Consider the following 57,671-nt stretch of genomic DNA (forward strand, 5'->3'; position numbering starts at 1 on the left):
GGGCTGGCGGTCTGAGTTCCCGGGCCGCACGGGGGCACTTCTTCCGGATTCATCGCATCGACAAGTTCAGGGGTCACAAGGATGAGCAGTTCGATGTCGTTGTTCTGTTCCGCTACTCGCCTGAATGCCGCGCCGATATAGGGTACGTCCGACAAAAACGGCACACCGCGACGCTGAGCCTCCACGCGGGTCTCGACCAATCCCGCAATGGCCAGGGTTTGTCCGGCCTGCATTTCCACACCGGTGTCCACTTCCCGAACCCTCAGCCCCGGGACAGTCGTCGAATTGATGACTACGCTGCGAGAGGTATCGATCTCGCTGACCCGCGGACGCACTTCCAGCCGAATTCGGCCATTACCCAAAACGATGGGGACGAAATCCACCTGGGTGCCATACTTCTTATATTCGATGGAGACTGTACCAAGGCTCTGCGGGACGATGATAGGAAACTCGCCACCAACCTGGAAAAACGCTGGCCGACCACTGACCGTCACGAGGGTTGGTTCGGCAAGAACTTTCATGAGGTTGTCCTGGCGGAGGGCCTCCAACACCCCAAAGAACGCGTCGTTTCCGTCAAGTACGCTGAAGAAGAACGTTTCGCCACCCGACGTGAAAGCGCTCGCCGCCGTACCGTTAGCCGGATTTGTCGGGCTGACCCCGGTGAGCAGACCACTCACGCTGGATCGAATGACGTTCTGCCCTGAGATTTGGCTCCAGTCAAAACCCAGCGAGCGGAGCTTGGTCCGCGAGACTTCCATCACCTTCACGTGGAGAAGCACTTCATGGACGCCACCCAGTGTCAGATTATTGATCACCCGCGGATAATACTCCTCAGCAATCTGCACGATGCGGCTGACGTGCTCCTGCTGGTCCACGTATCCCGAGAGAAGGACGCCACTGGCAATCGGAATGACTTTAATGGAACAATTGGGAAATTGGGCTTTGAGGAGCATCTCCAGCTCTCGGGCGTCCCCAAACACAATCACGTCCACGGTATAGATGTTCCCCTGATCGTCCCATAAATTGACCTGAGTCACACCCGGCTTTTTGGCAAAAATCTGGATCTGGTTGGGCGACAGTGCGGTTAGGTCCAGAATTTCAGGGTTGTTCACTTGAGCCTGAGGAATCCGCCGATCCAGGGTGAGGATTCGGCTGGTGTTGACAGTCATTTCCTGTCGCTGAGACGGGCCGGTGACGCGGCAAACAACACCGTTTCCGGCAATTTGTCCGGCTGGAGTAGGCGGACCACCTTCGAAGGCACACGTATTGCCACCTGCATGCAGGAGCAGAGCGCAAATCAGCGCGAGCGACCCACTCAATGTGACCAAGTGGGGGAGATGCCTGATCATCCGTGATCACCCTATTAACCAAGAGGTTCCGGCACTCCGAAAATGACAGGGCGGTATCCTAAAGGCCCCGCATCCGTGCGAAGAGTCCGCCCGGCGCAGCGCCCCCTGATCCTTATCGGCAAAAGTCGAGCAACTGGTAAATCTGATTCATTTCTCCAGGCTGAGACGTCACTGATCGCTCCCGCGTTCTGGAACGGGATTGTCCGTTGGAGGCAGCCATCCCCCGTCTTGAGAAGGAGACGTTTCCGAGGTCGGTTGCGTGGCTGTCGGCGAGGAATTATTCCCAGGGAAAGGAGATGCCGCACTGGCCGCGGTCCGCCAGATCATTCCCATCGAATCCGGCCAAACGTGCTCCGTATCGGCCTCCAACACCACGTCGTTCACCTGGGAACCAAGCAGCAGTCGCATGGCCCAGGTTTGGCCGCCTGGGTTCCTTGTGGAGACCGCGGTGGTTGCTGTGGAATTCGCCTGAGTACTCAGGAACTGCGCGAAAGCGTCTTCTTTACGGAGGGTGTCGCTTCCGGGGACAATCTCTTTCTCTGGATCCCCTCCCTGGGTGGGAAGCCCTAGCAATTCCATGGGATCGATCCCTTTGGTTTCTACGGGGTCATTGTCTCCCAGTCCCCGCATGACGAGACGAATCTGACCGAGTTCCGTGGCCGCCGTGAGGATTTCTGCCTGCTCGGGAGTCACGAGGAGGGAAACGGTCTTGGCCTGAATCGACTTCTGGTTCTTTTCCTCACCGGTAAGTGCGTATTTGTCATCCACAGCGAAAACTTTGACATTCTGCAAAATTGTTCTGGTGTAATCCTTCGGAATGCCTTTGGAAGGCATTGCGGGAAAATGCACGACCACGTCCACGCGGTCGCTGGGGCGCAGCATACTCGCGCTGCCACTGACAGGATCTACCTTGACAGAAACCACGCGATAGCCCTTCGGAATCCATGGCGCAGCTCCCGCATCCACGGCCCCTTTCTCAAGCAGTTGGGCGTCCAGGATGGGGGAACCCTTGTAGATTTTGGTTTTGGTCCGTCGACCTTCAACGTCCTCCACTTTCAGTAGCGCCCCTTCCGGAATTTTGCTCTTGGGCCAGTCTTCCAGCTTGATTTGGGTAATCTTTACCGGATCACCCATGGGAATGTCCTCGGCTGCCACCACGATGGGTTTCATTTCGACGACGGGTGCCGGGGCCGCCCGATCCCGTGTGGCCAGAACCTGCTGCACCCCCACTGCAGCGACCAAACCGCATCCGAGTGCCAGTGCTAAAAAGAAGACTGATTTCGTGCGCATAGGACGGAGTCTCAGCTTTCCTGGAGGAACAACGACAGACCCATCGCCGCGTCTTACTGCACAGCTTCACGCCGCATGGTGGTCGTGGCGCGCAGCTCCACCCCACCTAAGAACATTGGCGATGGCAGCCAGCTTACTTGACGAAAAGGCACAGAAACCGTAACGGTCACCGGCTCACCGTAACCCGCAGAATCGATCGGGTCCGGCGTAACCGTCACAGTTGCCGAGCGAATCCCTCCGCTGGCGAGATAATCTTGAACGACACTGATGACTTCCGCCGTGGTGACTCCTTGAATGATCGCCCGGCGAGCGCCTTCTCGTGACGCGTTCGTGATCACCTGCTGGACCATCACCATTCGGCCAAACTCGATGAGGCCCAGGATCAGCAGGAAAAAGATAGGGGCGACGACGGCAAATTCCACCACTGCCACACCGGAAGGACGCCCGCAATCGATGCCACTTGTGGAGCGGTTTTGTCTCTCACCATACAGGCCGGTTCCCTCCGTCTTTCGATACTTTCTCGCGACAAGACGCCCCAACATTCCTCGCACAGGAAGCGTGGCACCGAAAGAGTAGACGGCGTTGGCTCGCATAGATCCACCTCACCTTTCACACGGGAAAAAGCATCCCATTGAAGAGAAAATACGCGATCGTGCCGATAGCGATTGGAATCCCGTAAGGGAGAAGGAGCATCCGGGGTTTTCGTTCCGCTGCCAGCTCGGCCAACCTCTCGGGATGCCGAACGATCAGAATCTCATAGAGAATTGCAAAAAATTGCCGCGTGTGTTTCCAAGCAGCTCCACGACCGACCACCATAGCGACTGCGATGACCGCCCCCACAATGACGGTGATCACAAACGCCCAGAGGGTATGTGTCATGCCGATCCAGGCCCCTACTCCCGCCAGCAGCTTGACATCTCCTGCCCCCATTCCCCCAATGGCGTAAGCCGGCAGCAAAAGCCCCAATCCCACAGCGGTCCCCAAGAGGCTCGACCACACGCCGGGCCAACCAAACCACCATCCGCTCATCACCCAGCCACTGATAATCAGGGGAAATGTGAGCCAATTGGGCACCCTGAGTTTGGTACCATCAATCCAGGCGGCCCAAACCAACACCACGCTGACAAACCAGCAAATTCCCCACACCGTCCAGGGTTGGTCTGATGCTTGGAGTACGCGTTCCAGCATTTGATCACGCTCCCAAAATAAGTCCGTGCGATGTTTTCGGTTGGGTCGTCATTTAGCCGTTTTTTCCAGCAGAGTGATGTACTCTAAAACATGACCAACGTGTCCGCGCTGCGGCAATGGCTTACACTTCAGGGGATTCGCGCAGCCATGGGCGTCCACATCGAAACTTTTACCAGCACATTGTCCGCCTGTGTGGTTGTTCACATGCGGACTGTCAGCAGGTATTGGAGGACGGCCGCCAGAAGTGTCAGCCACAGGACCAGCAGCGAAAATGCCTCGCTCGCCAGTTCCGGGGGAATGGTGGGGTCCACGGTCAGATCTCCTTCACTGGGAATGACATCGTTGGAAGCTTGACATTCTGGTGTGAACACATGACCCACGTGTTTGATCTCTCTATCCAAAAGTGTAGGTCAAAAAAAGCCCCTCGGAGCTTTTTTGAACCCCGAGGGGCAGAACTATCCCGCTTCTTAGCCCGGCCGTACCGACCGAGCTGCGCCGGACAATGTCACGCATCAGTTGCCAGACGCGCTCTGGATAGAGTCGGTCACGTTCTGGAAAGTGTCACGAGCCGCGGTACCCAGGGACGAGATCGCCGTGAGGCAGACGATCACGATCAGGGCCAGCATCACCGCGTACTCCACAGCGGTCGGGCCATCCTCCGAGACGAGGAAACGGTGCAACTTCTGAGCAAGCGACTTCATACAGTTCCTCCAAGACAAGCGGGACATGTGATCAGCCTTGATCCTCTTTCAAGACTGATCCAGGAAAAGGGGGATCGACGGTACACGCCACGCTCCCGTGACGCCGGCCTGTCCCGTACCGTCTGCATCCCGACAACACCAAAACCGATGCCTCTTCCCCGTAGGCTGCGATGCCCGTCCACCGTATCGGCAGACGCGCCTCGCCGTCCCCGGCACGTCCCGGTTGTCGGCAGGCAGAAGCCTGAAGGTCAGCCTTCAGACCGCATCATCCCTTCGGCAGCCCGGCGACCGGATGCGACCACCCGGCCCGTAGCTTTGCGCCCCGGCCTTACGACCGGTTTGCCTTTATCGAGGATGAGGCGACAGGCCGTTAGCGACAGGGTTCTCGGGGACCATCCGCCGAGTTGCCCACCCTGTCCTGCGACGACCCTTCGGCCGTCCTCTCGGCAGCCCATCGAGTTCAGCGTCTTTTCGCTCGCTCTCAAAGGCCGCCTCTGTAATGAAAAATAGGTTATCTCTTCGGCTTGTCAAACGAAAAACTTTAGCCGCTTGCCAAGTAGAGTTCCAAACGGCAGGATTACCAGTGTCGTTCCGGAGAATCCCTCCGCCGCACATTTGGAACCCGGGTGACGTCCCAAGTCATTATTAGATAACGACCCATGAGGCACCCCTCGCTCCTCAGAACTGTCAGTGCAACTGTCATCGCGGTGGTATGCTTGGCAGGTTCATTTGACGCCGAAGACCCTGTCAAACTGACAGGTTTTTCGTGGGATCGTGTGCCCGTATGCATCCACTTCGGCAAACGTACCTCTGACCTCACCGACGCGGAACTGGACTTCCTCGCATCGCATGCCGATCTGATAACGCTCGAAAAAGGTCACGGAGCTGCCGTTTACGGCAGCACCGAGGCAGGGATCGCGGAGACGGCTCGGCGATTAAAACAGCGAAATCCGAAATTGAAGGTTCTTTTCTATTTCAACGCTTTCATCAACTGGCCGGGATACGCAGCCTTCAAGACGTATCGCGATGAATGGACCCTCCGCGACCGCAACGGAAATATCGTGTACAGGACAGACCATGTTTCTCGGCCTGACCCGTCCCAAGCGGCGTTCCGAGAATGGTGGTCCAACGTGGTCGCCGACGAACTGAAACGTGCCCCGCTCGACGGTGTTTTTGTCGATGCATTGCCGCAAGCGCTGGTCCCGTCCTTAGCCCGCACTGTGGGTAAAGAAAAAGCTGACGCTATTGTTGCAGGTTTGCGAGAGATGGTGGCGTTGACCAAACACAAGATCGGGGAAGACAAGATCGTACTGGCCAACGGCACACGAGGCACCGATTTCCGTGAGATTCTCGATTGGGAAGGAATCGACGGGGTGATGATCGAACATTTCGGTGCATTCAACTCCGCCAGTCCTGAAGATATCCTTGCCGACATGGAAACCATGGCTATAGCCGCCCAGAAAGGAAAGTTCGTCGTGCTCAAGGCTTGGCCCGGTTTCACATGGCTGGATACCGCTATGATGAGCCGTCCCTATGAGGAGCTGCTGGAACTTGCCAGGCGAAACATCACCTTTCCGCTGGCCTGTTTTCTTGTGGCAGCCCGACCGGGTAGCTTCTTCTGCTACTCGTGGGGATACTCGGACCGCCACGGTACGTTGGATGTGTACTCCGAGCTGGAGCGACCACTCGGTCCGCCCCTAGGAGAGGCCCAGCGGTCCGGTTGGACGTTCCGGCGTGAATTCATCCACGCGTCGGTATTTGTCGATGTTAAAACCAAGACGGCACGAATTGAGTGGAGGTAATTGCCTGACAGGCCTCTGTGTCTGCCATAGTTGCGAGCTTTGTACTTGCTGCCTCGTGCGCAAGTTCGAGCTCAGCCATTGCAGTGGCCCCATCGGCCCGGCGTCCTAACATCCTGTTAATCTTCGCCGACGATTGGGGCTTCCCTTGATCTGACGCGTCATGAGATCCTCGGCCAAAAGCAACCAACATTGATCGCCTTTCCCGCGAGGAAATAGACTCCCGTCAGTTCAATGTCCTCAATCCGATTTGTTCGCCCAGCCGCCCGGCTGTGCTAACACGCTTGCTTCCAGCAAGGTTTTATATCCATCAGCATTTTGCATCGCTGCAGCCGCATCCCGTCAGCCGCATGCCGGATTGGCTGAATCTCAGGTAGTCGCGCTGTTGCGGCCGTCTCGGCCCGGAAAATCAAGCCCTGACACAAACGACGATGAACATCACACCGGAACGGGAAGATTTCATGGCACAGCCGGAGTGAAGTTAGTAAATTGGCTTGGAAGTGATCGCTGCGAATGTAGACAATGCGATCAACGCAACAACTCGGTAGATCGGGAGGCTGCGCTTCCCGCTTCTTTCCATAGTTCCCTCAATTGGGCCAGAAGAGATCCCCGAATCGTTTGCCGATAAGGCGAATCACTGGGGAGTTCTGCCATCAACCGCCGGTGCGCCTTCCCGAGATTGTGATAGGGCATCGAGGGAAATAGATGGTGCACTGCATGGTAGCGGAGCCCCACAGGTGCCCACAATTCCGTAATCCACCAACGATAGGGGTAATTCGGGGAATCGAGAACCTGCTCGGAAAAGTCCACCGGATGCGGTTCAAACGCGTACCGGTGAGCACCAAGTGTGCGGAGCGCGTTGATAAACACCACAAGGACCGCTGTGGCATACGCTTGGATGAGGAAAGGAATCGGCCAGCGTCCCAGGAAAATGGGCGGCACAAGAAACACCCCCCACACCCAAAGAAAGCATAGCGCTTCCTGGACTCGGATCCAGAATAGCTCGCGGGGCGTCGGTTCTGGCCGGATATACTTGGGGTCAATCACCATAGAAGACGCATGCGCATGCACCCACGCCCGAAAGCGTGGACTGATCCACGCGAGCGGGCTGAGGATAGCAAAGCGAACCACAACAAGCGGTGGAATGATGAAACTGGTCAGAAGATACTTGATGATTTCCCAACGCGGCCGCCGAGCAAACGGGAGATACTCACCATCGCGATCGGTGGCGTAGGTCGTCTTGCGATGGTGGTCGTGGTGTGTTTGATACACAAACGAGGGCAAAAGAAACGGCGTTCCGCATAGAACGTTCCAGACAACCTTGAAGGCTGTCATCACCCCCCGAGGAAAATGCACAATCTCGTGGATAAACAATGCCGCACGGTAGTACGCCAGGGCTGAAATCACGAAACACACTGCCTGCTGCGGCGAAAACAGCGGAGTGCGGCGCACGAGTGCAAAACACACCGACCCCACGCCAAAAGACACCAGAAAATCTACCCAATAAATGACTGGGTTGCGGGCAAACAAATCGTGCACAATTTTTTTCGCCTGCGCAGGCGAGAACGTAGAAGGGCAAGAGCGGATTGCCTCAGGCGCGGACCGTTCAAGGTTGACCGTTTTTTCAGAAGACATTGCGTTCCACCCGCTATCAGAGTGCACGCCAGAAACTCGCCACCGCCTTCCTGTTTCTTTTGGCTTGCCTAATCACTTCGGAGTGTCGAAACTCGTTTTCGGTTACATTAGGCGTAGGGGTTAAAAATATTATTCTAATTCTGCCAAACAAAATAGCGACTTTGTTTTTCCAGTTCCATCTGCTGTAATTCTGTCCCTTTCCAGCTCAAGTGACGCCCTTCCTGCCTGCCGTCCGATAATGCCGAATTTCAAATTCGGGAATTCACTCTGCAACCCTCGGTACATCCTGCGGAGTGCGACTGCAGCAAATCCGTGCTGCGCGACGGCAGTTACGTCATGCCATCCTAGCTAGTGGCCGGTTGCCAGTCCGGGGGTACCGGCGAATAATGCAGAGCTGGCGCCCTCCTTCGAGCCCATTTTTTTGCAATTGAAGTGCGAGCTAGTTTCGGAGAAGTTTTTCGTGTTCCGCAGCCTCATTGCGACATTCGTCGGTATTCTGGGTTGTGCTCCCCTGTTTTGTGGGGGCTGTAAGTTTCCCGAAAGGGGTGACGGCGGTGTGGTCCACGTAGCCGTCACGATCCCTCCCCAAAAATGGCTGGTGAGCCAGATCGGGGGGGAAAGGGTAACGTGTGTCGTGTTGATACCGGGCAACCAGGACCCGCACACGTTCACCGGCACTGACGCGGATGCCGCCCGGCTAGCACGCTGTCGCGTGTTTTTTTCTATTGGACTTCCCGTGGAAAACAGCCCGTGGTGCCGAGCGATCTCCCAGCAGAGCAGACTCCGCGTGGTCTCTCTTTCCCAAGCCACTCACTTCCACACAGAGTTCGAGGCCGCGACCCATGAGGGTGAGGCCGGCATGGGATCCGGGTCGGGTGGTCCCACGCAACTTTTGCACAGCGGCAGCAAGGATCCTGCGGTCAACACTTTGGGGCAGATCGAACGCCGTCATAACGGGCATGATCACGGAGAAGCACACGAGCATGACGCGTTCCTTCACACCTGGCTCAGTCCGCGGCGGCTCATAGCCATGGGGGAAATCGTTGCCCACACGCTGGAAGAGGTCGACCCCTCCAACCGAACGTTTTACCGGAACAATTGGGAGCGATTACGGTCGCAATTGACTCACTTGGACGAAGAGCTTCGAGAAAAACTTGCCCCCCTTAAAGGTCAGGAATTCTTTGTTTACCATCCAGCCTGGGAGTGTTTCGCAGACGATTATGGGCTGGTCCAGGTAGCGATGGAAACACAGGGAAAGGAGCCGTCGGATCGGGAGATCACCGAACTCCAGCGTCGAGCCCAGCGTGCCCGAATCAAAGTGATGCTTGTCCAACCGCAGATTGCCTCCCGGGCGGCGCGTGCCGTCGCGGAAGCAGCCGGACTGCGAGTTGTAACCGCGAACCCTTTGGCCGAGGATATTCCTACCGAGTTGCGGCGTGTTGCTGAAAGTCTCATCTCCGCGTATCGTGAAAGTATGGAGAGCGCCGACCTGCAGAAATGACTGCCCTTTGCCGGGGTCCCCTAACCTCCCGCAGCATATTTTCTCCGAACACTGGTGAACCGATGGCTTTTGTAGCCCCACTATCGAAAACGTCGCAACAGTCAGTGCACACCAGCCCGACTGTGGTGGCGCGGCTGGAGCATGTGACGTTTTCCTACCGTTCGCCCACAGGGGGCTTGTTGGAGCCGGTTCTCCAGGATGTTTCTCTGGAAATTTATCAAGACGACTTTTTGGGAGTCATCGGCCCCAATGGTGGAGGAAAAACGACGCTGCTAAAAATCATTCTGGGCCTCTTGGAACCGCAACAGGGAACAGTGAGTGTGTTCGGCAAATCGCCGCGCGAAGTCCGACACCTCATCGGCTACGTGCCGCAGCATGCCAGGGTCGATACGTCCGTTTCCGCATGCGTGTTGGACGTTGTGCTTGCTGGTCGGATTTGCCATTCCCCGTGGGGTTTTCTTTACAGCCGAGCAGACCGCGAGAAAGCCCTGGCCGCGCTTCGATTAACTGGGACGGCCGATCTGGCCCACCGGCGGCTTGCCACACTTTCCGGAGGTCAGCGCCAGCGTGTTTTGATTGCGCGGGCCCTGGCTGCTGAACCCAAACTGTTGCTGCTGGACGAACCGACTGCGGGGATTGATCCCTACGTCGAGCAAAATCTGACGGATCTCCTCCATGCCCTGAACGAACGACTCCCCATCGTCATCGTGAGTCACGACATCGGCTTTGTTTCGACGCATCTCAAACGGGTGGCGTGCCTCAATCGACGGCTGACCGTGCACTCGGCGGCAGAGGTGACACGCTCCACCATGGCCACTTTTTACGGAGAACACGTCCACCTCGTCCAACACGCTCCCTGCTGCCCGCTAAACGATCCCGGATGCGACCATGGTTGTGTTCCGGCACATCCACCCACAGGCCGAAAGATGGAGCAGCCATGACGGAATTCTTCCAGGACCTTTCCGTCAACCCATTTCTGATCAATGGACTGGTGGCGGGTGTCCTAGCGGGGTTGGCCTGCGGTATCATCGGGCCGTATGTGATCACAAAAAGAATCGTGTTTCTCGCCGGCGCTATTGCCCATATTGCAGTCGGTGGAGTGGGTATCGCCCTTTTTCTCAAATACAGAGTCCCCTCCTATTTCGGCGGGTTGGAACCGGTTCATGGCGCCACCGCGATTGCGGTTCTGGCCGCCATCATCATCGGCGTGATCAACGAAAAGCGAGCGGAACACGCAGACACACTGATCGGCGCGCTTTGGGCCGTGAGCATGGCCTTGGGGATTCTTCTCATCAAGTACACGCCGGGATACCAGGGCGAATTAATGAGCTATCTGTTCGGCAACCTGGCGTACGTGACGCGGTCCCAGCTCGCCTGGATGGCGATTTTGGACGTTGTCATCCTCGCGACAGTGTTACTTTTTCACAAGCAATTTATGGCGGTGTGTCTGGATCAACAACTTGCAGCCCTGCAACGCGTACCAGTTCTTGTCATCAATTTGTTGCTTCTTTGCTTGGTCGCACTGACCGTCATTTGTCTGACTCAGGTGGTGGGCCTGATATTAGTGATTGCTCTCCTAAGCTTGCCCGCCGCCACGGTCTCCCGATTTGTCATCGGTATGCCCGCGTTGCTTGTGGGTGCCACCCTCCTTGGGATGCTCATCACCACTGTCCCCCGGATTGCAGTGTACGGTACGGCAGTAAGTCCAGAATCCGCCATCGTGTTGGTCGCCGGCGGGATCTATCTGCTGAGCCTTCTCATGACGCGTCGCGTCCCCGAATGAATCAAAATCGGCTCTTCCGTTGTCGATCGGGGAATCTCATTGTGCCAGGGCTGCGACTGCCAGCTCCTGGAAGACCTCCCGCACAGGTGAGCCATCAGAGTTGGGAAAGTTGGTTCTCTGCACGAGCAAGATGAAAATCATCTTTCGTTGCGGGTCGATCCAGCCCTGTGTTCCAAATGCCCCGCCGTGGCCGAACGTTCCCGGGGACAGCATTTGAGTCACCCCCTGTGGTTCGCGGACGACACACCAACCCAATCCCCATCCATTGCCGGGTGTAAACCCAGTGACGAGGTCGCCGGTGTGCACACGCGTCATAACAGCCACGGCCCCGGAAGAGAGGATGCGGACGCCCTCCAGCTCACCCCCGTTAAGAATCATTTGGTAAAAGCGAACCAGATCGGCAGCCGTGGAATACAGTCCACCAGAAGGATTGGGTGCCCGTACACCGGCATCCTCAATAAGCCAAATAGCTCCGCCGCCCGGCACGAGTTTGCCCTCCGGCGTCCTCTGGTACGCGCGGGCCAATCGGGATTGCTGGCCTCCCGCGGGTACAAACGTGGTATCCTTCATCCGCAGTGGCTGAAAGATCTCGCGACGGAGAAATTCGTCATAAGACTGACCGCTCACCACTTCGATAATTCGCCCGCAAACCGTCAATCCCGGAGAGTAGGCCCAGCGCTCACCAGGCTGGAAGGTTAAACCACCTCGCGCGAGTTTGGTTACGGTTTCTGCGAGTGTGGTCTCCGTTCGCTGTGATCCGGTCAATCCGGAAGTGTGGGTCAATAAATGCCTTACAAGTAGAGGCTTTTCCAGGGGTTTGCCATTCACCTTGATTTCCGCGAATTCGGGCAGGTACTTGGTTACTGGATCATCCAAATTGACTTTTCCGCGGTCGACGAGAATCATAAGCCCCGTGGCCGTGATCGGCTTGGTCATCGAGGCGATCTGAAAGAGAGAGTCTTTTTGCATGGGAATTTTGGCATCGAGGTCCGCCCAGCCAACCGCTTCCCAGTGGACAATCTTTCCCTTCCTGGCCAGGAGCGTTACCGCCCCGGCAATTTCTCCGTCGGCCACAAACTGCTCCATTCGGGGGCGGATTTTCGCCAGAACATCGCTTTTTAAGCCCACATCTTCCGGTTTGGCCTGGGGAAGAGGCCAATTGGCGTTGGTTTCCCCGGCAACGGCCGCTGGAAGTACCCGCAGCATGAAGCATGCGACCAGGGCCATCACCCATCGACAGTGGCACTCAGCAACGGCACATTTCATCGCGGACTCTCCTTCCCAGGTTTCCACTTTAGTGCCCGATCCCCGACGCGAGTAACAGCTCTAAAGAATAGTGCCATTGTGCCCGCTGAGCCAAGCGATGTCAAAACCCCATCAGCCTATCAATTGAGACTGGCCGGGCCTGTCAGAAAAAGCGCCAACTGAGCAGAGCGCGAAAAAATCCCCCAGTAGGGGATCACAAGTTTAAATCCGCGAAGGCCAGCAAATCGTTTACTTTCTGCCGCCCAGTTGGGTGTCGCCCACAGTAGGAACCACCCACACCTTCAGATCGGCCTCGATATCGTGCCCGAGGTGAATCCGCACGGTGTACAAACCAAGTTCCTTGAGCGGACCCTGCAGACGAACCTGATCCGGCGACACGTTGACATTCTGGGCCTTCAACGCCTTGGAAATCTCGTTGGGGCCCACGGACCCGTAAAGGTGCCCTTCTTCGTTGGCGTTGGCTTCGATGGAAATACTCATCTGCGAGATATTTTCCGCCAGTTGCCGGAGACTGGAGATCCGAGCCCGTTCGATCTCCAGCAATCGCGCCTTGTGTTTTTCCACCATCCGTTTGTGGTGCTCCGTCGCGATGGTGGCGAGCCCCTGGGGAATGAGATAATTTACGGCGTAACCCCGTTTGACCTCCACAACATCCCCCGCCTTTCCAAGGTGCTCCACATTCTGCACGAGGAGAAGCTGGACACCCCCATGAGGACCTCGCGGCAATCCGCGAACCCCATGTTGCCGTGATTTTTTCTTGCCTTTCACCTGGTTCATAAGCCAACCTCAACCGGAATATTTCTGCTTTTTCCGCAGCCTATGAGTGCGATGCTACTTGTTGTCTTTCTACGTGGTGCGGATAAACCGCCTGAATTTTTAGCCTGTGTCCGTCGCCGTTTGCTCCACACGAAGGCCGTCGAGTCAGACAATCCCGCGGCAGTTGACTTCAGAACGGCACATCGTCCTCTGGTGGAAAATCCTCCACCGGCGCAACGTCCGGCGCGGGCGTCCCGCTGCCCGGCCCTGCGGCCCCGGCCCTGCCTCCAGTGCCTACATTATTTCCGGCCCCGCGCCCACCCAACATTTGCATGCGCTCCGCCACAACCCGTAATTTGGAGCGCTTTTCCCCTTCCTTTTCCCAGGTATCGAGGCGTAACCGCCCTTCAATCAATACCGGCGCCCCTTTTGTCAGGTACTCCCCCGCAACTTCGGCTGTCCGCCCCCACAGTGTGACATCCACATAAACCACTTCGTCCACCCATTCTCCGCTCGCACTTTTTCGCCGTTCGTTGACAGCGATTCCGATATCGCAGACGGCCGTTCCACTCGGCGTGTAACGAACCTCGGGATCCCTCGTCAAATTTCCCACCAGAATCACTCGATTGAAATTCGCCATACTTTCCACCTCCCGCCCACGAGGTCCCCGAGCCGCAGCTTGGTGAACGGGCGCATGCTAAGACTTGATCGCGCCCCCCGCATGAGGTTCGCTCCGATCATTCGTCGACGACATCAGCGTCTTCCAGTTCCTCCACATCCGCCTCGTCGTCAACCTCTTCGTCTACCCCCAGATCCGCTTCAGACACGGTACGAACGGCCACCTGGCCGCCTCTCGCGTGTTCCACGAGGACGTCAATAATCCGGGGATCAATCTTGATGTGCATAAACCGCAGGATATCCGGTGCAAGCTGCAAGCGGCGGCGGATCTCATCCATTTTTGTGCTTTCACACTTGAAGTAAATCAGCCAGTATGTACCCCGCCGCTGTTTTTTGATCGGGTACGCCAGACGGCGTTCCTCCCAAATACGGCTCACCAAAATCTCCGCGCCGTATTCCGTCAGGACATCTGTGATTTGCCGGACCACACCATCGGGGTCACGGGCAAATTTGTTGGAATCCAGAATGTAAAGGCCTTCGTAAAAGTTCTGCGCCAAATGACCTCTCCTTCCACTCAATCGCACCTACTATGGAGGGCTCAATATCTCTGAATTGCACTTCTCCATGTACCGCGTCACTGACCGGCGTCAGCGATCGCCCGCGTTAAAGCGGTTCATGCATGCCTGTATCCCTTCATGCACCCAGAGCTCCACTCCGTCGGCCGCCCGGCGATACGCCTCCCGCATCACCGCTTCTTCCTGCGGAGTAAACCGGGACAGAACGAACCGAACCGCATCCTGACCAGGCGGCGGTGCGCCGATTCCGATTCGCAACCTTGGAACGGCCTCCGTCCCCAATACCCGGATCACATCCGCCAAGCCCTTATGCCCACCCGCTGACCCTCTCGCGCGAAACCGCAATCTACCGAGCGGCAGGTTCAAATCATCGCACACCACTAAAATGTCGTCAGGGGAAAGCTTGTAAAAATCTTTTACCGCCCCGACACTCTGGCCGCTGCGGTTCATATAGGTCGTCGGGCTGAGCAAAAGGACCTTCGCCCCTCTTATCGTAACGTCCAACGTCTCGCCCGAAAACCGACGCCTCACCTGCTGCCCCTCGGCAAACCGGTGGGCAAGCTCCCGGAGCACTTCATACCCGACGTTGTGACGGGTCCCTTCGTATTCCCGTCCAGGATTCCCCAACCCCACAACCACTTTCATGGGTGGCAGTTCCGTCGAGGTTTCTCTCCAGGAGCTCCACCACGAGCGTAGCCAATCCCCTATTCGGAACACGCCACCGCGACTCCCGGGAGGTCACCCCCGCACTACTCCTTGTCCTCTTCTTCCTCGGCAGCTTTCTTGCGTCCGATAACTTCCGGTTCGGCAGGTCCGGGTGCTGGCGCCGCTTCCTCAATCTCTTCCTCACCAGCCGGAGCATGACACACCACGACAACCTCGTCGGGACCCACGAGGGCCTTGGCTCCCTCTGGTAACGCGATGTCCTTTACCATAATTGCCCCACCCAATCCAAGCTGGGTGATCAGCACCACAAGCTTCTCCGGGATCTTGTCCACCTCACACTCAATCGCCAGACTATGGAGATGCTGCGCCAAACGCCCACCTGCTTTCACGCCTGGCGCATCCCCCCGCAATTCGATGGGCACCTCGGTGCGAACCCGCTCGTGGGCACTGACCCGCGTCAAATCGACGTGAAGGATCTCCTTCCCCCACGTATCCCACTGCAATTCCTTGATGTAGGCCTGTTCACGGACGGCCCCTGTCAACTGGATAAGCCGCGTACCGTGCCGAACGGCAGCCGCCAGCACGTCACGTGGCAAGCTCAAACACACGTTCTCCTGCTTGTGTCCATAGAGGATCGCGGGCACTTTTCCCGAAGCGCGGAGCCGCTTGTTCCTCCTTTTCCCGCCCGGTGATCGGAATTCGACAGGTATCTGCTCGATCATGGACCTACCCTAACGATGGTTCCTTCTCATTCGCCGCACCGCCCGCCTGGAATAAACCCAAAGGCTGCCGGTACCTGACTGAATGGCAACTTTTTCAACACAAAACTCTTTCGGCGTGTTTTTTCCACTGCCTCCCGATTGCGGAATGTTCCCGCCCCGGAGAGGTCATCGCCCAGGCGAATCGCGGTCGCTTGGAAAATCTTCATTTTTGGCGTTTTTTTGAAAATTGCAAGGGCAGCCCCCCGAAGGGGACTCCATGGGGCTCGATACCCATGAATACCCACGCTCCGTCTAGCGATACGTCCGGAAAAGTTTGCTAACCGACTCGTGCCGATGGATCCGTTTAACGGCCTCTCCCAGAAGCTCCGAGACCGTGAGGACCCTCACATTGGGCAACCGACGGCTGTCGTCGAGTGGAATCGTGTCCGTGACCACGATCTCCTCAGCCGGTGCCGCGGCCAGCCGCTCCACCGCTGGGCCGCAAAACACGGGATGCGTCGCCGCCAAATATATTTTTGCTGCCCCGGCTTCTTTCACCATGTGAGCCGCACCCGAGATCGACCCTCCGGTACTGATCATGTCATCGAAGATCAGGGCCACCTTGCCCTTGACCGATTCGCCAATCAAATGCGCCTGAGAGGTCGTTGTCCCGCTGCTCCGCCGCTTATCCACAATCGCCAACTTGCCTCCGAAAACCGGAAGGTGAATCAACGTCCTCTTGATGGCACCCTCATCCGGGCTCACAACTACAATGTCTTCCAACGGAATTCCAAGACTGAGGAAATAGGAATCCAGCACCGGAGCCGCGTAGAGATGGTCGACAGGGATATCAAAAAAACCCTGAAGTTGCGGGGCATGAAGGTCCATGGTGAGGACCCTGTCCGCGCCAGCCCGCGTTATCAAATTGGCCACCAGCTTCGCTGTGATAGGGACCCGGCCCTCATCTTTCCTGTCTTGTCTAGCATACCCAAAATACGGAATGACGGCCGTAATCCGTTCCGCACTCGCCCGCTTGAAGCTGTCGATCATGATGAGCAACTCCATGAGGTTCTCATTCACCGGCGGGCAGGTGGGCTGAACGATGAAAATGTCACGGCCGCGGACGTCTTCCTCGATCTTGCACGAAATCTCACCATCTGGGAATCGACCGAGGGAGATTCTTCCCAATGGCAGGCCGACATAATCGGCCACTTTCTGGGCCAGCTCCGGATTGGCCCGACCGCTAAAAATCTTCATTTCATGCATGGACATACTCGCTCAATCCTCGCTTATTCACCGGCCCACCCCAAAGCCACGACAGTGCCCCATAAGTTTTCTGCCGCTTCGAGGAGTGCAAAACCGGTCTTCTGAAGAATCCATCTTCGCCAAACTCCGGGTCTCCTTCCAGCGGGACCGCGTGGCAACACTGTTTTCAGAAAAAACAGAATCCGCCCACACACTTCTTGACAGTCAATACTCCCGCTTTATCCTATAGTCTTTGCGATTGAAAGATCGTCTCTAAGGAGGCATCCCAAATCCTTAAAGCTCAAAGCGCCGCGAAGGCCTGCGCCACGACGAGGCGGCATGGATAGTGCCTCGTAACCTTTTTTGTGTTACCCAAAACGTGTTACCCGGGCTGGTTTGGGAGAGTCGGCTTTTATGGAACGGCATCCACAAACCGCCAGGATTTGCCAATCGTCCAATCTGCCTATAAATAAGAGCAATTGAGAATGCCTAAACGGATGCTGGCCTGGTTCACAAGCATTTTGGTGTTGATTGTGTCGGCGAATGGCCACACGGCCGGCGAGGTTTCTTCCGCGTCCGGAAACTTGACCGGCAACAGTCAGCAAACTGTTGAAAAATCCTCGGCCCAGTTGAATGAGCGCGGCAGTTCTCGCCCCGAGACGATCGAGGGTCAAAAGCTGACGACATCAGAGATACTCAACCGCCTTGTCCCCGAAGAGCAGGCCATCGCGCAGCGGCTTTTCAGCTTGGGAGCTTCTCTCGGTACGGATGTTAGTGGAACGGCCGCCCATATTGTCTCCGTCAATTTGGCAGGCAGACCGATCACCGAAGCAAACCTGGAACCCATTGGTCGGTTACGGGAATTACGTTCTCTTGTGCTCGATGGAACGCCCATCACTGATGTGGGTCTCGTTTACATCGCTCCCTTGCTCAAGTTGGAACAGATCTACCTTAATGGGACGCAAATCAGCGGAGCGGGGCTCGCCATCCTCGCAGAGTTGCCCAACTTGCGGGTGATCGAAGTGGCGGGAACCCGCGTCTCGGATCGGGGGGTGGCTTTTCTGGTCGGCATGCAGCATTTGGAAAGTCTGGCCCTTGGTGGGACGCTGGTGACCGACCAGGCTATGGCTGAGATAGGAAAAATCGCGAGTCTCCGCTTTCTCGACCTGCGATTCACGCGTGTCGGAAATTCCGGCTTGCGGGCCCTCGCGCCGCTCCGCCTGCAATATCTCAACTTGATGGGCACGCGGGTGGATGACGAAGGGCTGGCTGCGCTCGCCACGATGAGTTCTTTACGCGAACTTTATCTGCCACCAGGCGTTACCGACCAGGGCCTGCAACAGCTCTCCCCACTGAAAGACCTTGAATACCTTGGCCTTGCCGGAACACGCGTGACCGATCAAGGCACCCGGTTTCTCGCCGGTTTTGTGAACTTGAAAGGGCTCAATTTGTCGGGGACGCAGATTTCCGACGGCGGATTAGAAGCTCTCGTGGAACTCAAGAACTTGCAGTTCGTGGACCTGTCGCGAACGTTGATTACTGATAAGGCCGCACAAACAGTCTGTTCGTGGACCAAGCTCGTGTACCTCAATGTGGACGATACCAAAATCGGTGACATTTTTGTCTCTCACATTTGTAGCCGACTGCCTTTGGAATCGCTCGCCATTGCTCGGACCCTGGTAACTGATGCCGCCAGCGAAGCGCTCTCCAAGTGCGGGACACTCAAAATGCTCATTGCGTCGGATTCCAAAATGACCAGCGACGGCGTGGCTGCCCTCGCCAAACAAATGCCTCAAACACAAATAGTGTACAATCCAACACAAAAGGGCAAGTTGTAAATGTGTCAAGCATGTTATATTTGGAAATATTCACGGGGGAGGCCAAAACTCCGCTCCACAAAAAAACGCAAATCAGTTGCACTTTCAAAGCGGCCGTGTTAAATTTGGGCGAATGGGAATTCTTCTCGCAAGGGGCGAACCGGTCTTGTTGGGTATTTGTTCATTGGGGATGCTAGTAGAGGAGGTTTGACTCATGGGACACGTTTCTAGCGCCAAGGTTCCAAAATGGAGAAAAGGGTTCACTCTCGTCGAGCTCCTGGTCGTGATCGCGATCATCGGTATTTTGATCGCACTCCTCTTGCCTGCGGTGCAAGCCGCGCGGGAAGCGGCTCGCCGTAGCCAGTGCACCAACAACCTGAAACAATTTGCGTTGGCTGTCCATAATTACCACGACGTGTACAAAACGTTTCCCCGACAGAGCTACATCAGCTTTTTGCCCGGTTCGGGTGTGAATCGCGACCCGTGGCGGATCTGGCAAGGTTACAGCGTCCACACGATGATCCTGCCGTACATCGAACAGCGGGCCATTTATGATAGAATCGATTGGCGAATCTGGGACGGTTGGTACAACCAACCCGCTCAACTCCGGCAGACCCCGATTCAGACCTTCCTGTGCCCGTCTGACATGAAGGCCCCTCAAACCGGGTGGCTAAACGGGCCGGGTTGCAATTATGCGGTCAACTCGGGCCCCTGGCTGATTTGGTGGGATTACAGTCAAGTATGTCCGGGCACCTTCCGGCCAAATCTTGAAACGACCATCGCCGAGGTCATCGATGGCACGTCGAATACTATCATGGCCTCCGAAGTGCTCAAAGGGGATGACAACGGCGCCCAGTACCTGCCGGGCGAGCCCGTGCGGAACGTTATTCCAAGCTGGTACAATCACGGCGACCCCAATACCTATTTGGCTCCCACGCTGCGTAATCAACCGGTCCAGCCCTATATCGATAATCTGAACGCTTGGGGTATCCAATGCCAAGCTAATCGGGGCGACCACCTGAGCAACAACGGATGGAACTGGATGGGTGCGAACTATACCCAAACGGTCTTCAACACGATCGTACCGCCCAACTGGCAATATCCCACGTGCATTGCCGAGAATCCCCCGGGAATGGCCTCCGACCGGGACGGCGCCTATCCTGCCCGAAGCTATCACCCCGGTGGCTGCAACCACGCCATGGTGGATGGTTCGGTACGATTCATTTCCAATACGATCGATTTGCCGACGTATTGGGCGCTGGGCAGCCGGGCAGGACGTGAATCGGTGCAAGTTCCGTGAGAGTAACGTCAGACAAGGGCAAAAGCTCTTGGCGAAAATCCACGCCTGACGAACGAGCGGGCTGAGGCATGAACGTTTGGGCCTCAGCCTGCTCTGGTTGACATTGTGTCTCAACTCGTGCAGGGAGGACTCCATCTATGGTGCAGCGATTTGCTTCCGTGGTTGTTCTGCTGACTTTTGCGGCCTTTCTTTGGGGATGCTCTAAGGCAGAACGCGTTAAGCCGCCGGAACGGAACCCTAAGGAAGAGTTGGCGAAGGTGCTGGTACCCATCGCAGAGGGCAAGTTGCAGCAAGCAGGCAGCGCAATGGGAGAAGTCATGAACTTGATTGAACAGATCAAAAAGACCGATCCTGCGCTGGGAAATGAGCTGGAAGCCGACGGCAAGAAGATCATGAGCACTCAGGATATCAACATGGTGAAGGCTACCGCGCAGGCAATGCTGCAGAAGCTGGGTGCAGGGAGCAGCGGCGGGGCGGCTCCGTCGCAACCATCTCCATGAGGTAGCCCGTAACCTGAGTGATGAACTACATTTAAGGAAAACAGCCACGTCGCCCGGCTCTCTCCGCGGCGTGGCGTTTTTATTAGACAGCCTCAAGGGAGCGAAGAGTTTTTTCGGCAACACGGGAACCTATTTCCCGTATTCGCAAAGTCAATCATCTTCGAAAAGTTGAACCGATTGCCTGGGGTGGGAATACAACATAATGGACAGATCCGTCTTTCCGACACACCGTAAAGCTTGTTTGAAGTACGGACTCCGCTGTGGAGAATGAGGCTCGCTAGCAGAAAACCGTCAGACTGGTGCAATCCGGAGGAATTGCCCAAAGCAGACGTAGTACCGGAACAACAATCTGCCAGACGCTCCTTCTGGGTGCGAAAGCGCTTCTGGGCGGCCTGCGCTGCTCTCCTGCTGATCGGCGTTCTGTTCCGACTGGTGTGGGATTGGACCCATCCGCCCAGTCCCTTGCTCCAGGTCGCTGCGGATGCTGCGCCGGAAGTGGCCGAATTACTTCGGGAGGCTGATCAACTGGCCCAGGATACCGTCGCCATCTTCCCTGATGACCCGTATGCCTGGGATGTGATGGGACAGCTCCTCGGCCGGTTTGGAAAAACCGAAGATGCAACGCAATGCTGGGAAAAGGCACTGCAGCTTGATCCGAATTTTGCGGTGGGCTATCAGTCTCTCGGTAATCTGGCCCTGGAGCGCGGGGAACTGAAGAAGGCTGCCGAGTATTACCGCAAGGCATGGGAACTCCAGCGGGATTCCTCGGTCTTTCCTGTACAGTTGGCGGAAGTTCTCATCCAGGATGGTCAGTTGGAAGAAGCCCGCCAGGTGCTGACCGAGTGCCTGCGTCGGCACCCGCGTTCGCTTCCAGCGCGGGCCCTTCTCGGTCAGATTCTCGTCCCGCTAAAAGATTACTCTGCGGCCTGTGAGCATCTTATGTATGTGATCACAGCCAATCCAGACTATACCAATGCGTATTATCCCCTGTCGACAGCCTTAAGCCGCCTAGGACACACGGAGGAATCGCGAAAGTACCTGGCGCGATTCCAAGAGATGAAGCGGCGAGACGAACAGCGACACCGCACAACTCTTAAGACAGAGACCCAACTGCCCGCCGTGCGGGCCGCTTTAGCACGTGCCTATCTGCTCGTGGCCAAAATCTACATTGCACGGGGTGACATTGCGACGGGAGAACGCCTTTTGAAACGAGGTCTGGAGCTGAATCCCGACGAAGAAGAAATTCCGCCGCTTTTGGGATGGCTCTATTTTAAAACCGGCCGTGAAAACGAGGCGGCCTCGCTTCTCCACGATTACCGTCAAAAACACCGCGACTCACTGGAGGCGCAAATGGCCACGGGCAAGGTTTTTGCCGAATTCAAAAGGTTTGACGAAGCGGAAGCCGCTTACCGTCGTGCGATTGAGCTGACTCCACTCGAGGCTGGCGGATACGCTGCGCTTGCCTCGCTGTACCTCACGGCCGGGAAGCGTCCCTTTGATGCACACGTTCTGGCCCTGAGGGCCGCCGCCCGGGAACCCGCTCCCCAGTTCTTTTTCATCCTTGCGATTGCAGCTCAACGCGACGGCGACAGCCAAGCAGCGCTTTCCGCCGCCCAGGAAGCCGCCCGCCTTGACCCCACCAACGATCAGTACCAGAGGTTGCTCGACAGCCTTCGCCGCACGCTGTGAGACCACGAATTTCACTGATTATGCTGCTGGCATCTCTGCACTTGCGACTTTTGCTGATCGGGGCCCTGGTGGCGACACTGGGATTCAGCGGATGCCGCCGCAGGCAAACTCCGTCTTCTGAATCCCATATTCCTCTCATGCGAGATGTCACCAACGAGACGGGCATCACCTTTGTTCACACCGATGGGAGCAGCGGCCGCCGTTATATCATGGAAACAGTCACGTGCGGACTGGCGCTCTTTGATTACAACAACGACGATCTCCTGGATATCTACTTTGTCAATGGAGCGCCGCTGCCGGGTGCCCCACCGCGCAATCCGCCTCCTCGCAATGAACTGTGGCGCAACGACGGCCACTGGCACTTCACTAATGTGACCGACCAAGCAGGTGTGGGCGACACAGGGTTTGGCATGGGCGTGACGGTCGGTGATTACGACAATGATGGCTGGCCGGACATATTCGTGAATAACTATGGCCCGAATAAACTTTATCACAATAACGGCGATGGAACATTTACTGACGTCACCGACCGGGCTGGGGTGAGCGGTGGAAATCGCATGGGCGCCGGTGCTGCCTTTCTCGACTACGACAACGACGGAGACCTCGATCTCTACGTGGCCAACTACGTGAAGTTTACAGAAGAAAGCCATCGAGTCCATTACGTGAAAGGCTACCCCATGTACGCAGGACCACGCGATTTTCCGCCTGAGCCTGATCAGCTTTATCGCAACAATGGCGATGGCACATTCACCGATGTCAGCGTGGAAACGGGCATCGGAACGCATGCCGGCTCGGGGATGGGAATCGTGTGCTCCGACTACGACAATGATGGTGATACGGATGTGTTTGTCCTCAATGATGTGGCGGGCAATTTTCTTTTCCGCAACGATGGCAAGGGACACTTTGAGGAAATCGGGCTGGAATCGGGTTTTGCCTACAATGGAAGCGGCGATGAACTCGGGAGTATGGGCATCGATTGCGGTGACTACGATAACGACGGTTGGCTGGATTTGTTCATGACTTCGTATCAGGCCGAGCTGCCTGTGCTCTATCGCAATCTGGGCAATGGAACCCTGGAAGACGTCACCGTGGTGACTGGTGCTGGGCAGGGATGTCTCCCCTATGTGAACAGGGGAACTGGTTTAATCGACTTTAATAACGATGGTTGGAAAGATTTATTTATTGCCTGCGGCCATCTGCAAGACAATATCGACATCTATGACGACACCACGGCCTACGCAGTACGGAACATTTTGCTTCTCAATCGGGGAAACGGCACGTTCGAGAACGTGAGTCATCGCTGCGGTGACGGCCTTAATCCCGTTTACAGCAGTCGCGGTGCCGTGTTTGGCGACCTCAATAATGACGGTGACATCGATATTGTCGTGCTGAACTCTCGAGAAAAACCAACGATTATTCGTAACGATCAGCGAACTGGAAATCACTGGGTTCAGATCACGCTTCATGGCACGAAGTCAAATCGGGATGCCGTGGGGGCGAAAATCAAAGTTGTCGCGGGAAATCTTACCCAGGTGGACGAGGTGCACAGCGGACGCGGTTATCAAAGTTACTGGGGACCGCGGCTCCACTTTGGCCTGGGCCGGGCCACAGAAATTACTCGCATTGAGATTCATTGGCCGTCCGGAAACACACAGGTATTTGAGCATCTTCCGGTTGATCGGTTCCTGACCTTCACGGAAGGCGAATCCACTTTTGTAAGCAAGACCGTCAATGAGATGCCGCACTGATACACAGTTCTTTGTCTATGTTATTGAAACAATATACACATAGATTCGCTATTTACCTCCTACTGCTCGTCAGCACGGTCGTGGTATGCCAGACGAGCTGTCGGCGTGGTGTCGACTCCTCGGGCACAGGCGGCCGTACCAGCAGCGGTATCCTCCTCAAAGACGTGTCCACAAAAGTAGGCATTACGTTTCAACACACCGATGGCAGCAGCGGTGAGCACTATATCATTGAACCGATGAGTGCCGGGCTCGCACTTTTCGACTACGACAATGATGGTTTTATCGATATTTATTTTCTCAATGGCGCCCCGCTCCCCGGCTATAAAGGACCCCGCAATCCGCGTAATGCTTTGTACAGGAATAACGGCGACTGGACATTCACCGACGTGACGGACCGGGCGGGGGTAGGTGACACAGGATATGGACTTGGCGTAACGGTGGGTGATTTCGACAATGATGGCGACCCCGACCTCTATCTGAACAACTATGGTCCAAATGTTTTCTATCGCAACAATGGTGACGGGACTTTTACCGACATCACGGGACAAACCGGAACTGCCGGTCCGGCCGACTACGTTGGAGCTGGCGCGCTTTTCGTCGATGTTGACCGTGACGGTCTGCTCGATCTTTACGTGGGAAATTATCTCCGATTCGATCCCAGTATGAATGTTGTGCGGATGATTGACGGCATGCGATCTTATCCGTCGCCTCGAGACTATTTACCCATTCCTGATACTCTCTATCGCAACAATGGTGACGGAACGTTTGCTGACATCAGCGAGACTTCCGGAATCGCCGCCGTTAAAGGAACTGCCATGGGGATGGTGGCCGCCGACATCGATAATGACGGAGACACCGATATCTTTGTTCTCAATGACGTTGCAGAGAATTTCTTATTCATCAATGATGGCACCGGCCATTTCACCGAATCTGCGATCGAACGTGGAGTTGCTTACAACGCTTATGGTGAGGAAAACGCCAGTATGGGCGTGGATTGCGGTGATGTGGACCGTGATGGCTGGCTCGATTTCTATATGACCGCTTACGAAGATGAGCTGGCTGTTTTTTATCGCAATCTCGGTGACGGTTACTTTGAGGACGTCACCCAGCTTACAGGCGCGGGTGAAGGTACGTACCCACACGTCAATTGGGGCGTTGGCCTAGTCGATCTCGATAACGATGGTGACCTGGATATCTTTATTGCCAACGGACACACGGAGGATAATGCCGAGGCCCGAACCGCCGCCACCGCGTGGCGGGTCCGCAACCTCGTGTTGATAAACGACGGAAAAGGACATTTTCGAAACGTCACAGACGACTGCGGTGACGGGCTTGCACCGGTCGAGGCCAGTCGCGGTGCGGCCTTCGCCGATCTCGACAATGATGGGGATATTGACATTGTGGTCCTCAACTCGCGGAGTGCACCCACGATCATTGAAAACCGAACGAGTAACGGCAATCACTGGATTCAGATTATTCTCGAGGGAACCAAGACAAATCGCGATGGTGTCGGCAGTCGAGTAACACTGACCGCGGGGGATTTAAGACTCGTCCAGGAAAAGCTTGGAGGACGCGGTTACCAGTCTTACTGGGGTTCAAGGCTCCATTTCGGTTTAGGCCAACACAATCGTATCGATCAGATAGAAGTTCACTGGCTGAGCGGCACGGTAGACATACTAAGAAACATACCGATCGATTGTTTTATAAGGATTAAAGAAGGAACCGGGCGTTTTGAAGTTGTACGGTTACCACGGGCAAAGGGCTCTCCGAAATAGGCTTTCCGGCCAGCGCCGATAAAAGCCACACGAGGGAGGCCACTCAAATGACCTCGCGCACGCACGTTCTCACTTGGCTGGTGGTGATTGCAGGAGTTGGACTTGGAGCTATTTCCTTTATTTTAATTAAACGTCAGGTGTTATTCAAAGAACATATTCAACAGGAAACTGCACAGAGTCGTTCGGGAGCAACTATTATTGTTCCCGAAGTCGTCAATAAGCCGATACCCGAGACGGGGCAGCAGGTCGCCGCGGAGATGGACGCAGTTGCGCAGTGGCTCGAAATAACGTTCCCCCAATGCGTGGAAATGCTCGAGCTTAGCGCTCGGCTGCGGTTCCACCGCGGTGAACTTGATAAAGCTGAACAGTTATGGTGCCGTGCGATAAGCATCGATCCCACCTATCCCTTTGCTCATCATGGGGTGGCGATCGTGCGGGCTTTGCATGGCGATTATGAAGCCGCAATCAGTGAATATCGTGAGACGCTTCGCTTCAGCCCACGGGCTCTGGAACCGCTTCTCGAGTTAGGCGATGTACTCATTAAAGCCGGAAAGATTGATGACGCCATTGATCTACTGGAAAATGACTTTCCTTCTACGGTAGAGTCGCTATGGCGATACACCATGCTCGGAGAGTGTTATCTGCATAAAGGTGATCTGGCCAAAGCGCGACTCATGTATGAACTGGCTCTTTCCCGCAGTCCCAATGATACATCTGCTTTGTATGGCCTGTCGCTTGTTCTGGCCCGTTTGGGCCGCCAGGCCGAAGCCGATAAAGTGGCCGAACAGCTCAAACAGCTTCGTGAGTCGGAACGCCAAAAACAGCGACAAGAGCGACGTCGTTTTGACGAGCGAACGGACCTTGCCGGAAAACTGGCCGAGGTGTACGGTGGTGTCGCCAGATTTCTCCTAGCGGTCGATGCGATCGAGCAGTCAAGAGCGATTGCGCACCGGGCTATTCAACTTCAACCCGACCAGCCGGTGGCACGACAGGTTCTGGCGGAAATTCGGCTCAAAGAACTGGCGCCCGTGGCAGCGGTCGCTCACTCCGTTTCTCAGGGCGAGGGAGACCACCAAAGGGACACACAATCACAGGGTCAGCCGCCCCAGAAGAGTTCCTCGAATACGCGGCCATGATAGCCTGACGACATGGCTGACAAACAGCTTGATGAACTCGGGCTGGTGAGATTGAGTTATGGGATGTATGCGATCGTCGCCTTGGAGCGATTTGAGTGTCGGCTTCGCGTTTTTGATAATGCTTTTTTTTGTCCTTCTCACTCTGCCGGTACCGGGATGCCGTCGCCCAGAACAGGCGGACCGTCCCAGCCCCGAAGCCACAGATTTAGAAACGCACCGTTCTTTGGCCTCTTCCGCGCAGGGAGTCGAGAATCAATCGACAAGGCCTGCACCTGCTTCCTTTTGTTTTCGAGACGTCACGGATTCATGCGGCATTCAGTTCGTTCATACCGATGGGAGCAGTGGCCGCCGGTACGTGATTGAGCCCATGTCCGCTGGCCTGCTTTTGTTCGATTACAACAACGATGGCTGGATTGATATCTATTTCCTTAATGGCGCTCCACTCCCGGGCTACACTGGTCCTCCGTCTCCTCGAAATCATTTGTATCGCAACCTGGGTAATTGGCGATTCGTGGATGCCACTGATCAGGCCGGAGTCGGAGACACTGGCTACGGACTGGGAGTCGCCGCTGCCGATTTCGACAACGATGGTGACGAGGATATCTATGTCAACAATTTCGGACCGAACGTGTTTTACAGAAATAACGGTGACGGAACGTTCACCGATGTTACCCACCAGACAGGAACTGCGAACGGAGAGAAAATGGGGGCCGGGGTATGTTTTGTTGATATTGACCGGGATGGATGGGTAGATTTGTATGTCGGTAACTATATTCACTTTACATTTGACCAGCATATATCGCGGACCATTAATGCTGTCCCCTCTTACCCCGGACCGCTCGACTATACAGCCGTTCCTGATACTCTCTATCATAATCAGAGAGACGGTACTTTCGCGGATATTTCCGGGCCTTCGGGCATCTCTCAACTCGCTGGAACAACCATGGGCATGGTTGCCGGCGATTTTGACAACGATGGAGACGATGACATCTTCATTTGCAATGACGTGCGAGAAAACTTTCTCCTTATTAATGATGGATTCGGCCACTTTGAGGAAGCCGCCATCTTGCGTGGCGTCGCCTACGATGCCAGTGGCTCTCCCCAGGCGAGTATGGGTGTGGACTGCGGCGACTTAAACCGCGACGGCTGGCTGGATCTCTTTATGACGTCCTACCAGAACGAGACGGTCACCTTCTACCGCAACCTCGGCAAGGCATTCTTTGAAGATGCGACGGCCGTCACCGGAGCCGGTGCGGGAAGCTATCCCTACGTGACCTGGGGCGTCGTCCTTGCTGACTTCGACAACGATGGTGACAAAGATGTCTTTATCGCTTGCGGTCATCTGGATGATAATGTAGAACTCCGCGATCGCAGCACATCCTACCGCGCGAAAAACATTGTTCTGAAGAACCAAGGCGACGGACGGTTCGTTAACGTCAGCGCCCAAAGCGGCGATGGGCTCCAGGTTGCCAAGAGCAGCCGCGGAGCCGCCGGTGCCGACCTCGATAATGACGGGCGCATTGACATTGTGGTTGTTAATTCCCGGGACTCTCCCACGATTCTGCACAACGAGACGCCGACCCCCTACAACTGGTTGGAGCTTCTCCTGGAAGGTCGCGCCAGTAACCGGAGCGCAATTGGCGCTAAGGTCAAAGTGGTGGCTGGCGACCTCGTCCAGTATGACGAGGTTCACAGCGGACGCGGATACCAGAGTGACTGGGGCCGGCGACTTCATTTCGGTCTCCGAGAGCACAATGAAGCTCAGCTTATCGAAGTCACCTGGCCGACCGGACGCATCGAGCGGTGGTCACACATTCCGGCCAACCGAATTGTCAAGCTCATTGAAGGTGAAACCAGTTGGCTCACGGTGCACACCACACCATCGAGCTCTTCTCCCCAAAGAAAATAACGCGCCACGTGGTCTGTATTAACTCACGTGGCGCGACGCAGTCACGCCCTTGTTTGTGGTTAGTTCACGAACCTCTACGCTTGCCGACTGCGCCAGATTACTCATTGATTCGGGCGAGGCGGAACAGGCGGTATCGCCCGAACACGCTTCTGGATGTCTGTCTCAAGGACACCGAAGGTGGCTTCGTGCCGCTGGATTGTAAGCTGAAGTGCGTGAAGCATCCGCTTGGCGGTATAAAAATTCATGACAATCCGTTGGCTCACCACGATCGGCTGGGCAGGAATGCCGATCGGCTGCGGATTCAAACCGAAGTCGATGATGACCTCTTCCGGCGTTCCAGTGACACGACAGAAATTCGCATAACTGGCTGTCACCTTGCTGTCGTCAATCTGCAGCGTGACCCGAGGTGGAGCCGCCTGCTGTTGCTGAAACTGTTGCGGTTCCACGGCAGTTTGTGATGCCTTGTTTTCCTGATCCGTGACATCTGTTTCCGGGGGGTGAGGAAGATCGAAGTCTGACACGGCCAATCCCTTTCGTGAAAATTAGGTCCTCTTAACTCTTCGTCGCACCACCATATGGCGCGACCCCACTATCACAACCGGCGGTAGAAGATACCGCCAGCTCCCATTGTCATGGAATCACCGTCTAAAGGAATATAGCACACATTTCGTAAGGTCATATTTCACAACTACATGGCCACCGATTGCCGGTCGGCCCTCGGCGTTTCATTCCGCGAATTCCAAACCACCGGTAAAAGCGGAGGAATCCTGAGGCCAGGCCATCACGTGATTCGGGGCGAGTCCCCTTGATGGCGAGGTTTTAACTATTTTCAGACGGAGAACTCTTTTGACCACCTGCTGGCGCCACAGCACCAGTCGAAGTGTCTCCACCGGCACCATTTTTCGGGCCGTCACTGCCGTTGGCCCGCGCGGTTGCTTGCTGCCGGTTTGGAGTGGTCACCGATTCCGAGCGGCGCTCCGTCTCTCTACGATCTTCCGTGCGTCGTTCCGGATATTTGATCCGCCCATGGTACATCGCTACGAGTGACTTGATGAGGCTGTCTTCGATGGTGCGAAGCTCTCGTAGCGTCAGATTGGTATCATCAAACTGACCCTCATGCAGTTTCTTTTCGGCGATGTCTCGGACAACCGCCTCAATGCGGGATGGGGCCGGGTCCTTCAGGCTGCGGACGGCACTTTCCACAGCATCAGCGAGCATAAGCACAGCGGCCTCTTTGGTCTGCGGACGCGGTCCCGGGTAGCGGAAGTTATTTTCATCCACCTTGGGTGCTTCCGGCTGGCTCTCCTGCTTTCCCCGGGCGCGCTCGTAGAAATACTCCACAAGCGTCGTGCCGTGATGCTGTTCGATAAAGTCGATGATCAACTCTGGAAGATGATGCTGCCGCGCAAGGTCCGCTCCATCTTTGACATGGGCGATGATGACCAGGCTGCTCATGGTCGGTTCAAGGGTTTCGTGTTTACTGGGAGCATCGGCTTGATTCTCGATGAAATAGCCTGGCTTGAGCATTTTCCCGATGTCGTGAAAATACGCTCCAACCCGCACGAGCAATCCGCGGGCACCAATGGACTCGGCTGCCGCCTCCGCTAGCGCTCCCACGTTGATCGAGTGATTGTACGTGCTCGGGGCCCGGCGAGCTAATTCTCTCAAAAGCGGGTGCGACAGATCGCTCAGCTCCAAGAGCGACATATCCGTGAGTACGCCGAAGAAGCGTTCCACAAACGGAAGCAACCCTTCCATGAGGAAACCGCTCACCACGCAGGCAAGGGCGAGGCGGCCTAACTCGGCGAGTAGTACCGTATCCACTGGCACTTGGTTGAGGAGGGCCACGAGCAAGCGAACAACCACACCAACAGCCGCCGCCCCCATGCTGACGTAAAGCAACTTCGTCCGCGTGCGAATGGAATCGAGCTGAAGAATCGCCCAGGCGACGACGGCCCCCCATAACAAGACGGCCCCCACTTCCATTCCCGTACCCAGCACCACCACCAGAATCATGACCCCGGCGAATAGGAGTGCCAGCTCCCGGTGATAGGCCACCGCGAGCGTCTGTCCAAAGATGATCATCGGGATCAATTCAGCATAGGGGACCTCTCTGGCCAGCCACTGGGCCAGAGCGACGGTCACAACCAGAAGGACGAGCACGCTGGCGAGGGAATGGAGCTTCACCAGCACACGGCGTTCCCGAAAGAAAAGGTACAAGGCCACGACTCCTAGAAGGCCTACCATCAAAAGCCAAACGGCGATAAACCTTTCCACCGTGTGAAGCCAGGCACCTCGCTGGGGGGTCGGCACCACCTCTGGTTCCGCGCCTTCGGAGTCAGTTCCGCGGAGATGCCAATGCAAAGTGCCGGCGGGTAGAGAGTACCGGGCATCAATCGCCAGATTCCCTGACCGCTCGGGTTGGGGGGGCAGCATCCCATGAATGCTCACGGTCAATAGGGTCGCCGCCATCAGCCCGAGAACCGCTCGCAGCCCCACTTCAGTCCGGCGAAGACGGTTCCAGGCCAGTTCCCACTTGGTGGGGACCTGAACCAGCCCGGCCAGGCGCTCCGCACGTTTTCGTTTTGGTGCACCGAATTTTAGAAAACCGATCGCACGCCTCCCTTACGCATCCGAAATTTCCTCGCTCATGGGCCCGGAGATCTCAGATCGTTCCTCTTGCCGATGAGACGCACTGGTCTCAGAGCTCCGGTCCCTCCGGGACGATCGCCCCTCGTAGGCATCCACAATAGCCTGAACGAGGGGATGCCGGACAATATCCGCCCTAGTCAGCTCAACCTGCGCAATCCCCGGGATATGCCGAAGCCTCGTCCATGCGTCCACCAATCCGCTCTTTGTGTTGGGAGGAAGATCGATCTGGGTCGTGTCTCCCGACACAACGATCTTGGATTGATGGCCCATGCGCGTGAGGAACATTTTCATCTGAGCCACGGTGGTATTCTGAGCTTCGTCGAGGATCATGAATGCCTCGTTGAGTGTACGGCCACGCATATATGCGAGGGGCAGCACTTCAATGCGTTCCTCCTCAGCATAGCGAGCAGCCATGTCATACCCCACTATATCCCGGAGTGCGTCCATAAGCGGTCGCAGATAGGGCGAAATTTTCGCCTGAAGATCGCCCGGCAAAAATCCCAAACTCTCCCCAGCCTCGACAGCAGGTCGAGTCAGAACGACCTTGCGGATTCGCTGCTCTCGCAGGGCCGCCACCGCCATCGCCACGGCGAGGTAAGTCTTGCCGGTTCCCGCCGGGCCGATACAGAACACAATGTCGTGCTTCTCGATGGCCGACACGTATCGCGCCTGCCCGGGTGTTCGCGGATAAACCCGGCGTCCACCGAACACTTCAATAGGCGGGACATCTTCCTGAATCGGGCCCGTTCTCACCTCCAGCAGAAGCCGGCGCACTTCCTCGGGCGCGAACGAGCGATTGCAGACGCTCCAGGATTTCTGTGGCCTGGAGCACTGCGGCGTCTTCCCCGCTGACGTAAATTTTATTGTTGTTGGCCGTCACCCGGACTCCCAGCACCTCCCGGATCATCCGCGCGTGCTGATCGCAAGGTCCCAGAACACCGGCCAGCGTCTCCCAGTTGACAATCGAGATGGAACGCTCACTCATCGAACGAAGGGCAACACCTCCCTTAAATCGTTTCAGGCTTGATGATTCTTACAATCCTTCAGGCAAGCTTCCCGCAACCTTGGCACTCAATTTCAGACCAGGCAGTGTGTTTTCCGGTCCTTTCCACAGCGGCTTACCTTGGACCTCTTTCAACGAGCTGCGGCTACCTAATGCTCTACTATAGTCAATCTTATACCGTGTCGCATGCCAAGTATCTCCCTGCTATAGGGTGACATGGAATACTCCTTAAGTATCGATTGGCGTTGAATTACCCACAACGCAGACCACGCTCAAACCGGAATCGCTCAAGTTCCCTGATATCCGGGCAAGCCAACTGATTTTCGGCCGGGAATCACGCGGTACTGCACGCGGATGAGCCACACAGACGAGCGCTAAATGTTCAGATCTTTAAACCCCAAGTAGGTGTGACAATACGGACAAATCCTGGTGGCCGCAATAATCTCACGATGGCACTTTTCGCAAATCTTTTTAGGCAGTCGCGTCGGCGCCGGTTGCGACGGCCCTTCACTGACGGACTCAGCAATGGGGTTTTCCGCCCGAGGTGGCGGGGCCTCCCCAAGAAGCTTCAAAATCTCGTCCTCACTGAGGCTCTGTTTTTTCTCGGGGACCTTTACTTTGGCCCCACAAACCGGACACGTGCCTGTCCGGCCGCTATATTCTTCGCGGACCTTCAATCGATGCCCATGAGGACAGTAAACTTCGATAAAGGACATAACTGCGGACCTCTCGCTGAGCCGCTCGAGGATAAGCAAAATCTCCTCACGACACCTTGGGCCTCCTTTCTCGCGGTTTCATTCCCTTTTTGCTGAACATTTCCTTCATTTCCCCGGTCGCGGTCCTCTTAAATCGAACCTTCGCCGTACGCAGCCGCGGATTCCCGGACAGCGGTTTTGAGGGCGCACCACGCGCTACTTAAGCCTTCCATCAATATAATGGCTGCATTCCCGTCCCGCGCAGAAGGTCCGCGCGAGAAACTCCATCACGAGCCTAAGCCACATTCCGCATTCACACCACTGCCACCCAACAGCCCGTCACGCGAGTGTGGCCGCCGCAAAAATCTGACCGCGATGCTCGCTCCAGATTATTAACCCCGCCGGCCGCTTATCGGCCCGTTAGTACTACCTAATCGAAATTCACTATAATGCACAGCTTTCTAATTTAACCTCTCTTCACCATTTTCCGATTCGGGTGCCGCGATGTCGCAGGAGCCCCGCGCACTAGCCGAAATCGGAGCGCCCCATACTATGTTACCCACGATTCGACTTATGTCAAATATTAGCCGAAAAGATTTGCGAGCGATCGACTGGGTCCCAAGACGTCAGAGGACCTGCCTTAATGACTGCTCAAAAGGCTAGGAGCTTTGGTCCCTCTTTTCACCCGAAGGAAAACACTCCAGGTGGCAGGTCCCAAAATCGTCAATTTCCAGGACCGGATGCAGGCTTCGGGGTGGGTTCTTCGATCCGCATCAACGGGAGACTGGGTAACGATTTCATGTAAGCTGCGTACTGCTCGTCCAATTGTGAGAAGCGTACTCCCGTCAGTTGGGAAAGGCTGTCTGCATGATCACGGCCGAGGTAAACGGCTGCCAAAAAATTCACCAAAGCATCCCGGTAGCGCCCGCCATCAAAATGCATAAAAAACTGCGTTAACCCGGCCGCCTGACTGTAGAGAGCTCCGATCCGCGAGTCGGTCTGAAATTCCTCCATGCCCAAATTACAAAACTTTTCCAGCGGGATGTAAAAACGATCCTGGAGGAATCGCACCCGGGCGGCCAATAGCCGCGGTGTATCAATTCCCCCGAGCACAAAGAAATCCCCTTCTTGGCGCAGCGTCTCGAGATACATAGCCGCTCCTTCGATCACCCAGTAATTGCAGCGGAATCCAGGATTTGGCACCGATCGGCCGACCTCCTGGAACAACTGGTGTGTGGCTTCATGATAGGCAGTGGAGGCGTCAAAACCTGGTCCCGCAAAAAAATAACAACAGCGACTCGCACCGTCGTACAGCCCGACGCTGAGTTCGACCTGCGGATACCGACTTTTCAAAGCTGCGTTGTACTCCTCGCGATTGCGGAAGAGGACTACGCGGTGCTGTACCGGATTGCCCGCTGGCGGGCGATTGCGAAGATCGAACAGCGCACGGATTTGCGCGTCTGTGGTGTAAAACCGAATGAACAGGCGGCTCCATACTTCATTGAGCCGCTCGAACTGTTCGGCCAGGCGAACCCCCTCCTCCAGGCTGTGATTCGTCAGGACCCGATAATGTTCGGTTTCCACCACCCAGCCGTTCTGAAGTGTGCTCCTCAGCTTGCGATCCTCTTCCACTGAGATCCATCGGTTGTTGTAGAAGCGTTCCCCCTGCTCGTACCGGGCAACGTAGCTTTTGGGTAACCAGCCGAAACGATCGTGCCACACATCTCCTGCCCGCAATCGGCGGACTTCATAAGGCGTGCGCCAGTATCCGGAATAGGCCTGGAAACCGAAAAGGCGACGAAGTCCTTCGTGATCGGGATTCTCGTGAAGGGCTGCCATGGCCAAGTCCAGGGCGAGAGCAGCTCGTCCCTGCCTGATAGCCCCGCGGGCTAAAGCAAACAAGGCGTCAGCCTGCTCTTTTCTCAGGGCCGCCCAACGTCTGAACCACTCTTGACGCGCCGGCGACTCTTCTTCCGAGGGTTCAAGGGTACCCATCTTGCGTGGCAGAATGGGCACCAGAAGGCGGTCTTCCAGAACCGGGTGTAGCCACCGACGAGTCCGTTCGGCTTCTTCCGTCAATCCCTGGCTTTCGCACCACTCCGCCAGAGACTCGAGCTTTCCTCGGTAGGCCTCCGTCTGACGTCTGAGAGCGTCAGTAAGTTCGTCCGCCGAAACGGAGGCGGTAACCACAAAAGACGTGACCGCTAATCCCAGGACTTGCCACAAATAAACCTTGTAGTTGGTTCCTATAGCCATGACAGCTCCCAAATTGCGGGAACGGAGACCAGCGGCAAAAATGCACTGCTCGAGCAAGTTGTCTCTTTTTTTGAGTGTACCACACGTCCAGAGGTTCCAGGCTGGAATCCACCCCCTTTTGGAAGTGCCGAGCGATATTTCCTGGCCTAGGTGCCGGGTTCTCCCGGGGACTCAAATTGATCCGTTTCTCAGCTGAGCACGAACGGGGGTTTCCAATCTACGAGAGCCCGGCACACTTTCCGCATTCAAGCGGTTCCGACTTGAGCCTGACTCGTCTCAATCTTGGTGAGAATCCGCCGGCGGCCAAGGGCCCAATGAGTAGTAGTGGCAATTTACGAATTGCGCCTATTCCCTGCGTTGGCATCCGCCTCCGCAGGGTGTGAACTTCACTGACACCAACGAGTGACTTTTCTCTTTTATGGCTCTCATTTAAAATCAACGTTTCGCGATGCAATTCAATAGATACGTGAGTTTGGCCGGAAGGACAACCTATGACAAATCCGATCAACCCGTTGCGAGTAGCAGTCATCGGCGGTGATGGTACGGGTCCCGAAGTGGTGGCCGAGGCTGTCAAAGTGTTGAAGGCAGTGGCCCAACTCGAGGGCATCCAGCTCGAACTCCGCGAATTTGATCTGGGAGGCGAGCGCTACCTGCGAACGGGAGAGGTGCTTCCGGAGGATGTTTTTCAGGAGTTGAAAACCTTTCCCGCCATTCTCTTGGGGGCCATCGGCCATCCTGACGTACCTCCGGGGATCCTGGAACGCGGGCTTCTCCTGCAGTTACGGTTTCGATTCGACCAGTACATCAATCTCCGCCCGGTGAAGCTCTATCCCGGGGTGGAAACACCGCTTGCGGGCAAGGGTCCCGACGATATCGACTTTGTGGTGGTGCGGGAAAATACGGAAGATCTTTACGCTGGTATCGGCGGTTTCCTGAAAAAGGGAACTCCCGACGAAGTGGCCATCCAAACTGCCATTTACACCCGTAAGGGTTGTGAGCGGTGCATCCGCTGGGCCTTTGAGTACACTCGCAAACGCAACAAAAAGAAACGGCTTACTCTGGTAGCCAAGACCAACGTGCTGACCTACGGGCACGATCTCTGGTGGCGCACCTTCCAGGAAGTGGCCCGCGAATACCCCGATATTCAAACCGACTACAACCACGTGGATGCATGCTGCATGTGGATGGTCAAGAATCCCGAATATTACGACGTTATCGTGACGACCAACATGTTCGGGGACATCATCACCGACCTGGCCGCCATCATCCAGGGTGGAATGGGAGTGGCCGCCGGAGCCAACATAAATCCCGAGCCGGGCGGCACGAGCATGTTCGAGCCCATGGGCGGCAGCGCTCCCAAGTACACCGGCAAGGGGATGATCAATCCCATCGCAGCTATCGCAGCGGCCGGAATGCTTCTCGAACACACCGGCCATGAACGAGCGGCAGAACGGGTCAACAAGGCCATCCAGATCGTGACAGGTACGAAGATGAAGAGCCAGGCCGCGGGAAAGATGGGATACACCACCTCGCAGGTTGGCGATCTGGTGGTGGAGGCTCTTCACCAAGTCTGAAACCGACGGCACTATCGTAACGTTGCGAGCAGAGTCTGTCGGTCGCTTAACGGACCCAAATCCCGGGGACAGCGGTCTGACCCGAGGCTCGGGTCTTTACAATATGCAAGGAGCGTTCATGGATGGAAAACTGCCCTCAGTTATTCGCTGATGACTTTTCCCGCACCGGTATCTGGTACTCCCAGTAATACTTGTCCCGCGGGACGAAGGGGCTGTTGTAACCCAAAAGGCGCGGTGGCCCCGCAACTTCCCACCCATTCCCATGATGCGCGAGCCAATCCTGCACGCGCTGACGGGCAAGCTGAAGAGCCTGATTCGATCGGGGACCTCTGATGCCGGTACTTACAAACCAACCGCCTGGCAAATCGCGGACTTCCACGGCACCGTCTTCACCTGGATTACCCTGGTCCGGGCGTTCATAAAGAAAGGCCATCAGCAAAGGGCGCTGCGTGTTGTCTTCCAGTGTCATTTCGACGGGTGCCGTCATGGCCACGTTATTCTTTTTGATGTGGAGAAAAAGCCGCCAGAAGGCCGTTCCGCTATCGCGGGTTACCGCCGCCCGATAGCCGGGATACAGCTTGACCTCTACCTCGCCAACAGGAGTGCAAGGTGGAAACCCAACTGGCAAATTGGCCTCCGCTATTGGACGAAATCGCAGGTCTTCCACGATGGCTTTCAGAGCGGGAAGGACTTCGGACTGATTGGCATCGGCAGCAACACTTTTTTTCAGATCTTTCAATCGTGCCGCGATATATGAGTTTTCGGGCAACAACGCAATCGCCCGGTCAATGGCTTCCGTCAGAACCGACGTTCTGACTGTTGGATCTGTCTCCTGAACAGTTTTGGCCAATTCGTCCGCGGCCTTCTGATAGTTTTTGGCCATGGGATGTTCGGGGAATTCCGCCCCGTCACCGAATACACTGCCGAATATTAAAGCGAGAATTCCTACCGCGCCAAAGAAGATGCCAATTATTGCTGGTTTCATGGTTTACGGACCTTTCTTTACAAATGGTTCTTGATTCCCTCAAAAATCTTCTACCGTATGAAGCGACAATCCGAAGGGTCGGAGAGTTGCAATCCCCGACCACTTCGGACGCTCGCAGGGGTTTCAAACAACAGTCAATCTAGTTCAAGGGAGGCTAATCTTTAACCCTTGGTTCCACCGGCATTGCAGGAGGAAGAACCCTCACCCTCTGACTTCTCCGGCGGTAGAATCACGGCATCAATGACGTGGATGATGCCGTTAGACGCCCGGATGTCGGTCTTCAGGACCTTGGCCTGATTCACCTTCACTCCCGCGTCGCCCACGGTAATCTTGATGGGGGACCCCTGAACCGTCTTCAGGCTTTTGCTAGCGACCACCTTCTCCGCAGGGTACTCACCAGCGACTACGTGGTAGGTGAGCACAGCGGTCAACTTCGCTTTGTCTTTGAGGAGAGATTCGAGAGTACCCTCAGGCAACTTGGCGAAGGCCTCATCGGTAGGGGCGAATACCGTAAAGGGTCCTTTGCCTTTCAAAGTCTCGACCAAGCCGGCAGCCTGGAGCGCTTTGGCGAGAGTCTTGAACGAGCCCGCCTCGACGGCTACATCCACAATGTCCTTTTTGGCTGCCTCCTCAGCGCGATTCATCTGAACCAGACCGAACCCTCCGAGTAGCACAGCCATCGCGACCGCAGCAAACGTAAACCGACGCATCACAAAACCTCCTTACCCTAAAGGGACCTACGAACGGCTCGGGCATGCCGCTTGCATGCCCGTGAGCGAATACAATTCGTTCATTTCGATCACAAGTAGTCTATACCTGGCAAAGTGTTCGGGCAAGGGGCAACTGCAAAAATTCTCGTCCTGCCTCCAGGCCATGCAGAAAACGCGTAGAGCACGCGGGATGCCTTTAAAAGTGCAGCAAAACGGTATAGGATTAGGTAATGGGAACGGTTCTCCTGGCAATTAACATATCGTTCAAATCGTTCAAATGGCCACACTTCTGACCCCGAAACAGCTCGCCTTAGCTACCGGCGTCAGCGAGTCCACCGTGAAGCGCTGGTGCGACCGCGGCCTGCTGCCCGTGGCCCGAACGCCCGGTGGACACCGCCGCATTGAGCTCAACGAAGCATTACGGGTGCTCAAGGACCTCAATCTGCCTTTGCGGCACCCGGAAGCGCTTGGGCTGCCAGCCTTCTCTGGCCAGGGACAAAGGGTGCTCGAGAAGGCCAAGGACGAGCTGCTTCAGGCCTTGAAAAATGCTCGGGCCGACCGTTGCCGAGTGATTCTCCACGAGCTTCGCTATGTTGGCCTATCCTTTGCACAAATTGGCGACCATGTCATTGCCCCGGCCTTTGAGCAGATGGGGCATGAATGGGAGTGCGGAAAGCTCCAAATTTATCAGGAGAGGACAGCCTGTTGCATTCTCTCGGAAGTGCTCGCCGAAATAGCGTCAACTCTTCCACATGGCACTGCGCATCAACCGCTGGCAATTGGGGCCACCCTCAGTCAGGACCACTATGTCCTGGCCTCCCAGCTCGTGCAGCTCGTTTTGCGGGAAAAGGGCTGGCGCGCCAGGTTCCTGGGCCCAAATCTTCCGGCCCCTACTCTTCGGCAGGCCATCACCGATTGGCAGCCGCGTCTTTTCTGGCTGAGCATCTCCCACGTAACGTCACCTCAGGAGGTGATCGATGCTTGTCGCGATCTGTTTGGATACTGCAGGCAATCTGAGTGCCTCTTCGTCATCGGTGGGCGATCGATTGACGAGTCCCTTCGCCAGCGGCTCAGTTACTCGGCTTATTGCCCGGATTTGACTCACCTGGCCATGCTCTTAGACACTCTTCCCCCCACCCCTATCAATACCGCGGATCATGAGACGACGCCCCGGCCGCAATCCGAAATAGCGCCTGGTTGAGGCAACCACCACGACGACCGCGTGCGGTATGCCCCGTTCAGCCCAGGCCATGCTTGGCCAGTTTGTCGCGAAAAGTCGACGGTTTCATCCCCAGGGCGGCTGCGGCGGCCGTCTTGTTACCGCCCGCTTCTCGAAGTGCTCTCTCCAGGAGTTCGCGTTCTGCCTGATTGATGGCCTCTTGAAAACTGGCTATTCCGCCACCTTCTGAACTGCCCTTGGCTGTTTTTGTTGGGAACTGGGCAATCTCGGAGCGGAGGAGTTCCGCCGTAATCTCTCCGTTGCCAATCAAATAGACTCTTTCCAGGGTGTGGTAAAGCTCACGGACGTTGCCAGGCCAATCATGCTCCTGGAGGACCTCGAGGGCGCCGGGGCCCAAGGTAAACGGCTTGTCCCCCGCAATTTTTTTCAGCAAATACTCGACGAGTAGGGGAATATCCTCGCGCCTCTCTCGAAGCGGAGGGATATTGATGCGGAGCACGTCCAGACGGTAGTACAGGTCCTGGCGGAATGTGCCCTGGCTGACTCTCTCCAGCAGGTTTTGCTTGGTAGAAGCGATGATACGGACATCCGCATGAATCGGTGTCGTGCCGCCTACCCTCTCGAATACTTTCTCCTCGATCACTCGGAGCAGCTTGGCTTGCTGGTCGAGCGGGATATCGTCCACATCATCGAGGTACAGCGTGCCACCCTGAGCGATTTCGAATCGGCCAGGCTTCCGCTGATCTGCCCCTGTGAACGCGCCCTTCTCATGTCCGTACAATTCGCTTTCCATCAGATGGGCCGGGAAAAGGGTGCAGCCCACTTTCACAAATGGTCGGTCTCGGCGGTGAGATTTCCGGTGAATCACCTGAGCAATCAAATCCTTGCCCACACCGGTTTCGCCACACAAAAGGACGTTGGCGTCGGTGCGGGTGCAGATTTCGATCATTTTCTTGACCCGCGTCATCACCGCCGACTGACCGATAACCAGTTCATCAATGCTCTGGGTTTCGGTAGCCGTTCCCGCAGAGTGGCTTTCTCTCCGCCGACCACGCTCGCGTTCCAGCCGAGCCAAAACGGGCAACAGATCCTCATTCCGGAAGGGCTTCGTGATAAAGTCGTAGGCACCAAGCTTCATCGACTCGACGGCCAACTGGATGCTTCCGTAGGCCGTCATCATGATTACGTCCGTGGCGGGCGCCTGTTCCCCCTGCTTGATATAACGAAGTAACTCCAAACCGTCCACCCGTGGCATTTTGACGTCGGCAACGATAACGTCAAAATGCCGCTGCCGCAGTTTTTCCAGGGCCTCTTCGCCATCCGCCGCCGTGTCCACTTCGTACCCCTGTGCGGCGAGATCGTCGGCCAAGGTCACCCGCTTGATTTTCTCATCGTCCACAATCAGAATCCGCATAGTGGTTTGACAACCTTCCCAGCAATGAAATGAAACCCGTCAGGCAAAAACTTCCTTGAAGATCACGCGGGCTTATTGTCCTTATCGCGGTAGGCGTTCAGTATCACGGTGAAAGTCGTCCCCTGCCCCAGGGTGCTGCGAACTTCAATTCTTCCGCCCATCTCGGAAATCAGCATCCGGCACAATCCCAGCCCCAGGCCCGTTCCTCCCGAGTCCGCCCGAGTGGTAAAAAACGGCTCAAAAATCCTTTCGAGATTGGCCCGAGGAATTCCAACACCCGTGTCGATGACCTCGATGGCCACCGAATTCATTTGATCATCGTCCTGCGTCCCCAAAGTCCTGGTACGGAGTGTGAGCGTTCCGCCATTGGGCATAGCAGCAAGGGCGTTGGTGCAAAGATTGAACACGACTTCCTGAATGGTGTACTTATCTCCCAGCACCGGCGGCACCGGCCGAAGGTCCTTTTCCACACGTATGTTCTGCCCAATCCGTGTACCCAACATAGCAAGGGTACCTTCCACGGCGGCGTTGACATCGGTTTTTTCCAGAACCAGGCCGCGAGGCTGCGCAAAGGCCTGGACGCGCTTCGCTGTCCGCTCAATCCGTTCCAAGGCTTCGGCCATCATGTTCACGTATTCTGTCAACCGGGGGTCGTTTTTGACAGCCTCGCTAATTCTGCGCAGACAGTTCTGGACACCGTCCAGCGGATTGGCAATCTGATGGGCGATTCCCGCGACGAGCTGTCCGATTCCCAGCATTTTTTCCTTCTGGCGAAGCTCGGCATGGGCGCGGTCCACGTAGCGCCGGATGGAGGTCGTGAAATAAGTCGCCATCCCGAGGCTGGTCGCCACAGCACAGAAAAGGGCCAACGCTTCCAGGTTGTGGAGCGGCGGTAACTCCTGGCCGCCAAACCTGAGCGGACATCGGGGAATTAGGTTCAAACTTTCTAGGAAAATGATGGCCCCGATCACAAGGGCCGTTGCCCCCGCCACAATGTATGGTCGTGCCCCGCGCAGGTACATGCCTGCGATGATCATATGAAAGATATAGTAAATCACAAACGGATTGTGGCAAAAATCGGAAAAATAAAGGACCAGAGTCAGCGCCACCAGATCCAGCACAATCTGGAGAAAGAAGCTATCTTCCGGACGAAACCCCCGAATCGGACTTTCTTCCCGAACAATGAACGCCAGTACCGCATTGTAAAGAAGCATCCCCAATCCCACCGCATACAAAGGGTAGGGGGTTTGCAATACCCCGAGCACGAAATAGCCTAGCGTCGTCGCGACGAAAACGGTGCTCGCCGCGAGCCAGCGGATGCGAATCAGCCATATCGCGCCACTCGGGGGAAGCTTCATGCTATCGGGTTAAGGTGATAGAGCAACTCAGAAATGGGAATTGCGGATTGGTAGTCTCATCGCGCCCATTAATTACACCTTGACACGTTAATTGTACCCCAAATCGTTCGCGGCTGGGGCGTAGTCCCGGTGAAGCCCGTCTTCATCCATAATGGAGTTGATAAGGAACACGTTGCCCGCCGGGGAGGCAGGACACACGACTCTGATTGGTTCACCGTCCTCCGTGTGCTGCGCTGACCGGCCTGAGTTTTCGGAACACCGTCGTTGTGAATTGACCCGAGGATACCGTGATGGCTTCCGTGTCTGATATTCAGCGTCGCCTCCAATTTGCGATAGAAGCGGCCCGCGCAGCCGGCGAGATCACCCTTCGGTATTTTTCCAACCGAGACCTACTGGTCGAAAGAAAGGCCGACGCCTCCCCCGTCACCAGGGCGGACCGCGAGGCTGAGTTCTACATTAGGGAACGAATCCTTCAGACATTCCCCGAAGACGCGGTCATCGGTGAAGAGTGGGGGGACACTGGCGGCCGGAGCGGATTTCGCTGGATTATCGACCCAATTGACGGCACAAAATCATTCATCCACGGGGTTCCCCTGTACGCCACGCTCATTGGAGTGGAGTACGAGGGCACTGCCCTCCTTGGGGTGGACAGGATCCCTGCCACAGGCGAATGTGTCTATGCCGCTCGCGGCTCGGGTGCCTGGTATCAGCGGGGAGACAATCCCCCCGAACCTGCCCGCGTTTCCACGTGCCGCTCTCTGGCGGAAGCAGCCTGGGTGACGAGCGAAGTGGCCAACTTCACCAAAATCGGCCGACGTGATGCTTACCATCGCCTGGAAGAGGTGACCCGCCTTTCCCGGACCTGGGGGGATGGTTACGGCTATCTTCTCGTGGCCACGGGACGAATCGATTTCATGGTGGACCCTCTCATGGAGATTTGGGACGCAGCGGCGATTCAACCCATCATCGAGGAAGCTGGCGGCAAGTTCACCGACTGGGCCGGCCAGCCCACGTTCACCTCGGGCAACGGCGTGGGCAGCAACGGCTGGCTTCACGAAGAAATCCTCAGAATCCTGCAAACCGCCTGAAAGTCCGGGCGGGTAGAGGTCGCGTCACCCTAATTGCCTACTCAGCAAACATCTCACGGACGAGAAGTCGCACCTCCTCCAGCCAGGCAACCCGCTGTTCGTGCGTGCTCAGGATAATCGATTCAAAATTTCGGCGACGAAAATTTGTCACGCCGCAGAAACCGAAAATGCAGTTCTTCCACAGATTTTCCAGCGGATCGCCGTACAGCCGCAGCTCGTCGTCTCTCGGTGTGTTGGATGTAGTGAAGACCAGTGCCCGTTTGCCTGCCAAAAGCCCTTTGACCCCATCCGATGTAAAATCATACGCGACCCCCTGCCGGAATACGCGATCGACCCAACCTTTCAAGATCGCGGGAGGCTGCCCCCACCAGTTGGGATGAACGATCACGTAGCCGCCGACTTCCTGCAGTTGCGCGCAATGCTGACGGATTTCCGACGGCACTTCCGCATCCTTGGCAATCTGTTCAAACGGCAATAAGGGGTCAAAATTTTCGCGGTACAGATCGTGATAGATAACCTCGTGGTTGATCTCCCACAGCGTCTGCGCAGCCGTCGCGGCAATGGCCTGACAGAAACTCCCAACACGCGGATGTCCAAGGACCACGAGCACCTTCATTGTCTCGGTTTCCTCCTCTGTCCCATGATTTCTTCCGGATGTCTTGTTTTAAATGGACAAGGGCTGCCCGGACCGGTGAGAGTTTTCCTCCCGCAGCAACCACTCAACATACACAGCACCCATCCGACAATTCCTCCACAGGTGCAGGAAGCTCTCGGCAGTGGAAACGCCTGAGCGTTTGTTTCTATTCGGCTTGCGGACGATCCGTCTCCGAACCCACCGGACACGCGCCTCGTTCTAGCGGCGGTGGCTCTTCTGGACAAATGGTGAAAGCGGCTATGATCTCCGGAGGAATACGAGTTGGTTGACCGGTCTTGTAGTTGACAAACGCCCAAAGCGTTTCCGCCCGGGCAAGTAGTTCTCCATCACGGCCGCGATAAATCCGGTACTTCCGCCGCGAAGTGACTTTTTTGAAGTCCGCAACCCAGGTTTGCACGACGACCTCATCTCCCAACCGGGCGGGAGCCAAATACTCGATGTTATGCGAGCGAACCACCCAGCCTGCCCCCAAAGCGAGGTGCCGATCAGGCGACCATCCACACGCCGTGGAATGGGCGACGGCGGCATCCTGAAGCCACTGGACGTAGGCCACGTTATTGGCGTGCCCCAGGGCGTCAATCTCCTCCGGTTGCACCAGGCGATGGTGATAAAAAACAGCCGTCATCGGCAGCAGCAACCCCAAAGACCGTTTGTGTACATGAATTAATTACGCTCGAAGGCCAGCCCCGGTTTGACTCACCATGTATCCGGTTCTCTTACACCGAACACCCGATCGCCGATTTTTCTCCGACTTCGCCCCCTTGTGTCGACGCGAGTTTCCATCAAACCCGCGGAACACATGGCACTCACCGCCACAGATCGTCTCCTGCAAAAGGATGGATGGGCCCCAGACCTTTTGGTTTCGGTAATACCTTGAGGATCTGCTCGGCCAGTTTGAGGTCCTCCTTGGTCGTGATCTTGATGTTCAGCGAGGAGCCCGGCACGACGTGCACTTTCTTCCCCAGTCGCTCCACAAGCTGCGCGTCGTCGGTAGCCGGAAATCCTTCTCGCTTTTCGTACGCTTCCAGCAACCAGTCTCGCCGAAAAACCTGTGGCGTTTGAGCTTCCCATAAGTCTTCCCGAGACTGCGTTGCCATGATGACTCCCGAGTGGTCGACGCGTTTCAGTGTGGCGGTAACGGGCACTGCCAGGATGGCAGCCCCTGTCTCCTGAGCCTTCTGAAAAACCGCATCAATCCACAGTTCACTGAGACACGGACGGGCAGCATCATGAACACAGACGAATTCGGCGTCCGATTTCACTTGGCGAAGGGCGTTGTGCACCGAATCCGCGCGCTCCGGTCCCCCTTCCACCACTTGCACACCCAGCAGTGTGATGTCGGCACTAAACCGCGCAAGGAACTCCTCGCGATCTTGTGGCGCCACGGCCACGATGATCTGGATGACATCTTCCCTTTGGGAAAACCGGTGCAGACTATGGAGCCAAACGGCCCGCCCGGCTAACGGAGCAAACGGCTTCTTGTAATGCATGTCCTGAAATCGTGAACTGGCTCCTGCTGCCGGTAAAATGACGGCGAATCGTGCCACAGCAATCTCCCTTCCTGGCCAGCCAGATAATTGAGAAAGCCACATCTTTTTCCTTCACCATCCGCGGAAATTCGCTTCCTGTCAACGCCGGGAACCCTAATCCATCTCCACCTTTGCAATAATCTGTGAGATGCCACGGCGGGACCTCTTGCACGGGCAATTCATGAATTGCTCCGACCGTTTAACCAGCACCTGAATCGAGGACCTGGAGTCCGGCCGGTGAAATTGATGGTGCAAACGCCAGAATGTGGACCTGATAAGCCGGTCCCTCCAAGAGATGCTTCTGGAGGGACGCACTTGGCGTGCCCGGTGAAAAGGTAGCGCTCATCCAAGGTAAGAAAACGGAACTGAAAAGCAGGTCAAGCCGGGCTCAGGATTATTCCCGTGCAAGCTCTCCTCCAGGTGAGGGTTCGGTGCTGGGCGTTGGTGAAAACTGGGGAAATCTCCATCGGCGGAGTTGTCAGCCGGAGGGAAATCGGATAAAGTAATGCGAAGAGGAGCGGTTAGATGAACGCGATGTGACCTCCCCTGCGGTGGGGTCAAAGAGTCACAGGCTAAAAGCTCGGGGCGTGGCGCAGCCTGGATTAGCGCGCTTGCTTGGGGTGCAAGAGGTCACCGGTTCAAATCCGGTCGCCCCGACTTATTCGTGATTTTTGCTCAATTCGAAGAATCACGGACGGATCAAATCCACAATTTGCCATCGCCGGGTCACAAAAACGCCGAGGGTTGTGTTTAAGCCTTCGGCGTTTTGCATTGTACACGTATCATCAAGTCAAACAATCTTGACTCGCCCACAGAAATCGCCTATCTTATCGACCCGATGTGCCCGGTTAGAAATTTTTCACGGTTTTGCCGATACAATGGCCTGGTAAGCCCAAAGCATTTGATCGTCCTTCGACACGGATGTCTGCCTGAAGAGAGTTTTCAGGAGTTCGCACGGATGATACTACCCCGCCGTTCCCTGTTTTGCTTCGGTAGGCTCTGGCTATTTCTGCCGGTGTCTCTTGTCGCATCCGGATGTGCCACGACGCATGCTGAGCGGGGTGCTCTATTCGGCGGGCTCCTGGGAGCCGGGACGGGGGCGATTGTGGGAAACGCGGCCGGAAATACCCTCGCCGGAACCGCCATCGGCGCCGGGGTGGGCGCTCTTGCCGGTTCAGCCATCGGCGACAGCCTCGACGAAATGGAGGCGCAAAACCGCGCACTGATTGCGCAACAGCTAGGCCGGGAAATTCCCGCAGGCGCTGTGACGTTTGATGACGTCATTGCCATGACCAGAGCCGGGGTGGCCGAAGAACTCATCGTCAATCAGATTCGCATTAATGGGATGGTTCGTCAGCCCACCACGGATGATATTATCCGCCTGCAGAAAGAGGGTGTGAGCGTGAACGTCATCAAAGCGATGCAAGAACCGCCTCTGCGTCGCCAGCCGAGTAATGACCGTCCGATCGTCATTCGCGAGTCGAGTCCTCCACCGGTCGTGATCTACGAGCACGATCCCTGGTGGTGGGGACCGCCCTGGCCCCATTGGCATTACCATTACCGCTACTACCGCCCTCGGCCGGGTGTAAGCTGGGGGATCACTTTCCACAATTGAAAAACTCTTCGAGTTCCTTTTGACACCGAGCTACACTTACCGCTTGAGGCTTTACATACCCGCGGCTGCCCGATCAGATGATCTGCTGCGCCTCTCGGAATCTTTCCGGTGGCGTCCCGGGTACTCCTTCCTCTCATGTGACACAGTGCAGCCGACACTTGGGAGCGAACACCCGTCGCCGCTGCTGTTCGGGCTTCCCAGGAGACGAAACGAGGAGCCGCCGGAATGACCGGCAACCCTCCGCGGTGGACCACTAATTGGCTTTGTGAAACTCCTCGGGCGACATCGGCCCAATGACATCGGTGGCGTTGCATGTCAGCGGATATTTTTCGGCGACGGCGTTGACCTGCTCCAGCGTCAGTTTTTCGATGATTGCCAAGTCATCTTCCAGCGAGCGATACTGCCCTGTGGTCAGGCGTTCGGAACCCACTGGGAAAAGACGTGCGGAAGGCCGTTCGGCTGCCAGGGCCAAGCTGGACATGAGTTTGTTCTTGACGCGTTCGAGTTCCTCGGCGGTCACGCCGTGTTGCTCAATGGCCGTGTAAACCTCTCGCAATCGCTGCAAGTTCTCCTGAAGCATGCCGGGATCGCAGCTCATCAACGTGGCGAAGACCCCCGCGTCCTCGTAGCCCTCGTAGCTGAGCGATATGGAGTCCACGCGGCCCGGCTCAATGAACTCCCAATACAAACGGCTGGAAGAACTTCCCGATACAATGGCTGCCAGCATTTGTGCGGCAAAGCGGTCAGGGCTGTCCGCCGGGGGCGCCTCCGCCAACTGGATGACATATTCCTGGGTAGCGGTTGGCTTTTGGTGGACACGCAATCCGTAGGCCGGCTCGAGCAACCGTTGCCGGATCCGTTCACTCTCGATCGGCTCCAGGTGACTGCAATGCTTTTCGGCAAGAGCCACCAATTTGGGGAATTCAACCGCGCCCGTTGCCGCAATTACCACATTGGTGGCCGTGTAACGCTGGTTATAGTAGCTGCGCATTTGCTCAACGGTGAGCCGAGAAATGGACTCCGTGGTGCCGATGACGCTCTGCCCCAGGGGATGTCCCGCGAAGAACCTCGCCCGGCAGAGATCGTCCACGCCGTACGGTGGCTGATCCAGGTACATCGAGATTTCTTCTAGGATAACCTGCTTTTCCAGTTCAAAATCTTCCTGTCGCAGAGCCGGCCGAAGAAGCAGCGCTAGCAGCTCGAACGCCCGGTCCAGATACTCCGGCAGGAAAACCGCGTAATAAACGGTCTCCTCGAAAGAGGTGGTGGCGTTGTAGGAGGCCCCAATCTCATCAAAACCGCGGTTGATGTCCTCGGACGTGATTCGCCCTGTCCCTTTGAACGCCATATGCTCTAGAAAATGGCTGACCCCGGCAAGTTCCGGCGGCTCGTCTCGGGAACCGGCACGAACAAAAAAGCCCAGGGCAATTGACAGCGCCCGGGGATGGCTCTCACAAATGACATCCACTCCGTTCCACAGTTTATGACTGTAAAAGCTCACTGGGGACCTCCACAGGCCTTGGGCCAACAGTGACGACTGTGAAATCTCGCGGGCGATTCTCTCGAAGGAAACTGTTGATTTCCTCGGTAGTGAGGGAATCCACAGCCTTTTTGATCTCTTGCATGGAGCGCACTCGCCCCAGAAGCGCCCAATCCTGGGTCAGGGCGTGAGCTCTCGCAGCACTGGATTCTTGAAGAAAGACAATCCCACTTTTCAATTGAGCCTTGGCGCGATTCAGCTCGTCGTTGTGAACGCCCTCCCCGAGGTTCTGAAGTTCTTCCAGCAAAACTTGCAACGACTCTTCCGCTCGTTCGGAAGTGGTGCCCACATAACAGATCACCCCACCAAATCCGCGGATAGCCACGTAGCTGGCCCCCACGGCGTAACACAGGCCCCGTCTTTCCCGCAGTTCCATGAAGAGTCGTGAGCTCGTACCACTGCCCAGCATCCCAGCCGCCGCCCGCGCCAAGAAATAACGGTCATCTTCATAGGGAACACTTCTATAGGCCACGCCGATATGAGTTTGCTGAGAATCGAACGGAACATGGGCCTGGCGCTCGGTGGGCCAGCGTGCTTCCGGTGGAGGGGGCGGACATCCTTTCCAGTCGCCAAGTAGTTCGCCGATCGATGACACGAGTTCATCCCAGTTGAATCGTCCCGCTACCCCAATGACGATACCGCTGGGCTGGAAGTGGCGCTCGAAAAACTCTGCTACCTCGTGCCAGGAAATAGCCACCACGTGGTCAATCATGCCATGGGGGGACCGACTCCAGGGATATGGAAGAAAACGATATCGAAGGGCTTTGTTCAACTGGTGCTCCGGGTCATCCTCCTCCGCCTGAATCGTCTGGATGAGCCCCTGGCGAGCAGATTCGAGATCCTCTTGGGGAAGGCGCGGCTTTCGGAGGACATCGCTGAAGATTGCCAGGGCCTCCCGCAGATAATCGGGCCGCATCGCTGCGCTGAAATGGATGTACCGGTGTCCTACCGATTCCGACCACACCACGCCGAGGTTTTCCAAATCCTCCAGAAACGCCCGGGCGTCGCGCGGCCCCGCCCCACGGAGGACCATATCGGTTGTCAAACTGGCCAGTCCCTGGCGATCCTCGGGGTCAAACAAGGCCCCTGCCGGGATAGCGATGTCAAAACTGACCGAGCTGAGCCAGGGAAGCGGCTCTGCCACGACGAGTAATCCATTATCGAAATGGTGGACGAAATAAGAATCACTGGATGTGGTCACGTGCAGTTGTACCCCTCACATCAGGTTAGCGGACGTTGGTCAAGGCGATTGAGAGCGCATGGTGGAGAGCGCTTCAGTGTGACCCGTTCTTTTTCAACTCCGAAGTTTTATTGTACGCCCCAAAACTTGTTCGCCGAATAGCGGGAGTGTCGCAGTAAAAGGAGGGAAACTATAATTGACCGTGGACAGAGAGGCTGCTGGGCTCGTCCCCAACCGAGCCAGGTGAGCTGCTTGGCGGAACTCGGTTGAGGACGAGCTCTACAGCATGGATGAATGCGCTCGGCCGGCAACACAAGGCCAGCATCGACGGGAAAGTTCGTGAGCTGTAGAGCACCGATCTCATGGGAGCCTTTGACAACACCGACGATCCGAGAATCCGTACCTGCCAGGAAAAAATCGGCTACAGCTTTTCAAATCCGCGGCTGCTCCAGACAGCTCTGACGCACGCGTCCGGGGCTGAAACACGGCTCGAATCGAACGAGCGATTGGAATTCCTGGGCGACGCCGTGCTGGGAATGGTGGTCTGCGAGCTACTCTACCGAAAGCTCCCCCATCTTACGGAAGGCGAGCTCACCCGGTTGAAATCCAGCATCGTCAGCCGGTTGCATTGTGCGGAGCTGGCTCGACGCTTGGGTCTGGAAAAACTGATCATCATCGGAAAAGGCCTGTCTGGTCAACCCAAGCTTCCCAACTCGCTCCTGGCAGCGGTTTTCGAGGCCATCACGGCGGCCATCTACCTGGACGGGGGGCTGGATGCAGCGAAACAATTTATTGAACCGCTCGTCCTGCCAGAACTGGAAGCCTTTGTACGGGACCGAATCGGCGAAAACTACAAATCAATCCTCCAGCAGATCAGCCAGAGATCTTTTGGGACCACGCCCGCGTATCTTCTCCTGGAGGAGCGGGGACCGGATCATGGCAAACTTTTCAAGATCGCTGCTCAGATCGGCACCACACGCTACCAGGCTGCCTGGGGAAAAAGCAAGAAAGAAGCGGAACAACGCGCAGCGTGTAACGCACTCCATCAATTGAAAGCGCTGCCGCCGCCTTGTTCGGATGAACTGGGTGAGGACGGGCTTCCCGTCGTCGGTCCCGTAGCCGAGGGAATTGAACGGTTCCTGGAGTAGGTTGACCTAGAGGCAACCATTGCTTTACCCCCCAGAATAATGGCTGCGCAGAAGGGAGTTCTATGAAGAGGCTCGCGGTGGTTCTTCTTTCGGGCAGGTTGGACAGCACCCTCGCTGCCCGAATTCTCCAACTTCAGGGCTTCGAGGTGGTCGGTCTGACGGTGCGTCTCCCTTTTCACCGTTGCGAATCAGCAGCACTCCAGGCAGCGTGCGAGCTCCAAATCCCATTGGCCATGCGGAAGGTGGAGGAAGACTACATGGAAGTCCTCCGCTATCCCAGGCACGGCTATGGCAAAGGGGCCAATCCCTGTCTGGACTGCCGCACATACATGCTTCGCATGGCCAGACAACTCATGGACGAGCTTGACGGAATGCTCGTGGCCACCGGGGAAGTCCTCGGCCAGCGGCCGATGAGTCAGAAACGGTCCCACCTGGGGATCACGGCTTACGAATCAGGGCTCCAGGACCGCCTCCTCAGACCGCTCTCCGCCAAGTGCCTGCCCCCGACGCTGCCAGAACGGGAAGGTTACGTCGATCGCGAGAAGCTCTACGCTTTCACCGGCCGAAGTCGTAAACCGCTTTGGGCTCTGGCCAGGCAATTGGGGCTCAAAAACATCCCCGAGTCTGGGGCTGCGTGTTCCCTCACCGACGTCCAATTCGCCCCTAAAGTTTTTGATCTTCTGGATCACGATCCGCAAGCCTCGTTATGGGACTGCGAACTGCTCACCCTGGGCCGCCACGTGCGGCTGGATGAGCGCACAAAACTCATCATCGGGCGGAACGAGATGCAGAACCTTCAACTGCGACGTCTCTTTGCAAGACGAACCCGTGAAGACTGCCTACTGCTGACGCCCGGCAATTTCACGGGTCCTGATGCGATTCTGGTGGGTGACGTTTCCGAACCTCAATGGGAAAAAGCGGTCGCCACCATGTTGCGCTACGTGCATCGTGAACTTCTTCCTAACGTGGAGGTCGACATTTGCGTGGGGGGTGCGGTTTTCCGTCGCAAGTTCCGCTGCCCGTCATCGGAGACTCAGACATCTCCAAACACGGTTCTATGATCACAGACAAGGGTCCGAACACGGGCTGAGAGGGGAAGGAACAATGAACGTCCATTTGCCCTGCCAGCAGCTTCTTTGCTGCTGCTGATCCGTGACCAACCGACGGAGACGAGGAAAAAAGCTAGGGACGCCACCATCCTGGAGGCGTCCCTTTCTCGTCGTTGTACTCGAAAGAGCTGTCGCCGAGCTGCGTCCGTCGCGGAGCCTCACGGCGTGGCGGGCGGGGTTTCTTCCGCTGGCGCCGGCGCCGGTGCGGGCGCCCTCTTCGCCGCGGGCTTCTTCGCGGCCTTCTTCTTGGCCGACTTCTTGACCGCCTTCTTCGCGGTCTTCTTCGCTGCCTTCTTAGCTGCCTTCTTCGCCGGTTTCTTTACCGGCTTCTTAGCGGCTTTCTTGGCAGCCTTCTTCGCCGCCTTCTTCGCGACTTTCTTGGCCACCTGTCGATCCTCCTTTTAAAGACCTGCGGCGTCGAGAGGGTGGAACCCTTGCCACGTTTTCAACCACTCTCGCACGCCAAACCACCCAAACACTACCACACAACCACGTGCCGGTTCCCTCACCTGCTGATGTGGACACTCTATCGTCATCCGCGGCTCATCCGTCCGAGCCACCTTCCAGCCGCTGATCACGAATCAACCAGCCCCTCCATAATTAATTGTTATTATCGTAACGTGTTCTTTGAAAAGTGCAAGCTGAGTGAACAAAAAAACGTGCCGAGTTCTTCAACCTCGGCACGTGCCTCTGCCCACAGCAAACATCAAACATAGACTTTCAGATGGGCACTCCTGTGAAGGAAGTGATGGCCTTCATATAGTTTCCGCGCTCGAACACTTCGGGATTCGGGCAGTTTTTGTGGCTCATACTGCCTTTCATTTGCTCCACGGATTCGTATTCCTGCTCCTCCATCCACTGCTCAATCTGCTGGAGAAACGTCTTGATACAGCCAAACCCTTGCTTGTAAAGCACCGACGCCAGCATGACCACATCGGCACCTGCCAGAACTGATTTGATCACAGCCTCTGCCGAGTGGGCTCCGCCCGTGAGCGCCAACGAGGCATTAACCTTTCCATAGAGAATGGCAATCCAGCGCAATGGCAGCAGTAATTCGAACTCGGTGCTCAGCACCAGGTGCGGCTTCGTTTCCAGGGTATCTAGCCGGATATCTGGTTGAAGAAACCTGTTGAAAAGGACCAATCCCCAAGCGCCGGCATCCACAAGTTGCCTGGCAAAATGCCCGACAGAACTGAGATAGGGGCCAATTTTCACGGCTACCGGTATCGACACCGAAGAAGCGACCGCTTTGACGAGACTGAGATACTGGGCCTCCACTTCGGCTCCGGAACGTTCCAGATCGGCAGCCACCAAGTAGATGTTCAGCTCGATCGCGTCGGCACCGGCCTCCTGGAAGAGCTTGGCGTACCGAATCCAGGAGCCCTCCGTTGTACCGTTGAGACTGGCAATGACAGGGATTGAGAGGCACCGCTTGGCAGTCCGAATCCGGTCGAGATATTCGTCCGTTCCCAGCCGATATTCTTCCGGTTCGGGGAAATAGGAAAGGGCCTCCGCGAAGCTGTCGGTGCCGAACTCATGGACTCGGGCCAGATTCTCTTCCTCCGCCAGAATCTGCTCCTCGAACAGGGACGGCAGCACAATGGCCGCTGCCCCGGCATCTTCCAGCCGCTTCTGGTTATCAAGACTCTCCGTGAGCGGGCAGGCCGCCGCCACGATCGGGTTTTTCAACTCCAACCCCAGGTAACGCGTACGCAGATCAACACTCATGTTCAGTTCCTCCGCTGGGTGCATTCTCACTCGCCATCACCGCCAGAAACTGCCCCAGAACGGGCAAGGGCTGCGCTGAGATTCTCATACAGGGCATATCGGAAATTGATGTCTTCCTGGCCAAGCTGGAACAACTGCTCAGCCCGCTCCGGCTTCGAGCGACTCAAGATAGCGAACCGAGCCTGCTTGAGCGCGAAGTCCTTGAAAGCCCCTTTGGGTGGGCGGCTGTCCACATGGAGCGGCTGCTCTTTGTCACGGGGGTCATAGTGATAGAGCGGCCAGTACCCGCATGCGACCGCTTCCTTCTGGTACTCCATGCCCTTGGACATATCGATCCCCCACCCGATGCAGTGAGAGAGGGCGATGATGAGAGACGGCCCGCGGTATGACTCCGCCGCTCGAATAACCTTAATCGCGTGGAGCGGATTGGCACCCAGCGAGATTTGGCCGACGAAGACATTTCCATACGACATTGCGACGAGCCCGAGGTCTTTCTTGCGACTGGGTTTCCCTGCCGCCGCGAATTTGGCCACCGCTCCTCGGAACGTGGCTTTCGATGCCTGACCGCCGGTATTGGAATAGACTTCCGTGTCCATCACGAGGAGATTGATATCGCGACCGGAAGCCAGCACGTGGTCCAGGCCACCAAATCCGATGTCGTAAGCCCATCCGTCTCCACCGAAGCTCCAGATGCTACGCCGAATCAGATAATCTGCGGAGGCAAGGAGATTTGCCGCATCATCGCCCGGGATTTGGGTCAGCTTCTTCTTGAGCTCGGCCACAAGTTGCCGCTGCTTGGCGATTTGCTCGTCCGTCTCCTGCGGATTGTTCAAAAGCTCGGTCACCAGGTTGTCACCAATCTGAGAGGCCAGCTTCTTGAGAAGCCCTGTGGCGTAATCAATCTGCTGGTCTACCGCCAACCGCATGCCAAAGCCAAACTCGGCTGCGTCCTCAAACAACGAATTGTTCCAGGTAGGCCCCCGGCCTTGGTGGTTGGTCGTGTAGGGAGTGCATGGCAAATTGCCGCCATAAATTGACGAGCACCCCGTCGCGTTGGCGATCATCATCCGGTCCCCGAAAAACTGGGTAATCAGTTTGACATACGGGGTTTCACCGCAACCGGCACAGGCACCGGAGAATTCAAACAGCGGGAGCAGAAGCTGCGAGCCTTTGACCGTATCGACAGCCACCTTGCTGCGCTCGATGTCCGGGATGCGGAGGAAAAAGTCGAAGCATGCTCGCTCTCGTTCCAGGTGATCCAGCTTGAACAGCATGTCGATGGCCTTGTGTTTGGCCACCTCTTTGTCACGGACGGGGCACACCTCCACACACAGGCCACAACCAGTGCAATCGTCCGGAGCAACCTGCACCGTCATGTGGTAGCCCGGATATTCTTTGCCCCGCCAGGGAGCCGACTTGAAGCCCTCGGGAGCTTTTTCGAGAATCGCCGGCTCGTAGACTTTCATGCGAATGGCTGCATGCGGGCAGACCAAAGAACAGAGTCCGCACTGGATGCAAATCTTCGGGTCCCAGATCGGAATCTCCAGGGCAATGCTCCGCTTTTCGTATTTGGTTGTCCCTGTGGGGAACGTTCCGTCTGGCGGCAGAGCACTCACCGGCAACTCGTCGCCACGATAAGCAATCATGGGCCCCAGCACGTTCTTGACAAATTCCGGAGCGTCCTCCGGCACCGGCGGCAGCATGTGGATCTTCGAGGTCACCTCGTTGGGGTATTTGACCTCCTGGAGTGATTCCAAAGCTTTGTCGACGGCCGCAAAATTCTTTTCGATGATCGCCGACCCGCCCTTCTTTCCATAGCTCTGGACGATCATGTCCTTGATCTCTTTGATCGCCTGCTCCACCGGAATGATGTTGGCCAGCTTGAAGAAACAAGTCTGCATGACCGTGTTAATACGCACACCGAGGCCCGTCTCTTTAGCCACGCGGTAGGCATCCACCACGTAAAACTTCAACTTTTTGTCGATGATCTGCTTTTGGACTTCGGCGGGCAGGTGGTCCCACACTTCCTCAGCCGGGAAGGGGCTATTGAGGAGGAAGGTGGCTCCCTCTTCCGCCGCTGCGAGGACATCAATTCGTTCCAGAAAGTGAAATTGATGGCACGCCACAAAGTTGGCTTTGTTGATCAGGTAAGAGCCTTTTATCGGACGAGGACTGAAACGTACATGCGAGATCGTCATTGACCCCGCTTTCCGGGAGTCGTACACGAAGTAGCCCTGGGCGTAGAAGGGGGTATTCTCGCCGATGATCTTGACTGAGCTTCGGTTGGCCGAGACAGTCCCGTCGCTCCCCAATCCGTAAAACAGGGCCCGCACCACATCCGGCGGTTCAATCGAGAAGGTCGGATCGTAGTCCAGACTCAGGTGGGTAACATCGTCTTTGATGCCCACGGTAAAATGCCGCTTGGGTTGCGGTTTCTTCAATTCCTCAAAGACCGCCAGTGCCATGGCGGGGTTAAACTCTTTGGACGACAGGCCATACCGACCTCCGATAATCAGCGGCGTCGGTGCCCCCGGCGCGTGCTCGGCCCATTTCTCGGCAATGGCCGCCACCACGTCGATATAGAGGGGTTCGCCGATCGCACCAGGTTCCTTGGTCCGATCCAGGACCGCGATTCGACGGACCGTGGTGGGAAGTGCCCGCACAAAAGCATCCGCATCGAACGGGCGGTAGAGCCGAACTTTCACCAACCCCACCTTTTCGCCCCGTTCGACGAGGTAATCGACCGCTTCTTCGACAACGCCGGTGCCGGACGCCATGGCCACGACAACGCGCTCCGCATTCGGCGCTCCCACATAATCAAAGAGGTGATACTGCCGTCCAAAAAGCCGCGCAAATTTGTCCATCGCCTTCTGGACAATGGCGGGCGTCTTTAAGTAGAACGGATTGCAAGCCTCGCGTGCCTGGAAGAAGACGTCCGGATTTTGTGCCGTTCCCCGCAAAACAGGCTTCTCGGGAGACATGGCCCGTTCACGGTGGGCCCGTACCAGCTCCATATCGATCATCTTCCGCACATCGTCATCGCTGAGCTGTTCGATCTTGGCCACCTCATGGGAGGTGCGGAAACCGTCATAAAAGTGAATGAAGGGCACGCGGGCTTCCAGGGTCGCCGCATAAGCGATAAGGGCCAGGTCCTGAGCCTCCTGAACCGATCCCGAGGCCAGCAGCGCCCAGCCCGTGGTACGACAGGCCATCACGTCGCTGTGGTCACCAAAGATCGAAAGGGCGTGCGTGGCGACCGTGCGGGCGGTGACGTGGAAGACTGCTGGCGTCAGTTCCCCAGCGAT

Annotated in this window: 51 protein-coding genes, 1 tRNA gene and 1 riboswitch (1 of these 53 only partly in view); of the genes, 19 read left to right on the plus strand and 33 right to left on the minus strand. The window is 56.4% G+C overall.

Going from position 1 to position 57,671, the window contains the following annotated elements; all coding sequences use genetic code 11:
* The 6 genes from ABJK56_RS17970 to ABJK56_RS17995 all read right to left on the minus strand — a co-directional run.
* A partial coding sequence (locus ABJK56_RS17970; RefSeq protein ID WP_347246060.1) for a type II and III secretion system protein family protein occupies nucleotides 1–1,349 on the minus strand: 1,349 nt, incomplete at its 3' end.
* 168 nt (nucleotides 1,350–1,517) lie between these two features.
* The gene (cpaB, locus tag ABJK56_RS17975) at nucleotides 1,518–2,639 is read right to left on the minus strand and encodes a Flp pilus assembly protein CpaB (protein WP_347246061.1); all 1,122 of its coding nucleotides are present in this window, start codon (nucleotides 2,637–2,639) and stop codon (nucleotides 1,518–1,520) included.
* Nucleotides 2,640–2,692: 53 nt separating this feature from the next.
* The gene (locus ABJK56_RS17980; RefSeq protein ID WP_347246062.1) at nucleotides 2,693–3,232 is read right to left on the minus strand and encodes a TadE/TadG family type IV pilus assembly protein; all 540 of its coding nucleotides are present in this window, start codon (nucleotides 3,230–3,232) and stop codon (nucleotides 2,693–2,695) included.
* 16 nt (nucleotides 3,233–3,248) lie between these two features.
* Nucleotides 3,249–3,827: an A24 family peptidase gene (locus tag ABJK56_RS17985; RefSeq protein ID WP_347246063.1), complete on the minus strand. Its 579-nt coding sequence runs from the start codon at nucleotides 3,825–3,827 to the stop codon at nucleotides 3,249–3,251.
* A 200-nt stretch (nucleotides 3,828–4,027) separates the two neighbouring features.
* A complete protein-coding gene (locus ABJK56_RS17990) occupies nucleotides 4,028–4,207 on the minus strand; it encodes a hypothetical protein (protein ID WP_347246064.1) in 180 nt (59 codons plus the stop codon).
* A gap of 132 nt (nucleotides 4,208–4,339) precedes the next feature.
* Entirely contained in the window at nucleotides 4,340–4,528 is a 189-nt protein-coding gene (locus ABJK56_RS17995) for a Flp family type IVb pilin (protein WP_347246065.1), read from the minus strand.
* Nucleotides 4,529–4,800: 272 nt separating this feature from the next.
* Nucleotides 4,801–4,882: riboswitch (cyclic di-GMP riboswitch) on the minus strand.
* 305 nt (nucleotides 4,883–5,187) lie between these two features.
* Here ABJK56_RS17995 and ABJK56_RS18000 point away from each other — a divergent pair.
* Nucleotides 5,188–6,330 (plus strand): putative glycoside hydrolase, encoded by a 1,143-nt coding sequence (locus ABJK56_RS18000; RefSeq protein WP_347246066.1) that lies wholly within the window; start codon nucleotides 5,188–5,190, stop codon nucleotides 6,328–6,330.
* 525 nt (nucleotides 6,331–6,855) lie between these two features.
* Here ABJK56_RS18000 and ABJK56_RS18005 read toward each other — a convergent pair.
* Complete coding sequence (locus ABJK56_RS18005; protein ID WP_347246067.1) at nucleotides 6,856–7,962, minus strand: fatty acid desaturase; 1,107 nt, start codon at nucleotides 7,960–7,962, stop codon at nucleotides 6,856–6,858.
* A 460-nt stretch (nucleotides 7,963–8,422) separates the two neighbouring features.
* On the opposite strand from ABJK56_RS18005, the gene ABJK56_RS18010 reads away from it, so the two are divergent.
* From ABJK56_RS18010 to ABJK56_RS18020, 3 genes are all read left to right on the plus strand, one after another.
* A complete protein-coding gene (locus ABJK56_RS18010) occupies nucleotides 8,423–9,463 on the plus strand; it encodes a zinc ABC transporter substrate-binding protein (RefSeq protein WP_347246068.1) in 1,041 nt (346 codons plus the stop codon).
* Between the two features lie 62 nt (nucleotides 9,464–9,525).
* Nucleotides 9,526–10,404, plus strand: coding sequence for an ABC transporter ATP-binding protein (locus ABJK56_RS18015; RefSeq protein ID WP_347246069.1), 879 nt, complete (start codon nucleotides 9,526–9,528; stop codon nucleotides 10,402–10,404).
* Nucleotides 10,401–11,246, plus strand: coding sequence for a metal ABC transporter permease (locus ABJK56_RS18020; RefSeq protein WP_347246070.1), 846 nt, complete (start codon nucleotides 10,401–10,403; stop codon nucleotides 11,244–11,246). The genes ABJK56_RS18015 and ABJK56_RS18020 overlap by 4 nt, the downstream gene beginning before the upstream one ends.
* 36 nt (nucleotides 11,247–11,282) lie before the next feature.
* Here ABJK56_RS18020 and ABJK56_RS18025 read toward each other — a convergent pair whose 3' ends face one another.
* From ABJK56_RS18025 to ABJK56_RS18060, 8 genes are all read right to left on the minus strand, one after another.
* Nucleotides 11,283–12,512: a serine hydrolase domain-containing protein gene (locus tag ABJK56_RS18025; RefSeq protein ID WP_347246071.1), complete on the minus strand. Its 1,230-nt coding sequence runs from the start codon at nucleotides 12,510–12,512 to the stop codon at nucleotides 11,283–11,285.
* A 228-nt stretch (nucleotides 12,513–12,740) separates the two neighbouring features.
* The gene (gene rplI / locus ABJK56_RS18030; RefSeq protein WP_347246072.1) at nucleotides 12,741–13,289 is read right to left on the minus strand and encodes a 50S ribosomal protein L9; all 549 of its coding nucleotides are present in this window, start codon (nucleotides 13,287–13,289) and stop codon (nucleotides 12,741–12,743) included.
* Nucleotides 13,290–13,458: 169 nt separating this feature from the next.
* On the minus strand, nucleotides 13,459–13,908 hold the full coding sequence (locus tag ABJK56_RS18035; protein WP_347246073.1) for a single-stranded DNA-binding protein: 450 nt from the start codon (nucleotides 13,906–13,908) through the stop codon (nucleotides 13,459–13,461).
* Between the two features lie 97 nt (nucleotides 13,909–14,005).
* A complete protein-coding gene (gene rpsF, locus ABJK56_RS18040; protein ID WP_347246074.1) occupies nucleotides 14,006–14,443 on the minus strand; it encodes a 30S ribosomal protein S6 in 438 nt (145 codons plus the stop codon).
* Nucleotides 14,444–14,533: 90 nt separating this feature from the next.
* A complete protein-coding gene (pth, locus tag ABJK56_RS18045; protein ID WP_347246075.1) occupies nucleotides 14,534–15,106 on the minus strand; it encodes an aminoacyl-tRNA hydrolase in 573 nt (190 codons plus the stop codon).
* 104 nt (nucleotides 15,107–15,210) lie between these two features.
* Complete coding sequence (locus tag ABJK56_RS18050; RefSeq protein ID WP_347246076.1) at nucleotides 15,211–15,849, minus strand: 50S ribosomal protein L25; 639 nt, start codon at nucleotides 15,847–15,849, stop codon at nucleotides 15,211–15,213.
* Nucleotides 15,850–15,875: 26 nt separating this feature from the next.
* Nucleotides 15,876–16,055, minus strand: coding sequence for a hypothetical protein (locus ABJK56_RS18055; RefSeq protein ID WP_347246077.1), 180 nt, complete (start codon nucleotides 16,053–16,055; stop codon nucleotides 15,876–15,878).
* Nucleotides 16,056–16,140: 85 nt separating this feature from the next.
* The gene (locus ABJK56_RS18060) at nucleotides 16,141–17,085 is read right to left on the minus strand and encodes a ribose-phosphate pyrophosphokinase (protein ID WP_347246121.1); all 945 of its coding nucleotides are present in this window, start codon (nucleotides 17,083–17,085) and stop codon (nucleotides 16,141–16,143) included.
* A gap of 473 nt (nucleotides 17,086–17,558) precedes the next feature.
* On the opposite strand from ABJK56_RS18060, the gene ABJK56_RS18065 reads away from it, so the two are divergent.
* The 8 genes from ABJK56_RS18065 (at nucleotide 17,559) to ABJK56_RS18100 (ending at nucleotide 28,947) form a co-directional block, all read left to right on the plus strand.
* Entirely contained in the window at nucleotides 17,559–18,911 is a 1,353-nt protein-coding gene (locus ABJK56_RS18065) for a hypothetical protein (RefSeq protein ID WP_347246078.1), read from the plus strand.
* Between the two features lie 193 nt (nucleotides 18,912–19,104).
* Nucleotides 19,105–20,190: a DUF1559 domain-containing protein gene (locus ABJK56_RS18070; RefSeq protein WP_347246079.1), complete on the plus strand. Its 1,086-nt coding sequence runs from the start codon at nucleotides 19,105–19,107 to the stop codon at nucleotides 20,188–20,190.
* Nucleotides 20,191–20,327: 137 nt separating this feature from the next.
* The gene (locus ABJK56_RS18075) at nucleotides 20,328–20,690 is read left to right on the plus strand and encodes a hypothetical protein (protein WP_347246080.1); all 363 of its coding nucleotides are present in this window, start codon (nucleotides 20,328–20,330) and stop codon (nucleotides 20,688–20,690) included.
* A 267-nt stretch (nucleotides 20,691–20,957) separates the two neighbouring features.
* Complete coding sequence (locus ABJK56_RS18080) at nucleotides 20,958–22,379, plus strand: tetratricopeptide repeat protein (protein WP_347246081.1); 1,422 nt, start codon at nucleotides 20,958–20,960, stop codon at nucleotides 22,377–22,379.
* A 20-nt stretch (nucleotides 22,380–22,399) separates the two neighbouring features.
* Nucleotides 22,400–24,127 carry a CRTAC1 family protein gene (locus ABJK56_RS18085; protein ID WP_347246082.1) on the plus strand — a complete coding sequence of 576 codons (1,728 nt, stop codon included), beginning with the start codon at nucleotides 22,400–22,402 and terminating at the stop codon, nucleotides 24,125–24,127.
* A 17-nt stretch (nucleotides 24,128–24,144) separates the two neighbouring features.
* A complete protein-coding gene (locus ABJK56_RS18090) occupies nucleotides 24,145–25,902 on the plus strand; it encodes a CRTAC1 family protein (protein ID WP_347246083.1) in 1,758 nt (585 codons plus the stop codon).
* A 47-nt stretch (nucleotides 25,903–25,949) separates the two neighbouring features.
* On the plus strand, nucleotides 25,950–27,038 hold the full coding sequence (locus tag ABJK56_RS18095; protein WP_347246084.1) for a tetratricopeptide repeat protein: 1,089 nt from the start codon (nucleotides 25,950–25,952) through the stop codon (nucleotides 27,036–27,038).
* Between the two features lie 367 nt (nucleotides 27,039–27,405).
* Nucleotides 27,406–28,947 (plus strand): CRTAC1 family protein, encoded by a 1,542-nt coding sequence (locus ABJK56_RS18100; RefSeq protein ID WP_347246085.1) that lies wholly within the window; start codon nucleotides 27,406–27,408, stop codon nucleotides 28,945–28,947.
* Between the two features lie 101 nt (nucleotides 28,948–29,048).
* Here the strand turns inward: ABJK56_RS18100 and ABJK56_RS18105 are convergent, their stop codons facing one another.
* The 6 genes from ABJK56_RS18105 to ABJK56_RS18130 form a co-directional block, all read right to left on the minus strand.
* Complete coding sequence (locus tag ABJK56_RS18105; protein WP_347246086.1) at nucleotides 29,049–29,468, minus strand: DUF3467 domain-containing protein; 420 nt, start codon at nucleotides 29,466–29,468, stop codon at nucleotides 29,049–29,051.
* 298 nt (nucleotides 29,469–29,766) lie between these two features.
* Nucleotides 29,767–31,383 carry an HDIG domain-containing metalloprotein gene (locus ABJK56_RS18110; RefSeq protein WP_347246087.1) on the minus strand — a complete coding sequence of 539 codons (1,617 nt, stop codon included), beginning with the start codon at nucleotides 31,381–31,383 and terminating at the stop codon, nucleotides 29,767–29,769.
* A 189-nt stretch (nucleotides 31,384–31,572) separates the two neighbouring features.
* Nucleotides 31,573–32,373, minus strand: coding sequence for a PhoH family protein (locus ABJK56_RS18115; RefSeq protein WP_347246088.1), 801 nt, complete (start codon nucleotides 32,371–32,373; stop codon nucleotides 31,573–31,575).
* Nucleotides 32,312–32,584, minus strand: a complete 273-nt coding sequence (locus ABJK56_RS18120; RefSeq protein ID WP_347246089.1) for a hypothetical protein — start codon at nucleotides 32,582–32,584, stop codon at nucleotides 32,312–32,314. The genes ABJK56_RS18115 and ABJK56_RS18120 overlap by 62 nt, the downstream gene beginning before the upstream one ends.
* A gap of 392 nt (nucleotides 32,585–32,976) precedes the next feature.
* On the minus strand, nucleotides 32,977–33,318 hold the full coding sequence (locus tag ABJK56_RS18125; protein WP_347246090.1) for a hypothetical protein: 342 nt from the start codon (nucleotides 33,316–33,318) through the stop codon (nucleotides 32,977–32,979).
* 702 nt (nucleotides 33,319–34,020) lie between these two features.
* A complete protein-coding gene (locus ABJK56_RS18130; RefSeq protein ID WP_347246091.1) occupies nucleotides 34,021–35,553 on the minus strand; it encodes a hypothetical protein in 1,533 nt (510 codons plus the stop codon).
* 491 nt (nucleotides 35,554–36,044) lie between these two features.
* Between ABJK56_RS18130 and ABJK56_RS18135 the strand changes: the two genes are divergently transcribed.
* Nucleotides 36,045–37,127 carry a 3-isopropylmalate dehydrogenase gene (locus ABJK56_RS18135; RefSeq protein WP_347246092.1) on the plus strand — a complete coding sequence of 361 codons (1,083 nt, stop codon included), beginning with the start codon at nucleotides 36,045–36,047 and terminating at the stop codon, nucleotides 37,125–37,127.
* Nucleotides 37,128–37,263: 136 nt separating this feature from the next.
* Here the strand turns inward: ABJK56_RS18135 and ABJK56_RS18140 are convergent, their stop codons facing one another.
* Nucleotides 37,264–38,112, minus strand: a complete 849-nt coding sequence (locus ABJK56_RS18140) for a heme-binding protein (RefSeq protein WP_347246093.1) — start codon at nucleotides 38,110–38,112, stop codon at nucleotides 37,264–37,266.
* A gap of 161 nt (nucleotides 38,113–38,273) precedes the next feature.
* On the minus strand, nucleotides 38,274–38,822 hold the full coding sequence (locus tag ABJK56_RS18145; RefSeq protein WP_347246094.1) for a fasciclin domain-containing protein: 549 nt from the start codon (nucleotides 38,820–38,822) through the stop codon (nucleotides 38,274–38,276).
* A 277-nt stretch (nucleotides 38,823–39,099) separates the two neighbouring features.
* Here ABJK56_RS18145 and ABJK56_RS18150 point away from each other — a divergent pair, with 277 nt between their 5' ends.
* A complete protein-coding gene (locus ABJK56_RS18150; protein ID WP_347246095.1) occupies nucleotides 39,100–40,023 on the plus strand; it encodes a helix-turn-helix domain-containing protein in 924 nt (307 codons plus the stop codon).
* 37 nt (nucleotides 40,024–40,060) lie between these two features.
* On the opposite strand, the gene ABJK56_RS18155 is transcribed toward ABJK56_RS18150, so the two are convergent.
* The gene (locus tag ABJK56_RS18155) at nucleotides 40,061–41,416 is read right to left on the minus strand and encodes a sigma-54 dependent transcriptional regulator (RefSeq protein WP_347246096.1); all 1,356 of its coding nucleotides are present in this window, start codon (nucleotides 41,414–41,416) and stop codon (nucleotides 40,061–40,063) included.
* Nucleotides 41,417–41,478: 62 nt separating this feature from the next.
* Entirely contained in the window at nucleotides 41,479–42,774 is a 1,296-nt protein-coding gene (locus ABJK56_RS18160) for an ATP-binding protein (protein WP_347246097.1), read from the minus strand.
* Nucleotides 42,775–43,064: 290 nt separating this feature from the next.
* Here ABJK56_RS18160 and hisN point away from each other — a divergent pair, with 290 nt between their 5' ends.
* Nucleotides 43,065–43,862 carry a histidinol-phosphatase gene (gene hisN, locus ABJK56_RS18165; RefSeq protein WP_347246098.1) on the plus strand — a complete coding sequence of 266 codons (798 nt, stop codon included), beginning with the start codon at nucleotides 43,065–43,067 and terminating at the stop codon, nucleotides 43,860–43,862.
* Nucleotides 43,863–43,899: 37 nt separating this feature from the next.
* On the opposite strand, the gene ABJK56_RS18170 is transcribed toward hisN, so the two are convergent.
* The 3 genes from ABJK56_RS18170 to ispD form a co-directional block, all read right to left on the minus strand.
* Nucleotides 43,900–44,478 carry an NAD(P)H-dependent oxidoreductase gene (locus ABJK56_RS18170; RefSeq protein WP_347246099.1) on the minus strand — a complete coding sequence of 193 codons (579 nt, stop codon included), beginning with the start codon at nucleotides 44,476–44,478 and terminating at the stop codon, nucleotides 43,900–43,902.
* Nucleotides 44,479–44,662: 184 nt separating this feature from the next.
* Nucleotides 44,663–45,142: an acyl-CoA thioesterase gene (locus ABJK56_RS18175; RefSeq protein ID WP_347246100.1), complete on the minus strand. Its 480-nt coding sequence runs from the start codon at nucleotides 45,140–45,142 to the stop codon at nucleotides 44,663–44,665.
* 181 nt (nucleotides 45,143–45,323) lie between these two features.
* On the minus strand, nucleotides 45,324–46,109 hold the full coding sequence (gene ispD / locus ABJK56_RS18180; protein ID WP_347246101.1) for a 2-C-methyl-D-erythritol 4-phosphate cytidylyltransferase: 786 nt from the start codon (nucleotides 46,107–46,109) through the stop codon (nucleotides 45,324–45,326).
* A gap of 518 nt (nucleotides 46,110–46,627) precedes the next feature.
* On the opposite strand from ispD, the gene ABJK56_RS18185 reads away from it, so the two are divergent.
* Nucleotides 46,628–46,703: transfer RNA gene (locus ABJK56_RS18185), tRNA-Pro, on the plus strand.
* Between the two features lie 301 nt (nucleotides 46,704–47,004).
* A complete protein-coding gene (locus ABJK56_RS18190; RefSeq protein WP_347246102.1) occupies nucleotides 47,005–47,661 on the plus strand; it encodes a glycine zipper domain-containing protein in 657 nt (218 codons plus the stop codon).
* Nucleotides 47,662–47,914: 253 nt separating this feature from the next.
* Here ABJK56_RS18190 and ABJK56_RS18195 read toward each other — a convergent pair whose 3' ends face one another.
* Complete coding sequence (locus ABJK56_RS18195) at nucleotides 47,915–49,162, minus strand: pitrilysin family protein (RefSeq protein WP_347246103.1); 1,248 nt, start codon at nucleotides 49,160–49,162, stop codon at nucleotides 47,915–47,917.
* Entirely contained in the window at nucleotides 49,143–50,402 is a 1,260-nt protein-coding gene (locus ABJK56_RS18200; protein WP_347246104.1) for a pitrilysin family protein, read from the minus strand. The genes ABJK56_RS18195 and ABJK56_RS18200 overlap by 20 nt, the downstream gene beginning before the upstream one ends.
* Nucleotides 50,403–50,743: 341 nt before the next feature.
* On the opposite strand from ABJK56_RS18200, the gene rnc reads away from it, so the two are divergent.
* Both rnc and ABJK56_RS18210 read left to right on the plus strand, forming a co-directional pair.
* The gene (gene rnc, locus ABJK56_RS18205) at nucleotides 50,744–51,529 is read left to right on the plus strand and encodes a ribonuclease III (protein ID WP_347246105.1); all 786 of its coding nucleotides are present in this window, start codon (nucleotides 50,744–50,746) and stop codon (nucleotides 51,527–51,529) included.
* A gap of 62 nt (nucleotides 51,530–51,591) precedes the next feature.
* Nucleotides 51,592–52,590, plus strand: a complete 999-nt coding sequence (locus ABJK56_RS18210) for a hypothetical protein (RefSeq protein ID WP_347246106.1) — start codon at nucleotides 51,592–51,594, stop codon at nucleotides 52,588–52,590.
* A 206-nt stretch (nucleotides 52,591–52,796) separates the two neighbouring features.
* On the opposite strand, the gene ABJK56_RS18215 is transcribed toward ABJK56_RS18210, so the two are convergent.
* The 3 genes from ABJK56_RS18215 to nifJ form a co-directional block, all read right to left on the minus strand.
* A complete protein-coding gene (locus ABJK56_RS18215) occupies nucleotides 52,797–53,024 on the minus strand; it encodes a hypothetical protein (RefSeq protein ID WP_347246107.1) in 228 nt (75 codons plus the stop codon).
* Nucleotides 53,025–53,358: 334 nt separating this feature from the next.
* The gene (locus ABJK56_RS18220) at nucleotides 53,359–54,366 is read right to left on the minus strand and encodes a dihydroorotate dehydrogenase-like protein (RefSeq protein ID WP_347246108.1); all 1,008 of its coding nucleotides are present in this window, start codon (nucleotides 54,364–54,366) and stop codon (nucleotides 53,359–53,361) included.
* A gap of 26 nt (nucleotides 54,367–54,392) precedes the next feature.
* Nucleotides 54,393–57,671, minus strand: the 3' portion of a protein-coding gene (gene nifJ / locus ABJK56_RS18225; RefSeq protein ID WP_347246109.1) for a pyruvate:ferredoxin (flavodoxin) oxidoreductase. Its footprint extends 300 nt past the window's final position; the window shows 3,279 of its 3,579 coding nt (coding positions 301–3,579); its start codon lies beyond the right edge, outside the window — the gene reads right to left on this strand; its stop codon occupies nucleotides 54,393–54,395.

The sequence above is a fragment of the Thermogutta sp. genome (genome assembly GCF_039793925.1).
In the GTDB taxonomy this organism is placed as follows: domain Bacteria; phylum Planctomycetota; class Planctomycetia; order Pirellulales; family Thermoguttaceae; genus Thermogutta.

Coding starts and splice junctions, on each gene's coding strand:
- cpaB (WP_347246061.1), bottom strand. CDS start 2,639: ATGCGCACGAAATCAGTCTTCTTTTTAGCACTGGCACTCGGATGCGGT.
- ABJK56_RS17980 (WP_347246062.1), bottom strand. CDS start 3,232: ATGCGAGCCAACGCCGTCTACTCTTTCGGTGCCACGCTTCCTGTGCGA.
- ABJK56_RS17985 (WP_347246063.1), bottom strand. CDS start 3,827: ATGCTGGAACGCGTACTCCAAGCATCAGACCAACCCTGGACGGTGTGG.
- ABJK56_RS17995 (WP_347246065.1), bottom strand. CDS start 4,528: ATGAAGTCGCTTGCTCAGAAGTTGCACCGTTTCCTCGTCTCGGAGGAT.
- ABJK56_RS18000 (WP_347246066.1), top strand. CDS start 5,188: ATGAGGCACCCCTCGCTCCTCAGAACTGTCAGTGCAACTGTCATCGCG.
- ABJK56_RS18005 (WP_347246067.1), bottom strand. CDS start 7,962: ATGTCTTCTGAAAAAACGGTCAACCTTGAACGGTCCGCGCCTGAGGCA.
- ABJK56_RS18015 (WP_347246069.1), top strand. CDS start 9,526: ATGGCTTTTGTAGCCCCACTATCGAAAACGTCGCAACAGTCAGTGCAC.
- ABJK56_RS18020 (WP_347246070.1), top strand. CDS start 10,401: ATGACGGAATTCTTCCAGGACCTTTCCGTCAACCCATTTCTGATCAAT.
- ABJK56_RS18025 (WP_347246071.1), bottom strand. CDS start 12,512: ATGAAATGTGCCGTTGCTGAGTGCCACTGTCGATGGGTGATGGCCCTG.
- rplI (WP_347246072.1), bottom strand. CDS start 13,289: ATGAACCAGGTGAAAGGCAAGAAAAAATCACGGCAACATGGGGTTCGC.
- ABJK56_RS18035 (WP_347246073.1), bottom strand. CDS start 13,908: ATGGCGAATTTCAATCGAGTGATTCTGGTGGGAAATTTGACGAGGGAT.
- pth (WP_347246075.1), bottom strand. CDS start 15,106: ATGAAAGTGGTTGTGGGGTTGGGGAATCCTGGACGGGAATACGAAGGG.
- ABJK56_RS18050 (WP_347246076.1), bottom strand. CDS start 15,849: ATGATCGAGCAGATACCTGTCGAATTCCGATCACCGGGCGGGAAAAGG.
- ABJK56_RS18055 (WP_347246077.1), bottom strand. CDS start 16,055: ATGAAGATTTTCCAAGCGACCGCGATTCGCCTGGGCGATGACCTCTCC.
- ABJK56_RS18060 (WP_347246121.1), bottom strand. CDS start 17,085: ATGAAGATTTTTAGCGGTCGGGCCAATCCGGAGCTGGCCCAGAAAGTG.
- ABJK56_RS18065 (WP_347246078.1), top strand. CDS start 17,559: ATGCCTAAACGGATGCTGGCCTGGTTCACAAGCATTTTGGTGTTGATT.
- ABJK56_RS18070 (WP_347246079.1), top strand. CDS start 19,105: ATGGGACACGTTTCTAGCGCCAAGGTTCCAAAATGGAGAAAAGGGTTC.
- ABJK56_RS18075 (WP_347246080.1), top strand. CDS start 20,328: ATGGTGCAGCGATTTGCTTCCGTGGTTGTTCTGCTGACTTTTGCGGCC.
- ABJK56_RS18080 (WP_347246081.1), top strand. CDS start 20,958: ATGAGGCTCGCTAGCAGAAAACCGTCAGACTGGTGCAATCCGGAGGAA.
- ABJK56_RS18085 (WP_347246082.1), top strand. CDS start 22,400: ATGCTGCTGGCATCTCTGCACTTGCGACTTTTGCTGATCGGGGCCCTG.
- ABJK56_RS18090 (WP_347246083.1), top strand. CDS start 24,145: ATGTTATTGAAACAATATACACATAGATTCGCTATTTACCTCCTACTG.
- ABJK56_RS18095 (WP_347246084.1), top strand. CDS start 25,950: ATGACCTCGCGCACGCACGTTCTCACTTGGCTGGTGGTGATTGCAGGA.
- ABJK56_RS18100 (WP_347246085.1), top strand. CDS start 27,406: ATGTCCGCTGGCCTGCTTTTGTTCGATTACAACAACGATGGCTGGATT.
- ABJK56_RS18110 (WP_347246087.1), bottom strand. CDS start 31,383: ATGCTGCCCCCCCAACCCGAGCGGTCAGGGAATCTGGCGATTGATGCC.
- ABJK56_RS18120 (WP_347246089.1), bottom strand. CDS start 32,584: ATGAGTGAGCGTTCCATCTCGATTGTCAACTGGGAGACGCTGGCCGGT.
- ABJK56_RS18125 (WP_347246090.1), bottom strand. CDS start 33,318: ATGTCCTTTATCGAAGTTTACTGTCCTCATGGGCATCGATTGAAGGTC.
- ABJK56_RS18130 (WP_347246091.1), bottom strand. CDS start 35,553: ATGGCTATAGGAACCAACTACAAGGTTTATTTGTGGCAAGTCCTGGGA.
- ABJK56_RS18135 (WP_347246092.1), top strand. CDS start 36,045: ATGACAAATCCGATCAACCCGTTGCGAGTAGCAGTCATCGGCGGTGAT.
- ABJK56_RS18140 (WP_347246093.1), bottom strand. CDS start 38,112: ATGAAACCAGCAATAATTGGCATCTTCTTTGGCGCGGTAGGAATTCTC.
- ABJK56_RS18145 (WP_347246094.1), bottom strand. CDS start 38,822: ATGCGTCGGTTTACGTTTGCTGCGGTCGCGATGGCTGTGCTACTCGGA.
- ABJK56_RS18150 (WP_347246095.1), top strand. CDS start 39,100: ATGGCCACACTTCTGACCCCGAAACAGCTCGCCTTAGCTACCGGCGTC.
- ABJK56_RS18155 (WP_347246096.1), bottom strand. CDS start 41,416: ATGCGGATTCTGATTGTGGACGATGAGAAAATCAAGCGGGTGACCTTG.
- ABJK56_RS18160 (WP_347246097.1), bottom strand. CDS start 42,774: ATGAAGCTTCCCCCGAGTGGCGCGATATGGCTGATTCGCATCCGCTGG.
- hisN (WP_347246098.1), top strand. CDS start 43,065: ATGGCTTCCGTGTCTGATATTCAGCGTCGCCTCCAATTTGCGATAGAA.
- ABJK56_RS18170 (WP_347246099.1), bottom strand. CDS start 44,478: ATGAAGGTGCTCGTGGTCCTTGGACATCCGCGTGTTGGGAGTTTCTGT.
- ABJK56_RS18175 (WP_347246100.1), bottom strand. CDS start 45,142: ATGACGGCTGTTTTTTATCACCATCGCCTGGTGCAACCGGAGGAGATT.
- ispD (WP_347246101.1), bottom strand. CDS start 46,109: ATGTGGCTTTCTCAATTATCTGGCTGGCCAGGAAGGGAGATTGCTGTG.
- ABJK56_RS18190 (WP_347246102.1), top strand. CDS start 47,005: ATGATACTACCCCGCCGTTCCCTGTTTTGCTTCGGTAGGCTCTGGCTA.
- rnc (WP_347246105.1), top strand. CDS start 50,744: ATGGGAGCCTTTGACAACACCGACGATCCGAGAATCCGTACCTGCCAG.
- ABJK56_RS18210 (WP_347246106.1), top strand. CDS start 51,592: ATGAAGAGGCTCGCGGTGGTTCTTCTTTCGGGCAGGTTGGACAGCACC.
- ABJK56_RS18220 (WP_347246108.1), bottom strand. CDS start 54,366: ATGAGTGTTGATCTGCGTACGCGTTACCTGGGGTTGGAGTTGAAAAAC.